This window comes from Aeoliella straminimaris, assembly GCF_024054565.1.
GTDB classification, from domain to species: Bacteria; Planctomycetota; Planctomycetia; order Pirellulales; family Lacipirellulaceae; genus Aeoliella; species Aeoliella straminimaris.
This window is the reverse complement of record NZ_JAMXLR010000012.1, coordinates 1-47,483: the sequence shown is the minus strand read 5'-3', so window position 1 is coordinate 47,483 and position 47,483 is coordinate 1. Positions and strand designations below refer to the sequence as shown.

Annotated in this window: 39 protein-coding genes; 17 read left to right on the top strand and 22 right to left on the bottom strand. The window is 57.1% G+C overall.

Translation table 11 applies throughout. The features are described from left to right. Positions 1-62: 62 nt before the first annotated feature. The 3 genes from NG895_RS03055 to NG895_RS03045 all read right to left on the bottom strand — a co-directional run bounded on the left by NG895_RS03055 (position 63) and on the right by NG895_RS03045 (position 2,964). Complete coding sequence (locus NG895_RS03055) at positions 63-1,937, bottom strand: glycoside hydrolase family 3 protein (RefSeq protein ID WP_252850978.1); 1,875 nt, start codon at positions 1,935-1,937, stop codon at positions 63-65. Between the two features lie 61 nt (positions 1,938-1,998). Then, complete coding sequence (gene hisF, locus NG895_RS03050; RefSeq protein ID WP_252850977.1) at positions 1,999-2,775, bottom strand: imidazole glycerol phosphate synthase subunit HisF; 777 nt, start codon at positions 2,773-2,775, stop codon at positions 1,999-2,001. A gap of 9 nt (positions 2,776-2,784) precedes the next feature. After that, positions 2,785-2,964: a hypothetical protein gene (locus NG895_RS03045; RefSeq protein ID WP_252850976.1), complete on the bottom strand. Its 180-nt coding sequence runs from the start codon at positions 2,962-2,964 to the stop codon at positions 2,785-2,787. A 348-nt stretch (positions 2,965-3,312) separates the two neighbouring features. On the opposite strand from NG895_RS03045, the gene NG895_RS03040 reads away from it, so the two are divergent. Then, entirely contained in the window at positions 3,313-3,594 is a 282-nt protein-coding gene (locus NG895_RS03040) for a hypothetical protein (protein ID WP_252850975.1), read from the top strand. Between the two features lie 338 nt (positions 3,595-3,932). Here NG895_RS03040 and NG895_RS03035 read toward each other — a convergent pair whose 3' ends face one another. After that, on the bottom strand, positions 3,933-4,718 hold the full coding sequence (locus NG895_RS03035) for a hypothetical protein (RefSeq protein WP_252850974.1): 786 nt from the start codon (positions 4,716-4,718) through the stop codon (positions 3,933-3,935). Between the two features lie 105 nt (positions 4,719-4,823). Beyond that, a complete protein-coding gene (locus NG895_RS03030; RefSeq protein WP_252850973.1) occupies positions 4,824-6,371 on the bottom strand; it encodes an RHS repeat-associated core domain-containing protein in 1,548 nt (515 codons plus the stop codon). Positions 6,372-7,137: 766 nt separating this feature from the next. On the opposite strand from NG895_RS03030, the gene NG895_RS03025 reads away from it, so the two are divergent. Further along, positions 7,138-9,081: a DUF4914 family protein gene (locus tag NG895_RS03025; RefSeq protein ID WP_252850972.1), complete on the top strand. Its 1,944-nt coding sequence runs from the start codon at positions 7,138-7,140 to the stop codon at positions 9,079-9,081. A 25-nt stretch (positions 9,082-9,106) separates the two neighbouring features. Here the strand turns inward: NG895_RS03025 and NG895_RS03020 are convergent, their stop codons facing one another. After that, positions 9,107-9,820, bottom strand: a complete 714-nt coding sequence (locus NG895_RS03020; protein WP_252850971.1) for a DNA alkylation repair protein — start codon at positions 9,818-9,820, stop codon at positions 9,107-9,109. 173 nt (positions 9,821-9,993) lie between these two features. On the opposite strand from NG895_RS03020, the gene NG895_RS03015 reads away from it, so the two are divergent. Next, complete coding sequence (locus tag NG895_RS03015) at positions 9,994-10,752, top strand: type II and III secretion system protein family protein (protein WP_252850970.1); 759 nt, start codon at positions 9,994-9,996, stop codon at positions 10,750-10,752. Here NG895_RS03015 and NG895_RS03010 read toward each other — a convergent pair. From NG895_RS03010 to NG895_RS02960, 11 genes are all read right to left on the bottom strand, one after another. Beyond that, a complete protein-coding gene (locus NG895_RS03010; protein WP_252850969.1) occupies positions 10,736-11,866 on the bottom strand; it encodes a hypothetical protein in 1,131 nt (376 codons plus the stop codon). The two genes, NG895_RS03015 and NG895_RS03010, sit on opposite strands and share 17 nt — an antisense overlap. A gap of 316 nt (positions 11,867-12,182) precedes the next feature. After that, positions 12,183-14,198 carry an ATP-dependent DNA helicase gene (locus tag NG895_RS03005; protein WP_252850968.1) on the bottom strand — a complete coding sequence of 672 codons (2,016 nt, stop codon included), beginning with the start codon at positions 14,196-14,198 and terminating at the stop codon, positions 12,183-12,185. A gap of 131 nt (positions 14,199-14,329) precedes the next feature. Beyond that, on the bottom strand, positions 14,330-14,563 hold the full coding sequence (locus tag NG895_RS03000; protein ID WP_252850967.1) for a hypothetical protein: 234 nt from the start codon (positions 14,561-14,563) through the stop codon (positions 14,330-14,332). Between the two features lie 47 nt (positions 14,564-14,610). Next, the gene (locus tag NG895_RS02995) at positions 14,611-15,105 is read right to left on the bottom strand and encodes a YciE/YciF ferroxidase family protein (RefSeq protein ID WP_252850966.1); all 495 of its coding nucleotides are present in this window, start codon (positions 15,103-15,105) and stop codon (positions 14,611-14,613) included. A gap of 239 nt (positions 15,106-15,344) precedes the next feature. Next, positions 15,345-16,187: a thiazole synthase gene (locus NG895_RS02990; protein ID WP_279675871.1), complete on the bottom strand. Its 843-nt coding sequence runs from the start codon at positions 16,185-16,187 to the stop codon at positions 15,345-15,347. A gap of 161 nt (positions 16,188-16,348) precedes the next feature. Then, positions 16,349-16,558 (bottom strand): sulfur carrier protein ThiS, encoded by a 210-nt coding sequence (thiS, locus tag NG895_RS02985; RefSeq protein ID WP_252850965.1) that lies wholly within the window; start codon positions 16,556-16,558, stop codon positions 16,349-16,351. Between the two features lie 12 nt (positions 16,559-16,570). Continuing rightward, the gene (locus NG895_RS02980; RefSeq protein ID WP_252850964.1) at positions 16,571-17,101 is read right to left on the bottom strand and encodes a hypothetical protein; all 531 of its coding nucleotides are present in this window, start codon (positions 17,099-17,101) and stop codon (positions 16,571-16,573) included. A gap of 234 nt (positions 17,102-17,335) precedes the next feature. Beyond that, a complete protein-coding gene (locus NG895_RS02975) occupies positions 17,336-18,049 on the bottom strand; it encodes a zinc metallopeptidase (protein ID WP_252850963.1) in 714 nt (237 codons plus the stop codon). A gap of 76 nt (positions 18,050-18,125) precedes the next feature. Beyond that, complete coding sequence (locus NG895_RS02970) at positions 18,126-18,842, bottom strand: DUF2339 domain-containing protein (RefSeq protein ID WP_252850962.1); 717 nt, start codon at positions 18,840-18,842, stop codon at positions 18,126-18,128. A 100-nt stretch (positions 18,843-18,942) separates the two neighbouring features. Further along, complete coding sequence (locus NG895_RS02965; RefSeq protein ID WP_252850961.1) at positions 18,943-19,482, bottom strand: hypothetical protein; 540 nt, start codon at positions 19,480-19,482, stop codon at positions 18,943-18,945. A gap of 122 nt (positions 19,483-19,604) precedes the next feature. After that, the gene (locus NG895_RS02960) at positions 19,605-22,007 is read right to left on the bottom strand and encodes an ATP-binding protein (RefSeq protein WP_252850960.1); all 2,403 of its coding nucleotides are present in this window, start codon (positions 22,005-22,007) and stop codon (positions 19,605-19,607) included. A 171-nt stretch (positions 22,008-22,178) separates the two neighbouring features. Here NG895_RS02960 and NG895_RS02955 point away from each other — a divergent pair, with 171 nt between their 5' ends. After that, positions 22,179-22,427 carry a hypothetical protein gene (locus NG895_RS02955; RefSeq protein WP_252850959.1) on the top strand — a complete coding sequence of 83 codons (249 nt, stop codon included), beginning with the start codon at positions 22,179-22,181 and terminating at the stop codon, positions 22,425-22,427. Between the two features lie 628 nt (positions 22,428-23,055). Here the strand turns inward: NG895_RS02955 and NG895_RS02950 are convergent. Next, entirely contained in the window at positions 23,056-23,874 is an 819-nt protein-coding gene (locus NG895_RS02950; RefSeq protein ID WP_252850958.1) for an IS5 family transposase, read from the bottom strand. 1,037 nt (positions 23,875-24,911) lie between these two features. Here NG895_RS02950 and NG895_RS02945 point away from each other — a divergent pair. The 5 genes from NG895_RS02945 (at position 24,912) to NG895_RS02925 (ending at position 29,739) form a co-directional block, all read left to right on the top strand. Next, on the top strand, positions 24,912-25,961 hold the full coding sequence (locus tag NG895_RS02945; protein ID WP_252850957.1) for a YybH family protein: 1,050 nt from the start codon (positions 24,912-24,914) through the stop codon (positions 25,959-25,961). Positions 25,962-26,461: 500 nt separating this feature from the next. Then, positions 26,462-27,775 carry a tetratricopeptide repeat protein gene (locus tag NG895_RS02940; RefSeq protein WP_252850956.1) on the top strand — a complete coding sequence of 438 codons (1,314 nt, stop codon included), beginning with the start codon at positions 26,462-26,464 and terminating at the stop codon, positions 27,773-27,775. 117 nt (positions 27,776-27,892) lie between these two features. Continuing rightward, positions 27,893-28,393: a hypothetical protein gene (locus NG895_RS02935; RefSeq protein ID WP_252850955.1), complete on the top strand. Its 501-nt coding sequence runs from the start codon at positions 27,893-27,895 to the stop codon at positions 28,391-28,393. A gap of 166 nt (positions 28,394-28,559) precedes the next feature. Beyond that, positions 28,560-28,814: a GlsB/YeaQ/YmgE family stress response membrane protein gene (locus NG895_RS02930; RefSeq protein WP_252850954.1), complete on the top strand. Its 255-nt coding sequence runs from the start codon at positions 28,560-28,562 to the stop codon at positions 28,812-28,814. A gap of 316 nt (positions 28,815-29,130) precedes the next feature. After that, positions 29,131-29,739 carry a DUF937 domain-containing protein gene (locus tag NG895_RS02925; RefSeq protein WP_252850953.1) on the top strand — a complete coding sequence of 203 codons (609 nt, stop codon included), beginning with the start codon at positions 29,131-29,133 and terminating at the stop codon, positions 29,737-29,739. A gap of 1,086 nt (positions 29,740-30,825) precedes the next feature. On the opposite strand, the gene NG895_RS02920 is transcribed toward NG895_RS02925, so the two are convergent. From NG895_RS02920 to NG895_RS02910, 3 genes are all read right to left on the bottom strand, one after another. Continuing rightward, positions 30,826-32,115 (bottom strand): AI-2E family transporter, encoded by a 1,290-nt coding sequence (locus NG895_RS02920; RefSeq protein WP_252850952.1) that lies wholly within the window; start codon positions 32,113-32,115, stop codon positions 30,826-30,828. A gap of 408 nt (positions 32,116-32,523) precedes the next feature. After that, a complete protein-coding gene (locus NG895_RS02915) occupies positions 32,524-33,972 on the bottom strand; it encodes a mechanosensitive ion channel family protein (RefSeq protein ID WP_252850951.1) in 1,449 nt (482 codons plus the stop codon). Positions 33,973-34,034: 62 nt separating this feature from the next. After that, positions 34,035-36,152, bottom strand: coding sequence for an adenylate/guanylate cyclase domain-containing protein (locus tag NG895_RS02910; protein WP_252850950.1), 2,118 nt, complete (start codon positions 36,150-36,152; stop codon positions 34,035-34,037). Between the two features lie 224 nt (positions 36,153-36,376). Here NG895_RS02910 and NG895_RS02905 point away from each other — a divergent pair, with 224 nt between their 5' ends. Beyond that, on the top strand, positions 36,377-37,471 hold the full coding sequence (locus NG895_RS02905; RefSeq protein WP_252850949.1) for a substrate-binding domain-containing protein: 1,095 nt from the start codon (positions 36,377-36,379) through the stop codon (positions 37,469-37,471). Positions 37,472-37,734: 263 nt separating this feature from the next. Next, positions 37,735-38,775, top strand: coding sequence for a YbaY family lipoprotein (locus NG895_RS02900; RefSeq protein WP_252850948.1), 1,041 nt, complete (start codon positions 37,735-37,737; stop codon positions 38,773-38,775). A 116-nt stretch (positions 38,776-38,891) separates the two neighbouring features. Here NG895_RS02900 and NG895_RS02895 read toward each other — a convergent pair whose 3' ends face one another. Continuing rightward, positions 38,892-39,095, bottom strand: coding sequence for a dodecin family protein (locus tag NG895_RS02895; RefSeq protein WP_252850947.1), 204 nt, complete (start codon positions 39,093-39,095; stop codon positions 38,892-38,894). 383 nt (positions 39,096-39,478) lie between these two features. Between NG895_RS02895 and NG895_RS02890 the strand changes: the two genes are divergently transcribed. The 6 genes from NG895_RS02890 to NG895_RS02865 all read left to right on the top strand — a co-directional run bounded on the left by NG895_RS02890 (position 39,479) and on the right by NG895_RS02865 (position 46,914). Next, complete coding sequence (locus NG895_RS02890) at positions 39,479-40,021, top strand: hypothetical protein (RefSeq protein WP_252850946.1); 543 nt, start codon at positions 39,479-39,481, stop codon at positions 40,019-40,021. 364 nt (positions 40,022-40,385) lie between these two features. Further along, a complete protein-coding gene (locus tag NG895_RS02885) occupies positions 40,386-42,941 on the top strand; it encodes a patatin-like phospholipase family protein (protein WP_252850945.1) in 2,556 nt (851 codons plus the stop codon). A gap of 679 nt (positions 42,942-43,620) precedes the next feature. Continuing rightward, positions 43,621-44,289: a hypothetical protein gene (locus tag NG895_RS02880; protein ID WP_252850944.1), complete on the top strand. Its 669-nt coding sequence runs from the start codon at positions 43,621-43,623 to the stop codon at positions 44,287-44,289. 810 nt (positions 44,290-45,099) lie between these two features. After that, the gene (locus NG895_RS02875) at positions 45,100-46,026 is read left to right on the top strand and encodes a transporter (protein ID WP_252850943.1); all 927 of its coding nucleotides are present in this window, start codon (positions 45,100-45,102) and stop codon (positions 46,024-46,026) included. A 314-nt stretch (positions 46,027-46,340) separates the two neighbouring features. Next, entirely contained in the window at positions 46,341-46,499 is a 159-nt protein-coding gene (locus tag NG895_RS02870) for a hypothetical protein (RefSeq protein ID WP_252850942.1), read from the top strand. A gap of 244 nt (positions 46,500-46,743) precedes the next feature. Next, positions 46,744-46,914, top strand: coding sequence for a hypothetical protein (locus NG895_RS02865; protein WP_252850941.1), 171 nt, complete (start codon positions 46,744-46,746; stop codon positions 46,912-46,914). The last annotated feature ends 569 nt before the right edge of the window (positions 46,915-47,483 follow it).

Here is a 47,483-nt window from a genome sequence, read left to right as displayed (position 1 = left end):
AGAGACCACTCGTACATCCAGCCGGAAATGCCAGATCCGCGCAGTCGGTCGAGCGGTAAAACCTATTCCCCGTACGTCAACCCAAAGCCGTACTTGAACTCCGGATCGTATTCCGCATCGCCCACGTTGATCGGTTCCTGATCTGCTGTGCGGGGCCAGGTGAAGGAGAGTTTGCCGGTGGGGGCGTAGTCGCCGAATAGCACGTCGGCCACGCCGGCGCCTTCGGTGCCGGGCAGCCAGGCGGCTACCACGGATTGCGACGACTCGAGTGCGTCGCCCAGCACCAGCGGGCGGCCGGACAGCACGACCAGCACGGTCGGAACGCCGGTGGCTTGGACGCGCTGGATAAGCTGCTGGTCTTCGGCGGAAAGTCTCAAGCTGCCGGTGTCGCCCAGCCCTTCGGCGTAGGGCTTCTCGCCCACGACGACGATCGCCACGTCGGCCTGAGGAATATCATTCGCATCGGCCGTATAATCGACCTGGGCGGAGCCCGCCACCGCCTGGCGGATACCGGCGAGCAGCGTGGTGCCGCCGGTGGTGACTTTGCCTTCTTTACCCTGCCAGTCGATGGTCCAACCGCCGCACTGGATGCCGAGGTCGTCGGCCGCCTTGCCGGCCACGACAATTCGCGAGTTCTCTTTCGCGAGCGGCAACACGTTTCCTTCGTTCTTCAGCAACACTAGCGACTTGCGGACCGCCTGGCGGGCGACGGCTCTGCGCTCGGGCGAGCCGAATTCACTCTGCCAACTACGATCGGCCAGCGGGTCAACGCCTTCATCCAACAAGCCCATGGCCGCTTTGACGCGCAAGATTCTGCGGACCGCGTCGTCGATTCGCTCCTCGGGCACCGCGCCTTCTTCGACCAGTTCGGTAAGCTTCTCGGTAAACTCGCGGTACCTGGTCGGCACCATGAACATGTCCATGCCTGCCAGGCAGGAGACGCGGATGCACTCCTTGTAGTCGTCCGTGATCTGGTCGATGGCGTTATAGTCGGAGATGAGAAAACCCTGGAAGCCGAGCTCGATCTTCAACACGTCGGTCAGCAGTTGCTTGTGGCCCGAGCACTTCACGCCATTCCAACTGCTGTACGAAGGCATGATCGAGCCAACGCCCGCTTCGATGGCTGGAATGTAGGGCGGCAGGTGGACGCGGCGCAATGTTCCGAGGTCGCACACCACGTCGCCCTGGTCGAGCCGAAGCTGCACGTCGTCGCCAAACGAGCTGGAAGCACGCATTTCGGCCTGGGTACCTCCATCGCCCACGAAGTGCTTGGCGCAGGCCAGTACGCTGCCGGGACTGGCCAGATCCGATCCCTGCAGACCGCGCACCGCAGCGGCGCCGAGTTGCGAAACCAACTCGGGCGACTCGCTGAATCCTTCGTAGGTGCGTCCCCAACGGATGTCGCGCGGCACGGTCACACAGGGGGCAAAGTTCCAGTTGATACCGGTGGCCCTGATTTCCTCGGCCGTGATGCGATTGACGCGCTCCACCAACTCTGCATCGCGGGTGCATCCCAGAGCGATGTTGTGCGGAAAGATCACCGCGCCCAGCACGTTGCTGTGCCCATGTACGGCGTCTACGCCAAACAGCAGCGGGATGGCGAGGCGGGTCTCGAGCGCTTGGCGCTGGCTGCTGTCGTACATCTCGGTCCAGGGCCCCACGGCGTTGCCCTCTTGGGGATCGGAGTTACCGCCGCACAGCACCGAGCCGAGCGCCAGCCGTTTGATCTCGCCAGGCTCGAGCGCGCTGAACTCCGCCTGCGTCATCTGGCCGATCTTCTCGGCCAGGGTCATCCGCGCGATCAGCCGATTGACCTGCACGTCGTATTGCTCGAGCTCGATCGACTGAGCACCAGCCGGAACCTGCACACCACCGAGTGTGGCGATGGACCAGGCGATTGCGAAGAATGAAAACCGAACAGCCGTTGGATGAGACATAATGTTCCGCCGAATTCCAGAATGAGTGAAACATGCTGGACGAGCGGAAACCGGGCGGCAGCTAAACTAGCATCCGCACGGGGATGCCCCGCTCGGCCATGATGCGTTTGGTTTCTTCGATGGTGTATTCGCCAAAGTGAAAAATGCTGGCCGCCAGCGCCGCATCGGCTTTGCCTTCGATGATGGCGTCGGCCAGGTGTTCGGGTTTGCCCGCTCCGCCGCTGGCGACGACCGGTATCGAGACCGCCTCGCTCACCGCGCGGGTGATCTCCAGGTCGTAGCCGTCCTTAGTGCCGTCGCAGTCCATGCTGGTGAGCACAATTTCGCCGGCGCCAAGTTCCTCGACCCGCTGCGCCCACTCCACCGCTTCGAGCCCCGTGGGAATGCGGCCGCCGTTGATGTGCACTTCCCACCGCTCGCGGCCGTCCTCGCCCGTGATGCGTTTGGGATCGATGTTTACCACCGTCGCGCAACTGCCAAACCACCGCGACACCTGGCTCACCAGCTCGGGCGTCTTCACAGCGGCCGAGTTGATGCTCACCTTTTCGGCGCCCGCGGTGATCAGGGCTTTGGCATCTTCGAGCGTGCGAATACCACCCCCCACGGTAAATGGCATGAACACCCGCTCGGCGGTGCGGCGGACCATGTCGAGCGTGATGGCCCGCGCTTCGTGGCTGGCGGTGATGTCGAGAAACACCAGCTCGTCGGCCCCCTCGGCCTCGTACCGCGCGGCCACCTCCACGGGGTCACCCGCGTCGCGAAGGTTCACGAAGTTGGTGCCCTTGACCACACGGCCTTGGTTCACGTCGAGACAGGGAATAACACGGGCTGCTAACATGCTCCTAGATTATGTTGCGGGGTTGCGGACGTCAACGAGCCGCGGCAGGCAGTTTCCAGGCTGGAGGACCACCGTAGTGGCTGCGGAAATAAGTTGTGCCGCTTCGCCAAAGTGATCCTTCCAGACCAAGAAGTCCGCGGCGTCAATGGTGGTGTCGCGCTGGATGTCGACCTGAAGACAAGGTGGCATTAGGAATGGGTGACCATAGAGGAAGAATCTACTTCCCTAGTTAAAGAGTAGAGTGCCTCCTCTATTCACCCGGACGGGTGGCACTGACCAAGCCCCACTCTTCTGTGCCACGGGCTCTGCCCGTGATTTGCACTGCCATGAACGAATGCCTGCGGAGCCCCAACGATAAGGAGTTCGGAACTTCGAAGTTCGTTGGCCAACCTCGCCCCAATGTATGGTTTTAAGTGGAGTGCAAACCGAATACAGTTGGCCTACACTGGCAAAGCCAGTGGCACACTCGATGACAGTGCCACCCGGCCGTAAGCGAGGTTGGGGCGGTCTCTCACGGGGGGCCGCCCCTTTTTTACTATGACCAGAGCCGAACAATGTGAACTGCTCGCCAGCCAAATCGGCTGGGCCGCTGCGGTGGCCGAAGTCTACGGCGAGCATCCCATCGCAGACCACCGCCAGTACGCAAGGTTTCTACGTGGTCACCACTTCACGCTCACCGAGATAACCCACGCCATCAAGCTACGTTTTAATCTCGGCTCGCCACAGACCATCGGACGCTGGCTCAACCCGCTGTACAACGTCACGCAGGCAGCCTACATGCGGCGGTGGCGGGCGAGACGATCCATTGGCCTCTTATGATCCGTGAGGCACGGATTGCCCTTTACGATCCTGGCTACCGCCAGACTCACATGATGCATCGGTGTTATCGTTCAGCGGTTCTTCACTTCTGTGGAGTCGTGTTGCAGCATCACTATGGTGCAATTGCCTGAGAGTCAGCCCTGGTGGTGTTCGCAACTTCTGCAATTCCAATGGTTCTCGGGCGGTTTGGTTTTTGGACCATACGGCCAATCAGATTGCAGAGGCCGTGATGAAACGACACGCTGCGCGTAACAGTAAGCCAATCCCTGACCGGGTTGTCTTCGGTCTTCGTCGGTGTCGTGATCCATTGGCCAAAGGAAGTCTGCCGTCTGACACCATTACAACGTTTCAAAGTTATCATGCTCTAAAGCAGTCTGCCGCAACTCAGAGTTCCTTGAGTTCTTAGCATTTCGCCAAACTCGTGCCTTACTCTCCTCTGTTGTGAAATCACTTTGGAGCCAAGCCACCAGGATACATGCAGCATCGAATTCATCCGTTTCATTCGAAAACATTATCTCCTCAATCCTGTAGTAATCAGACGAGGTCAGCCCAGGGAGTGTTAGCAGAGCCTCACATCCATCTACAAGTACGTCGTATTCATCCTCGTCAGAATCGAAAGTCAGCTCTTTGATTTTCTCTAGTTTGAGCGACACACCTTGTTCCATGTGAGCTAAAAGCCACATTAGCCAGATTTGGGTATTCGGATTGTCCTCAGTCTCACTATTCCTTTCCAAAGTGCGGATTAGTTCTTCACGTTCTGTGTGGGACAGACCATCAAGGAAGCCGCTCCCTATTTGTCTAATAGCGGCTCTCCGGTCCCCCCAGATTTCTGCAAACATCTGCGAATGCCAATATGCATAGTCGAGAGTGGGTTCCGTGTCTCTCAATAGGCCAAGTTCATCCAACTTGACCATCGCCATATAAAAAATGGTCCTTTCTGACGTGTCATCCTGATCGATCCATGACTCGATTGCTTGCCTTACTTGGCGGTCGAGCTTGTCTTCCAACAACTCCAGCGACTCAGATGACAATTCGGAACTGCCGCTGATAAAACTCTCTGAAGTGAGTTCCTCAACTACCGGGACAAACCAAAGAAATGCCACGGGAATTCTATTCTTGTCCACTGTGAACCGACCTTGCTAATAAGATGCAAATACCCACACTAAGTAATTGAGGGCAAGCAAAAACGCCATCACCTAAAGCCTTGCCTTGGTACTACTACACAAAGTTCACTCACCCACTGGTGGTGCACAAGTCCAGCCCCCTCCTTTCACAGAATACCGAGCACTACACCCAGTGGCGGGGCATGATTTGTCATCCCTTACTATCCATTCCATCTCCTGAGGATTACCTTCCTCATCGTAGTATGTGCGGCGTGCAATTATGTAGCAACGCATACCACCATCCTTAGGGTCTACTCGAGGAACGATTTGCACATAAATTACGGAGCCATCCGGCTGAAGTATCTCAGCAGAATCGGACTTATTTCCCTCGCTACGGGCTTTCTCCATGAGTATCTGGTAAGCCTCACAGGAAAATACTCTCACTCCGAACGCCTCGATGTCGTCTGCTGTGGCAGCGTACAAATCGTAGGGGTATGTGACTATCGCAGAAACAACTGCCCCTTTAATGAAGTTCTTTCCGAGTCCGGAACCGCGGGGCATTTTTGTTCCACTTTTGGAACCCTTAAACGCACTCTTCATGATTTTTCGTATGTCAGATGATTTGACTCCTGCGGCCTTTAGTGACCCACGAATAACTCTTCGTTGCTGTGCAGCATTCAGTTTTTTCCAGTTGGCCCGTCCGGCATCGCCAAAGCCGTAACCCCGATCTTTAAAATACTTGTGTGCGGCTTGGTGATTTTTCATGGGCAAGTCGATACCTAGTTGATCGTTGGAACCGCCCAAATACAACGGATAGGGGTGATGTACATATAAGCCAAACGGATCTTCATAGAATGTTGGCATTCCATCCACGTATTCGTACAGATTGAATCCGCCCAAATATTCAATCGGGTCTTGCGTAACCCACCGCCCAAGCTGCGGGTGGTAGTACCGATACCTCGAATATTGTAACCCCGTCTCAGGATCGAGTCTCCTTCCGGTATAGAGAAACTCGTTATCAATGTCGCTCTGGTTGTCGGGGTCTGCGGTCCATTCGGCGTAAGTACTGCCATCGGGGTCGTACGTCGCGTGGCCATTGAGAACCGTTACCTCGCCGTACGGTGTGTAACTGTACCGCTCGACAACCGGCTTGGCACTTTCGTTGATGCTCATCAAGGCTGTGACGTTGAAGTTGGCGTCGTGGCAGTAGTAGTGCCCGTCGCTGGCCCGCATGCGGGTAGCCACAGCATCAATGTATTGTGGATGGTAACTGTACAAGGTGTCGCCTACAGGCCCACTACCCGAGTCAACTGCCTCGACCAGGCATTGCCACTTTTCGTTGTAGTAGAAATGGCGCTTATCACCACCCGAATGTGTCGCGTCACGAACTATCCGTCGATGTAGTCCATCGTACTCGGTCGTCACCCAAGTGTTCTCTGGTATGATGTCTGCCCGCACGAGACGATTCCAGGCGTCATACTTGAGTGCCACAGGGGAATTCGTGTCACGAAGTGGCATGTTGATCATGCTGCCCGCCGCATCGTAGACGGGAATTTCCCATTGACTGCCAGTCGTTGTGACGATCGCAAGATCAACATCGGAATGTATATTGTCTGTGTCAATTTCGTTGACGGACGGGTGGCACTGACCAAGCCCCACTCTTCTGTGTGCCACGGGCTCTGCCCGTGAATTGCACTGCCATGAACGAATGCCTGCGGAGCCCCAACGATAAGGAGTTCGGAACTTAGAAGTTCGTTGGCCAACCTCGCCCCAATGTATGGTTCCAAGTGGAGTGCAAACCGAATACAGTTGGCCTACGCTGGCAAAGCCAGTGGCACACTCGATGACAGTGCCACCCGGCCGGCTTCTCTGTCAATCCGGCGCTGTCAAAAAATCGCCGTTGAAGTCGGGCGGGGGTTTGGTCCAATGGAAGTGCGGCATGGTCTGGTTACCGCAGATCTTTGGCAATCTGGCTTGGCTGTTGGCTCTAGGCCATAAGCTGTAGGCCAAAGGCGTGGGCTACCGGTCCGCCGAATGAGGTTGCTGGCGCCAGTTCAGGAGTGAGCTCATGGACGGTCGCTCGTTCGCGGGAGCGAATCGCCACCCACCGAGTTTTGGGACAACTCCACTGGCCCAAAACACATGCGGGGAACAACGCGCGGGGTTTTGTCGCACCACTCGCACGGAAATGTCGAGAAAGCAAGGCGGTTTGCCACTCGGGTGGGACCAAAACGCTGGAATTTTGGGCCCATGAATGTTGTTCCCCCAGATCTGTCCCAAAACTCGGCGACGAGCGAGCCGGCGCCGTGGTTCGCCAGCGACCAGCACAGGTCTTCATGATTCCACAGATCAGCCTGGAGGTTCTTCAAAAGATCGGACGATATCCTTACACTCAAATCCACAACTCACCAGGCGAGATTGATCACTGCGAAGGTAAACTATGCCGCTCTCCGCACTCCCAGAATTAACGCTGTCTCACACCGCGATGTCGGTACTCGAAGCCGCCGAGAAGGCCGGTCGGTTGCATCTGGCCGGCAGCGTGGAGGATCTCGTAGCCCTGGCGACCCCCGACGCTTCGTTGGGGCTGGGCGAGATTGGTCCCGATGGGCGGTACATCGTGGGATACGACGTTGCCGAGCGAGGTTTCGTGGCCGAAGCGGAGGTATGCCAGACTCGCAACGGCGTAGCGGCAAACTACCTCGAATCCTACATGCGTCGCCGAGACCCCGACTGCATGGTAGTTGGCGACGCGACACACACTGACAAGCCAACGTTTGAAGCCCGGTTCGGCGAGCCGTTCGGAAATCTGCGTCAGCAAACCGTCGAGTGGTTGCAGGAACAGCCGATTGCGGCGTTCTTTTTCCGCACAGGCCTTCCCGATAAACCGCTCAACGCGGTGGCCATTGCGCCGGCGAACGCAGGCTTCTTCGCGTTGGGTCTGGCCATGCTGCAAGGCATTGTGCCGCTGGAGGAGATTCGTGAAGAAGGCGCCAACTATCACCACGGCGCGGTGGTGTATGTAGCACCACCGTTCCGCCATACCTATTTCGATGGCAAGCAGGTCGTGGTGCACAACCGCCGCTTCGAGGACGAGGTGAACCTGCACGAATTGTTCTCCTACAACCTGTACCCCGGTCCGTCGGCGAAGAAGGGCGTTTACGGCATGCTGCTGACGCTCGGCGAACGTGCCGAAGATCCTTGGACGACCGCGCACTGCTCGACCGTTGAGGTCGTGACTCCCTACGAGAACGCCACGACGATCATGCACGAAGGGGCTTCCGGCGGTGGCAAGAGCGAAATGCTCGAGCAAATGCATCGCGAAAGCGACGGTACACTGCTCCTGGGCCACAATCTGGTAACGGGCGACACTCGCAAACTGGTACTTCCCCGCGGTTGCGAACTCCGCCCCGTGACGGACGACATGGCCTTGTGCCATCCCGAACTCGAAGCGGCTTACGCATCGCCTGGCAAGCTGGTGCTCAAGGACGCAGAATCGGCGTGGTTCATTCGTGTAAATCACATCGACAAGTACGGCATCGATCCGCACCTGGAAAAGATCACGGTCAATCCGCCCGGGCCGCTGTTGTTCCTGAACATCGACGCCAAACCCGACGCCACGGCCCTGATTTGGGAACACACCATGGACGCTCCCGATTCGCCCTGCCCGAATCCACGGGTAGTGATGCCACGCAGCTATGTTCCGGGCGTGGTCGACCACCCGGTGACGGTCGACATTCGCAGTTTCGGTGTCCGCTGCCCGCCGTGCACGGCAGAACGCCCTACTTACGGCATCATGGGGCTATTCCACGTGCTTCCTGCGTCGCTCGCCTGGCTCTGGCGATTGGTTGCGCCGCGGGGCCACGGTAACCCATCGATCGTCGATCAGGGAGGCATGCAGAGCGAGGGCGTTGGTTCGTTCTGGCCCTTTGCCACCGGCCGCAAGGTCGATCAGGCCAACATTCTGCTCGAACAGATCATGGAGACCAACGAGACGCTATTCGTGCTGATTCCCAATCAGCACGTCGGCTGTTGGCAAGTCGGCTTCGCACCGCAGTGGATCGCCCGGGAGTACCTGGCCCGCCGCGGGGCCGCTCCGTTCCGCCCAGGCGACTTGATTCCATCGCGGTGTCCGCTGCTGGGTTACAACAAGCACACGCTGATGGTGGAAGGTCAAACCATCGGCACGTGGTTCCTCGACGTGTCGCAACAGCCAGAAGTCGGCCCCGAAGCGTACGACAAGGGTGCGAAGATCCTCACCGACTTCTTCCACGAGCAGCTCAATCAGTTTCTGGTCGATGACTTGCTGCCCGAAGGACGCAAGATCATCCAGGCCTGCCTCGATGGGGCAGCGGTGGAAGACTACGAAGCCCTGACCAATTGTTAGCGCGTGCTCCCGAGAGGTAGATGCCCTAGCATTTGGTGGTGTTGCGCTTCTTGCCGACGCGGCCCATCGACTCGACCTTGGCGATGTACTCCGTGGCGAGCGGAACCTTGCATGCCGTCTCGCCTAAATCGACCTCAACCTTGCCGATTTTTTTGGCCGTCGCCTTGGCTTGCCGCAACAGAGGCTTGATGTACGTACCCACCGAGATGACAAACCCGTTCATCACATAGGGGACGCGATCCTTGGCCGTATCGATCTCCGCCACCACGCGATCGAGCAGGCCGCGGACTTCGTCCAGGTCCAACTCGTCGTCGGGAAGCGTGGCCAGCAGCAACGAGTAGGTGCTCCAACCGGCCGAAGCAATAATCGGCTGCTTCGATTTCATCCACTTGAGCGCCAGGTCGCGGCCATGGGGGCTCTGGGCCGCGACGCCCGCCACGGAGTAATCGGCCAGCATGTACCAGGTTGCCTGCCGGGCCCATTCGTCGAGCTGCCGCTTGGTCATCTGCCGACCATCGGCCACGATGCCGGCCAGGTACATCGCATCGGAGTTGCCCGTGGCGTACAGGTCGAGAGCGAGTTGCTGGTTGCCTTTGATCTTCTTGGCAATCACTTTCAGGTCGCCCACCTTCACGCCGAACATCTGGTCGATGGGCGCACCATGCCGGGCGAAGGTCTTGCGTGTCTGCTCGGTGCCCTTCGCTTCCAGGGCCTTCATCACTTCGGCGACAGAATTCATGTCGATCGGTCCTCCAACGAGCCCGGGGGCATTTCCGCCATTCGGAAACAGGGTTCGGCGATAGCCCATCTTATCCCATTCCCGCCGGTCGGGGGACACACTGCGGGCATCGCTAGCTAAGCCAGAGACAGACATTGTCGCCTGCAGCGGGCTCCCCTAGAATCCCGGCCCTTATGCCTCAGAACCGCGTCCAGACCAAGGAACTGAATATGCCGCGTGCGATGCCGAGTATCGTTGTTTGTATGGCACTTCTGGCGGGTTCGATGGCCACCGGTGAGGAGGTTGCACCCCCGACGTCTCCCAAGTCGACGGGCGCGGACAACGTCACCACGCCGGGCAATCTTCTGGTAACAGCTCGGATGTTCGAGGTGAATCGCACCAAGATGCAGAAGTTAGGCATCGACTTCGCACGTGCCGGTGCCAGCGCAGATCAACTGCAGCCGGGCAAGCCGCTGTTCGACATGAACACACCGCCCGAGTTCCTCTTAGCGTTGGTGAAGCACGACATCGCGAAAGAAATCGATGGTGCGAACCTGCTGCTGAAGATGAATGGCAAACCAGCAGAGTTCTTCCAAGGCGGCACGATTCAGGTGCCACAGGGAAATGGCCCGTCGAAACCGGTGCGGTTCGGTACCGAAGTGAAGGTAGTGGCCGAACCAGCGGAAGCGTCCAATGTCCGAGTGCAAATCAACTTCAAGCACAGCAAGATCGACAATGCCCGAGGGATAACACGGGCAGGCGCCCAAGTGCCCGGCTTTCGTGTGAAGCAGGTTAATACCAGGTTCGAGTCGGAAATTGGCAAAACCGTGGTCTTCTCGGGACTACTTGGACGCAATCGCGCCGACGGCAACCTGCGCGAGATAGTGCTGATGGTCACCACCGAAGCAGCGGACAACCTGGCACGGTCTCCGGAGCCTACTTCAGTCCGCTGAAGTCGCCAAACGACTTGTAAACTTTGGCGAATGGCGGCTTCAGTCCCTTGGCCGCCTTCAGCACGGTCTTGGCATCGCCATCGGCCAGAGCACGGTTCAGCGCCGTGATAGCCGCGCGTTCCGCAGCAATACTGGCGTTGAGCTTCTGGGTGGCCTCTTTGTCGAACCCGAACAGTTTGGCAGGGAACTTGGTTTGCTCCACTTCGGTCCACATCTCCGAGGCACCGCTAGCCGCCTGCTTCAGCTCCTCGAGGTACGCCTTATCCACGTCGGCCGGTTTCATCTCGACGGCCGGTTTGACGATCGACTCCATCACGTCGTGGTACTCGTTCAGCACATCCATCGGGTAGTCGATCCCGAGTTGCTGCCGCCGCTGCATGGTGAGGTCGCGGATAGGCTCGAGTGTTTCGTGGGCCTTCTTCAGCTGGCCATCGGCAATCAGCTGAGCCACCTCGTCGATGGTCTGGCGGGTGGGGTCCTGCGATTGATCCGGTACGATGTGCAGCGCGTCGAGCACTCGCTGATAGATGGCATCGTATTCGTCCGACAGCCGCCCGATTGCCTTGGTGGCGGGCTTGGCCTTACCTTCGTTGGTAAGCGCGAGCACAGGGATATAGTAGCGATCGAACTGGACCGACGCCGCCAGCAACTCCTCTTTCTGCTGCCCCGTGAGCGGGCGATCCTGCTGCGCGGCAACCGTTTCGGTGGCCGGCGGCACTTCGTGGTTGAGGTGCGCCTCGGCGAAGCCGCGCTCAACAAACTTGCTGACCACCACGGCGTGAGCTTGAATCAATTGCGCCACGCGCTGGTCGCTGGAGGTCTCGGTAACGCGGACGCCCTTCTCGGTTTCCTCCACGTTCATATCCACTTTCGTGGCGTGGCGGAAGATCGCGGCGAACAACGGATCCCGCATACGGATGGGCCGCCCCTCTTCGACGCGGCCATACATCGCGTGGACATGCTCCTGAATCTTCGCCGCGACCTCCTCGTTGTCCGACTCGGTGAGCGTCTCTACGCCGTTGTCCAAGTTGGTGACCGAGCGACGAATCTCCTGGTGATGATCGAGCAGGTAGTGAAACGTATCGCGATCGGAGACGAAGCTGTCGTCCGCCATGGGCCCCCGGCCCATCCCAGGACCACCACCGCCAGGTCCTCGCCCACCCCGAAAACCGCGGCCAGGCTGCGCTTCGCAAGTTGCCGCCAGCATTAGAGAAACACAAAGGGCGACGACACAAGAGAGAGACTGGCAAGTACGCATGAGTATCCGCCTCGATGGAGAATGAAAATCACGAACGGCCAACTGCCTGGCGACCGCTTCCATTCGTATCATAGGGCCAAAGCGATCCGGTTTGGCAATACACCAGATCGTTTGCGGCAAACTCGTTGCGCGCGGATTTCGTTGTGCGAAGTCGCACAGATGCATTAGACAGCTAGCGCCGCTCGACGTTGCACTCAGGCAAACTCTCCAGGAACAACCGTCCGTACGCCTTGGTCGCCAGCCTCGGATCGAGGCACACCACTTTGCCACTGTCGGTCTTGGTGCGTATGAGTCGCCCGAAACCCTGCTTGAACTTCAAGATTGCCTCGGGCAGTTGATAATCGCGAAAGGGATTGCCCCCCGCCTCGCGAATGGCGTCGAGACGCGCCTCCAGCAGTGGGCGATCGGGCACGGCGAAGGGCAATTTGGCAATGATCACCAGTTGCAGCGCATCGCCCGGCACGTCGACTCCTTGCCAGAAACTATCGGTCCCCAGCAAGACACTCCGCGGATTCTCCTTGAACATCTCCACCAGTTGCGAGCGTGGTGTCCCATCGGCCTGCGACAGGAGTCGCAAGTTCTGCGACGCCAGCCACTTCGACAATCCGGCTCCCGCCTTGCGCATGGCGTCGTAACTGGTGAACAGCACAAACGCCCGGCCGTCGAACTCCTGCACGTAGTGTTTGATGCCATCGATGGAACGACGGTCGAACTCCTCACGCTGGCTCGACGGATCAGGCATCGACGCCAGGGTGACAAGCGTCGCCTGCTCTTTGTAGTCGAACGGGCTACCCAGCCGCTGCGAATCGCACTGTGTTAGTCCCACGCGAGATTGGAAGAATTCAAATCCTGCGCGGTCGCTGCCGGCGGCCAGCGTTGCGCTGGTCAACACCACGGTGGGGACCTGGTCGAACAAGTGCTCGCGGAGCGCGCTACCCACTTCCAGCGGCGCAGCGACCAGCGACATGCGAGGTCGGCCGCGGCTGCCTTCGTAGCGGTCCATCCAATACACGGTATTACCTGCGGTCTGCATCCGCCACGATTCGATCTCGAACGCCAGCGAAATCAAGCGGTCGTGGGCCGAGGTGAAATCCTGCCGGTCCGAGTCTTCTTCCAGTCGGTTGCCGGCGCTCTTCACCTGCCGGGCGAGGGTTCGTAGCTCCTCGGCCAGCTGCCCGGACCCCAAACCGGGGGTGGTTACCCGGCCGTTCTTCGGCCCCTCGGTAACCGACCAATGCCACAGGTCGCTGAACAGTTCGTCCGAATACAGTCGGCACCGCTCGACTTGCTCGGCGATCTTTTGAAAGCCGTGATGTAGCAGCAGTCCTTTGTGCGTGCGATCGTTGTACAGCTTGGCCAGCGTGTACTCGATCTGCCCATTGGTGACGCGAATGCCTAAGTGATCGCCCGCCACGGCTTCCACCGTGTGGGCTTCGTCCAGCACCAGGATATCGTAGTCGGGCAGGATGCTTACGCCGCTGCGGCGCAGGGCCAGGTCGCTGAACAACAGGGCATGATTCACCACCAGGACCTGCGCGTGTTGCACCCGGCGACGGGCGCGGTAGTAGAAGCACTTCTTATGCATTGCGCACCGGCGACCCATGCAGTTGCCGCTGTCGCTGGCCACTTCCTGCCAAACGCTGGGCAGTGGCTTGCGGGCCAGATCGGCCAGCGAGCCATCATGGGTGTCGCCAGCCCAGCCATCGATCTCGCGAAGCTGGGCAAACTCCTCATCCTGATTGAAGAGACTGTTGGCCCGCTTCATGGCCGCGCCCAACCGGCGCAAGCTCAGGTAGTTGCCGCGGCCCTTTACCAGCACCGACGAGAAATCGCGCGGAATCACGCTGTTTAAAAGCGGCAGGTCTTTCGCAATTAGCTGTTCCTGCAAGCTGATGGTGTGCGTGGAGATCACCACTCGCTTGCCATCCGCGTCGTCTTGCGGAGCACCCGGCGGGGGTGGCTGGGTGGCGGCCAGGATCGCTGGCACCAAATAGGCAAAGCTCTTGCCGACGCCGGTGCCCGCCTCGACCACCAGATGCTGGTTGCCGGCGATGGCCCGCTCGACGGCCTCGGCCATCTCGAGTTGCTGCGGACGGTCTTCGTAATTCTTCAGCCGTGCCGCAATGCGGCCATCTGGTCCAAGAATGTCTGCCGTGGTGAGCTCCATCCAACTAAGGTAGCGTCTCACCTGGATATCGGACTAGTGCGAGCCGCACGGGCGCGGGGCGAGTGGCGTAGCACTACGCCGCGCAACTTCCACACAACGACGCTACCTTGAAACGATCGCCGGAACAAATGGCCGCAGTTTGCCGCAGGATTTTAATGAATATCGGTCGCCATCTGGGGTGGCGCTTCGCTGGCACCCGCGGCGAACGTCGGCTCCCCTGCCTGGAAGCGGTTGCAGCCACCCAGGCCCGAAATCCGCAATTCGTAGTCCTGCAACTGCTTTTCGATACAGACGCCCAGTGTCAGGTCTTGCACCGAGGCATCCGGCTCGATTTGCCACCACTTGCAGTCTTTGCACAGGCCCCAGCCGTCAGGTTTGTCGGCCATGGATTCGTCCTCCGAAATTCTGAGTACGATCGCACCAGCAACGATAGCTATGCCGTGAGTGCAAAGAAGTTCAGGCACCGCGTGGCGAGCCGCGAGAGCTTGCGATCGGTAGCCCCCTCTTCCTCGAGCGTTTCGGTTAGCAAATCGGCGTGGTCCTTGTGCCCCAGCTTTTCGGCGTAGGTAGACGCCACACCATAACCGGCCATTTCGTAGTGCTCCACCCGCTGGGCAGCGGCCACCAGGGCGGCGTCGCGGACTTCACCGGGCATATCTTCTCTAAGAATCTCTTCGCCCTCGGCGATCAGGCCTTCCATGCCGTTGCACTTGTGGCCACCAGGTTGAAAGTCGAGTGTTTTGAAGATCGCCTCGAGCCGGGCCACGTGCTGCTTGGTCTGCTTGAGGTGTTCCTCGAAACCTGCCTTTAGCTCGTCATGCGAAGCCGCGGCGGCCATCTTGGGCAACGCTTCGAGCAACTGCGTCTCGGCGCTGTACAGGTCCTTGAGCTCGTGAACGTAGAGTTTCTCCAGCGAATCAATATTCATCGCTCTCTGCTCCTCCGATTGGATTGTGTGGGTAACGCCGCTCACAGGAAGCGGCTCGCCCAGTCGAAAAAGCAAACGGTGCGCCAATTACGCGTGAGAGCCAATGCAGCTAAAAATGCCGGCAAACGGGCAAAGCACGCACCGCGACGAGCATTGGCAGGGCAGATTCTCGTGGCGTCCAACGGCCAACTTGACCGCTATGCGGCCAGCCGGCGACACCAGAAACTCGATCGTTCGAGCTACCGCGGCCGGATTGAAATCACCCCTTCTTCGGGGCTCGAGGCCGTGGCGTACAGGCGTTTGGGAATGCGACCCGACAGGTAGCTGAGACGGCCGGCCACCAGCGCATGCCGCATGGCTTCGGCCATGGAGAGCGGGTCCGCGGCATGAGCGATAGCGGTGTTGAGCAGTACGCCATCGACGCCAAGCTCCATGGCGCCTGCCACGTCGCTTGCAGCGCCAACCCCCGCGTCGACGATCACCGGGTAATCGGGATCGCCTTCCTTCAGGTACTCCAGGCAGATGCGGATGTTGTTGGGATTCAGGATGCCCTGCCCCGAACCGATTGGACTGCCGGCCGGCATCACGCTGGCCGCACCGGCGTTCTTCAGCCGCCGCGCGACGACGGGATCGTCGCTCGTGTAACACAGCACCTCGAAGCCGTCAGCCACTAACTGTTCGGTGGCCTTAACCGTCTCCACTGGGTCGGGCAGCAGCGTTCGTGTATCGGACAGCACCTCGAGCTTTACCCAATTGGCGCCGGGGTTTTCCAGACCACTGAGAATCTCGCGGCCGAGCCGCGCCACGCGCACCGCATCTTCGGCGGTAAAACAACCGGCCGTATTGGGCAGCAGCGTGTACCGCGAGGTATCGATGGCGTCGAGCAGGTTGCGCCCCTCGGAGTCGATCAACCGCTCGCGGCGGACGGCCACCGTGATGCAATCGGCCCCCGACCGCTCCAGGGCGTCGGCCATCAGTTCGTAGGTGGCGTACTTACCAGTGCCGACAATCAGACGACTGGAAAGTGAGTGGGACCCCACCTTCAGCGGCGTATCAACGAATTGATCGAGGGTAGTACTCAACGGGGTTCTGGGGGCTAAGGACTGAGGGGGGCGTTAAAAAGCGGCCTGCGTGCATCGGCACTTCGTGCACCCCATCTTTCCGCGCTTGGCGTTCCAGAGCAAGTGGACCCTGTCGCCCCGTGTCCCAGCCGACAAGACCATGGCGCTCGGCATGGCCGATTTCAGCCGCCGCCGACCAGGGTGACGATCTCCAGGCAGTCGCCATTGGTCAACGTCTGATCGGCATGCTGAGTACGGGGCACCAGTTCGCCGTTCAACTCCACGGCGACGTGCTTGGCCGTCACGCCAAGATCGCCCAGCAGTTGGGCAATCGTGCGCTCGCCCGACATGCTATGCGTCTCGCCATTGACACTGAGTTGTAGTTCGGCCATCGATGCCTCGCCTCAGTCTCGAACCACCGTGGTGCGGAACTGCTGCACGTCGAGCGTCTGGAACACGCCCTCCTGCGGCTTGCCGGCGGCCTGCATCGACGAATTCCACGGCATAATGTAGGCAGCGATCTGTCCACTTTGGGCGTCGGCCACGTACACAATGCTGTTGGCAGGCTGGAAACCAGCGCGACCGCGGGGCATGTTCGCCAAGCCAGTCACCATCAGGTACTTGGCGTTGCGGCCCCCGGAAGTGAAGTCCTGCGAGATATTGTAAGTAAAGCGAGAATTGAACTTGCCCGTCTTCGGATTGATCACGGCACCCACCAGGTCGCCCGTCAGGTAGTCCAGGAAGTACAAGGCTTCCACGTCGTTGTCGACCAGGCCCGTGGCGATCGAGAAGCTCTCGTAGCCATCGGTGGCCGAAGCATGCAGCGGAACGTTTGGCCAAAGTCCTTGGAAATTGAGGCCCGCAATCAACCCGAGGGCCAATCCCATGACCAAGAATCCAGACCGCCCGGTGGCTAGATAGCATGCATATTTCATCTCGGAACTCCTTCGGCGACAGGCATAGTACTACGCCAAGTGAACCTCCTGAGGGAGCTGAGCCGAGGAACCCGCGAATCTATCAGGTGCTCGGAAGCGGGAATCCCTGGAAGTTCGGCTTGACCAGACAGTGGGTTGCCGCGCGCACCGCGGCCTAACAGCCTAATCGTACCGCGGGCACAGATTATTCGCCACCGCCAGTTAGAAGCACCAAAAATGGTCCCCGATTGGTCGTCAATCGTCCCGAGCGACTCCGCCGAACCGGAAAATCAAGTAGGCCAGCGTTGCTACGGCCTGCAGAGTGCCGGCCACGTACGTCCAGGCGGCCGAGTTCAGCACGCCATTGACGTACTTCATCTCCTCCGGGCTGACGATGCGGTGCTCGACTAACTGTCGTTTGGCACGGCGGCTGGCGTCGAACTCCACCGGCAGATTCACCAATTGGAAGAACACCACGCCAGCAAACAGCGCCATCCCGGCCAGACAGAGCAGCGCCCCGATGCCTCCCGGCCCCGAAGCCTGCGACAAGAAAAAGCCCAAGAGCAAGATGCCCATGCCAAAGTTGCCGCCAAACTGGGCGGCCGGCACGGCGAGATTGCGAATCACCAGTGGAGCGTAGTGCTGGGCGTCCTGAATGGCATGCCCCGCCTCGTGGGCGGCGATGCCCACGGCTGCTAGCGAAGGTTGATCGTACACGCCTTCGCTTAGCCGCAGCACTTTGTGGCTGGGGTCGTAGTGGTCGGTCATGTGGCCGCGAATCGGCTCGATGGGAACGTCGTGCAGCCCGGCGGAGTCCAATAGCAACCGCGCGGCACCCCGCCCCGTGATCCTGGCCCGCACGCGGGAAGCCGTGGCGTACCCCTCGCGCACCTTACCCTGCGCCCACATCGCCAACAACATGGGCGGCAGCAGGAACATGAAATAGACAGGATCGAAAGGAAAAATCATCGCGGGAATTCGTTGTGGTTCAAATTCGACCACCGCACCCATCGCGGGCGCAGTCGCTCGGTTCCATTTTACGCGACTACTCCGACTTTGGTTCGCCGGCCGCCGGCGCATCTACCGCCGGTTTAGCAGACTCTGGTTCAGCAGACTCTGGTTCGGTGACAGCCGCGGGAGACTCCTCCGGCGAAGCTGCCGACTCGGCAGGCGACTCAGGGGCTGGCTCAGCAGATGCTTCGGTGTCAGGCCCAGCAGAGGCCTCAGTGTCAGGCTCAGCGGGCGGCTTGGTGGTGGACTCGGCGGACGCCTTCTGGTTAGCCTGCTCCTGCAGTTGCTTGCGGCGGGCTTCGATGGCCTTTTGCAGCGTGCTACGGCGCTGGATCTGATACTGGGCCGTAATCGCTTTGTAGATGTTCAACAGTGGTTCAGTGTATCGGCCCAGAATTGGCAACTGGTGCTTGCCATCGGTCAGCACGTAGTTCTTGGCCACAATCGCATCGGCCTCCAAGCGACCGATGCGCATCTGGTGCCCGAGAATTGTCTCGCCAGCAATGCTATTTGACTTCAAGCTGTCGGTGCGCAGGGAATCCAACATCAGGAAATCCGAGTTGGTCGGCGACAACTCCGGATACCTCTCCGAACCCAGCACCAACAGCGGTTTCTCGTCCTTGTCCAACACGCACAGCGCTTCGCAGGTAACGAGCTGATTGTGAGTGGACTTGATGATCTTGTCCCGCAGCGATGCACCTAGCGCCAAAAACAACAACGGGTAAACAATCCAACGTTCGCGTTCAGTCATTGGGAGGGATCGGGGGTCAGAGGTCGGGGATCAGGCACCATCAAACAGGGTGCGGTGGCTGTCGGTTCGCATCTCGCCGCGACCGGGCATCCCCACGAAGTTAGTCTTTACGTTTGAAGTAGAGTCGGCCGAACTGAGGATCGGCCCCTTTCTCGGACAGCGTGAAGCCTGCGTCGTTATCGTCTCCTTGGAAGTCGATTACGAAGCGCCGCTTTTCGGTGGACTGCGGCTTACCATCCTTTTCCGAAGCATCGTGTTTCAAGCTGATCTCAATCTCCGCCCCGCGCGGTGGCAACGCCTGCACCAGTCGCCAACGGCCGTTCAGCGGCTGTCCACCTCCGGCGATCTTCATTTCCACATCGGTGCGATTCTTGAAGTCCAACGTAATGGTCACGTCATGTTGTTCCAAGTCGGTCTTTTCGCGCTTCTTGGTGAGATTCTCATCCACCGGCAAGGCCGCCGCCTCGCCCCCCATTTCAGCCGCGTTCGCTTTGGTTTGGGCGCTCCGCTCGGCCGCAGCGGCCGCGGTGTCGGGGGTTCCCACCCACTCCCCCATCAGCCGATCGGTAAGCGACTGCTGACAGCCGGCCATCGACAACACGAACAAACAGCAAACAGCCAAAAGGCGAGGAAATTTCACGACAGCACCAGACTCGGGAAAGAAATAACCAAGGGGTCTCCATTCTAGTTGCGAACCACCGGTCCGGGTAGAGAACGCACGGAGCCGATCACCGGGCTCCCCATTCTGCAGCAACGCACCCGTTAGTAGGCCGGTAGGCGGACTCCGTCGCCGTCCACAGCGTAGGGCAGCCACACCAGCATCAGATCGCGGACGTCGATGTCGCTCTTGCGCGGTTTGACGCTCACTTCCTCCAGCGTCATGCGATTGGGATCGTACTGTGTGCGCAGTTCCTCGATGGTCTGGTCTCGTTCGGCTTCCAACTCGTCGAGTGCTTCGACGGCCGCGTCCCACTTGGCCTTGGCGCGTTGAGCCTGGCCTCGCTCCGTGGCAGCCCTTCGAGCCGACGCCGCGCTGGACGAACGCCGACGTGTGGTCTTGCCACCAGAGATGATAGCCAGAATCATATCGACGACATTCCAGACGAACGTGCCGACTCGCTCCCAAAACTGCATGTTCTGAGTGTCGTAGTAGCTCTGCGCTTTCGCCACCCGTTCTTCAGCCCGGTCGATCTTCTTTTTATAGCGAGCTTCCACTTCGTCGATCTCGGCGTCCCGCGCTTCGCGGGCTTTCATCCGCAACCGCTGCCGAAAATCGCCTTCGCCCTCGTCGACCTCCGAATAGATATCGAGCATGGGAGCATGCCACCGCGTGAGCGTCTGCGTGCGATAGAGGTGATCTTCCAGATCGTTGGTGAGCGACTTGTACTTCCGCTGCTGTGCGAGTTCACTGGGCAAGTCGCCAAACGCCGCGCCGGCTTCCGGTTCGTCGCCCAGGTGAGGCACCTGCGGTAACAGCAAGGCCTGGTCCCACAGATCGGCAGCCAGGCGATCGCCCACTGACACCAGCGGATAATACTCCTGCCACCGGTCGATATCCTGCGACGCCTGCACGAAGTGCACGCGGGCACTGGCCGTGAGTCCAGCCTGGTACACCAGGCGGTGCCCCTCCGGCAACACGCTTTCCACTGCCACAAACTTCTCCCGAACATCCCCCGGCACGACGGGGCGAGCCGACGTGGCTGCCGCCGTGGTACCTGCCGCTGCAGCGGGCTTGTCGGGCAAGTACCTGTCTCGCACCGGATCCATCAACCGCTTGATCGCACTTTTGGTCAGCGGCCCACCCAGGTAACTCATCGCCCAGCGAGTGTGGAACACGGTTGGCCCATCGTCATGGACGTTGTTCATCAAGAACACCCGGCTGCCTAGCGCGGCGAGCGTGGCTTCCATCTCCCGTTTGTCGAATCTTGCACCCGCTTCGGCCGATGCGCCTTGGAGTCCTTCGATGACGCGAGCCTTGTCGCGTTCGGTCTGCAGGCGACCGAGGAACCAAGTACCGCAGTTCGATAGGCCTTTGTAGTCGAGGTCCACCGGATTCTGTGTCGCCAGCACACACCCCAACCCAAACGCCCGGGCTTGCTTCAACAGCGTAAGCATCGGTCGTTTGCTGGGGGGTTCGCCAACGGGTGGGAAGTAGCCGAACACCTCGTCCATGTACAGTAGCGCCCGCAGGCTGCTGGTGCCGGGCTGGGTCCGCATCCAGGCCAGCAGTTCGTTGAGCAGGATGGTGACAAAAAACATCCGCTCGCTATCGTTCAGGTGGGCGATCGACAGGATCGAGAGCCGCGGCTTGCCTTCTGCGCTATACAGCAGGTCCCTGATCGACAGCGGCGCACCGTGCATCCAACCTGCAAACGACGGCGAGGCTAACAGGTTGTTGAGCTTCATCGCCAAGTCGGTGCGATCGGCCGCCGGATAGAACGTTTCGAGGTCCATGATGCCGACCCGGTCGAACGGTGGCTTTTGAATGCTGCGAATCAGCTCGGCGACGCTCAGGTCGCGGCCCTCCTGCCAAGCCGTGTTCAAGATGTTCGACAGGAAGATGTGCTCGCGACTCTGCACCGGATCGGCATCGATGCCCAGCAGTGCGAGCACGCCGGAAGCAGCCGATTGAATCCGCTCGCGCATGGCGTCGACGTCGTCCAGTAGTTCCTTGGGCGGCGCGGCGAACGACTTGAGCACCGTCACCGGAATGCCGGCCGTGGAGCCGGGCGTGAATATCACTCTTTCCACGGCGTCGCAGTACGACTGGATTCGCTCGGGCCCCTCGCCCCACTTGGCCAGGCCGGTGCGCCACAGTTCTGCCGTGCTGGCGGCGTACTCGTCAGGCGTCTGCCCCTTCCGCTCCGCTTCGCTCTCGTCGATCCAGGGCCGAAAATCGGACGGCTCGAGCTGCGGAAACGCCAGCAGCAAATTGCCCAAGTCGCCCTTCGGGTCGATGGCGATGGCCGGCACTCCGTCGAGCGCGGCTTCCTCCAGGAGCGACAAGCACAAGCCGGTCTTGCCGCTGCCGGTCATGCCAACGCACACGGCGTGTGTCGTCAGATCCTTGCTCTTGTACAGAAGCGGCCGATCAGACGTCTCGCTCGCCGCCAGATCGTGCTCGCGGCCCAGGTAGAACGAACCAAGCTTATCGATATCGGACATGCGCAAGCTGGTCCGCTAGGGGGCTGGAAAGCAGGAGACAACATGGCGTGAACCGCCACACTCGGTCGCGATCACGCAATCCCCCAGCTTATCCGAAGCAGATAGCAGCGACCAGAAAGGGTGGCTGAGGGGTCTCGAACCCCCGACCTTCGGAATCACAATCCGGGAGGCGTGGATGATAAACGTCTTGTTTTACCGAGTCAATCGAACTCTGACGACGACGCTTACCGTTCTGCTTACCCGAGTTCATCAGAATCAGGGCACGATGCGGCGACCATTGGGCTAAGCGAAAACGATACCAGGCGGCTCGATTCGCTGGCCGCTGACGACGATCTGTTGGCCGTTGTTGATGGGTGGGCCGAGCTACCCGAGGCAGTGCGGGCGGGCATCCTGGCCACCGTGCGGGCGATCGTCGATTGATCGCCTCCGGTCGCTCTGGTGACGCTTCTCGTGCGTCAGGAAATGGGAGCTCACTCCGGCACCGAGGAAATAATCCAAGACGACTTCGAGCGAGACAGCTACCCCTGGGGCCCCTCCGCAGCTCAGTTTTTGCCCGCCCCCAACGCTCCGGCTGGTGCTCACATTTACATATGGCGGCGCGGAAATGCCGGAAATTTTCTCGTGGCAAAATGGGCAGTCTGGCGAGTCGACTCGCGATCAATCTTCATTAGCCACAAAAGACTTTCCGTCACCCGCTGTTTTCTTATCCGTTGGAACTGTACCCCACAACCTTGAGCTCCACGCACCACACCACGTAGTCGCGCGTTGCCCGGCGACTCTGGCCCCCTCCTGCGAATGCCCCCTGAGGCACTCAGCCACGTCAGCTATCGTCAGAGGTGGACACGACCGACGCGACATAGCGAGACCGGCAACTGAACGCGAACGATGCAACTTCATGCGCGAAAGATCTGTCCCAAGATGCGCAGGTTGTGCCCAACCGCCGTCACTTCGTTCGTCTCCCAACTCCCCGCGGTGTACATCACCTTAGAACCGGACAAAAAACTCCGTTGTTAGACGACCGGTAAAGGCCGGTATGAAGTCACCGTTGTTATCTTGCGAGCTGGATTTCGTTATGCCACAGGCGAAAGTTGATGACGCTCATCGCCACTGTGGCCCAGCCATGAATGACGGTCTCGCTCCGGTCATATCGAAGGCGCAATCGGCGAAGTCCCTGGAGCCATGCCAGCGATCGTTCGACCACCCAGCGTACGCGTCCCAGACCACTGCCGTGTTCCGCGCCACGCTTGCGGATGAAGGGCTCGATGCCCAAGCATCGCAGCACCTCGCGAGTTGTTTCGCTATCGTACCCGGCATCGGCATAGACTTCGTCCGGCCTGGTCCTTGGACGGCCGGGTTTGCCGCCGACTTCCGGAAAGTCTTCTTGGATGATGGGCAGGATCTCGCGGTGGTCGCTGCGATTGGCGCCGGCAATTCGAACCGCCAGAGGAACGCCGTTTCGGTCGACCATCAGCGTATATTTCGTGCCCGGTTTGCGGCGGTCGACCGGGCTCGGACCGGTCTGGTCCCCACCGCCAAAGGCCCGGACTTGAGCACTATCGATGATGGCCGTGTCCTGTTCCAGCTTTCCGTCTCGACGTAACAGCCGAAGCAAATCGACGTGAACGCGATCCCAGACTCCCAGTTCCTCCCAGTCGCGAAGGCGAGTTCGTGCTGTTTCGCCCGAGCAACCCATTGCCGGCGGCACGTCTCGCCAACGGATGCCGGTGGAGAGCACGTACCAGATCACCCGCAGCGCTATCTCGTTTTTGACTCGAGGACGACCGCCGTCAGGTCCAACAGGCTGTTCCGCCGGCAAGTGATGGGTAACGATTTCGTAATACTCCTGTGGCATTCGTGCATCGGACATAGCAACCTCCTGGTCTGTAAAGTTGCTATCTATAAGGCGCAAATGGCGTGCCAAACTCGCTTGGGTTCTCTGTCCGGTTCTAAGCGTTTTCCAACCGGCTCTTAGCCGCCGTGGTGAGCTGCGCCGACGCGGCTACGGAAGTTCCGTATCTGCAGGAGGTTGTGACATCCTCGCTCATTTGAGCGGCGAGCTTGGGCGCGTCGGTCTTGGCCACCTCTGCGCCGTAGCTTGAATTCTCCCAGCGGGCGGATGATGCATCCGACGCGCCTTAGCGCGGCGGCGGACTGCGGGCGGTGGCGCGACCTCTGCAGGAAATAGCTTGGCGTTGTATCTGCCTGAGACTCCGTTCTAGCGTCTGCAATACTCAGCCCTATGGCTTAGCGAGGTGATTGACGAGGCGACTCGGCGGATCGTCATTCGCGAACAGGCCGAGCAAGCCGAGGACTCACCAGCGGCGGCGGGCAGTGGCATAGAGGCGGAATAGATGCCACCTGTTCGTCGGCCTGTTGGGCAGATCGTCGCAGCTATTCGGGTAGGCGAGGGGAACAGTTTCCCGAAGCCGGTTGATGCTAAGGGGGCCACCACAGCCAGTTCCGCTTTCTCGAAATGTACCGCGGCTGACCATCGTTAAACTGATATCTGCGGGCTGGTTGCCCGTATCCATGTTTAGCGCTATATCACGCCGCGCATTGAACGCCAGGATAAAATGTAACCCAGGAATCGCGGTGACTGCGGCGGACCCGGGAGGATTGTGGGCAGCCGTTTGGGGACTCTCTGGCCATCCTCCGTATGGCGATGCCATCGTGAACCGAATAACGGACCGCCAAAAGACGAGCTTAGGGGCAAAAGTCTCCGATCACAGGTCTAATGCCTGGCCGATTGGTCGCCCAGGCGGGACAGCCGCTTCGACTGCTTTTCAATCCGATCTAAATTTACTGGTCATGTGGCATCTATAGAGATACAATTCGGCGGTCCGAATACTGCTATCCGAAAATGCGACTGCCTTATCAATTTCCTTCCACACTTGCACCATTTGTTTGCTGCAACTGTTTCTGAGGCGCAAAATTATGCATCATTTTGACAGTGATTGCTACGTACCCCGCCATAGGCTGATCTTCTTGATCGTGACGCTTGCCTCACATGACGCGTGTTGGGCACAAGAAGCGGCTTCCGTAGAGCCAGAGGAAAATCAGCTATCCGAGTCAAGTGAAGCCGCGGTCCGGAATGCCATCCGCAAGTCTGCCGAAGACTACGCAACTTCATTCAACGACGGCAATGCTCAATCCATAGCTGAGCTGTACTCAGAGAACGCCGAGTTGATCGATGCGGCCGGAAATGTTTTTCTGGGGCGTGATTCTATCCAACAAGAATATGCAGCATTTTTCGATTCTCACCCGAACGCCACGATAAGTATCGAACTCGAAGAAGTTCATGTCCTGTCTCCGGGGGTCGCAGTCGAGCGTGGACGAGCAGAAACTAAGCTGGGTGACGGTCAGCCAGTCGCCCACAGCCGGTACACGGCCATCCATGGTAGGGTGGGCGAGAGCTGGAAGATGTTGCATGTCGTCGATGTCGACGCGGAACCAGCCGAACCTGGCGCCAACCTGGAACAGCTATCCTGGCTGATCGGTCAATGGGTCGACGAGGATCGCGACTCGTTGGTTGAGATTGATTGCTACTGGGACCCAGGCGGCTCATTTCTGATCCGAGATTTCAAAGTAAGAGTCGAGGGCTTGCTGGCGGCAAGCGGAACCGAGCGGATCGGTTGGGATCCGCTACGTAAGGAGATTCGAAGCTGGGCTTTCGATTCTGAAGGCGGGCATACAGAAGCGAGTTGGAAATCAACGAGCGACGGTTGGATGGTCGACGCAAGGGGATTTCGAGCAGATGGAGAACCAACAAAGGCCACCTACTTGCTGACACCGATGAAGAAAGACGCTTACCACGTGGCCTCGACTGCACGATTCGCCGGCCAGCTTCGTTTGGACGATCTTGATATGACCATTGTTCGGAATCCGCCACTACCTAGGGCGAACCAGGACACAGCGCGAAGCTTAACCGAGCAGACCGAGACCGCAGCAGAATAGAAGAATCGGAGCAGCATATGAAGACAAAGACTCTTGTAGTGCTCTTGCTAACTCAGTGCTTGTTCGCGAGCGTAGCCATACCCAAAGGGCCGAAGGACGCCAGTCCATCGAAGTCGCACCAGCGAAAGGGCGGGTATTCTGACGCCGCAATGCCGTCGAAATCCAAGTACAAGAAGACCGCGTCCTATGGGGCTGCAGGGCGCATCCCGTCGCAACCCTCGATCAAAAGCAAGTATCTAGCGGATAGACAGCGATCCGTAGCAGGTACAGGACCTGCTGGCGGCGTTTCCGCGACTAAGTATGACCGGTATTCGAAGAAACGGCCAACGACCGCTCCGCAGGCCGGACGACCTGTCCGGCGCCCGAGCAAGGCACCTCAATCAGGCCAAAGTCGCCCCATTGTTTTTTACCCGCGACCAAGCAAGGAAAAACCAACTTCGGCCCGACCTGCTGCCAAACCGCCAAATCGCAGACCTGCTGGTCCACAGACACCAGCGCAGATGCCGGCCAATTCATTTTCCAAGCACAAGTACTACCAACCCGCTCTACGCCCAAGCCAGTCGATCGCCGTGAATCAGTCATCAGGTCGAAAACCGATCATCGTTAATAGACCAACGACGATTAATCAAACGACGACCAACGTCACCCACACCACGAACAATGTCAACAATTGGTACACCAATAATCAATGGCAGAATCGCACAACAATTAACAGTTCCCATTGGAACGGCCGTCCTTGGTGGTACAGTCCCGACTATGACTCCTGGCATCACGGACACTGGCATGAGCACTATGTACAAGAGGGACTGAGACGTAACGATTGGCAGCACGTGGATACGTCAGATCACGACTGGCTTTCGGGGTTGGCTGCCTGGGGATTAGGAAATGTAATCTACCGATCCGGATACCATTCATATACGAATCCCTACTTCGTACGGCCCGTCGTCATTGGCTCGACGACCATCAATTACGCTCAGCCAATCACCGTGCAACAGTCGGAGTATGAACGGGCTTACGCAACAAACGAAGCTAGGGCCGCACAGCTGCGTAACGCCTCGATCCGGCATTTCGATACCGCACGTCAAGCGTTCTTCGCACAAGATCTCAATGTTGCGTATGATAGCATCGAAAAGGCGATCGCCTTAATGCCCGACGATGCAGCGATGCATGAGTTTCGGGCCCTGGTACTATTTGCCGCCGGTAAGTATCGCGAGGCCGCCGAAGCGATCCATGCTGTTCTGGCAGTAGCGCCAGGCTGGGATTGGACCACCTTAAGCGGACTCTATCGCGACGTTGATACCTACAGCGATCAGTTAGGCCGACTCGAGCATCATGTTCGTCAAAACTCCGGCTCAGGCTACGGTCATTTCCTGCTGGCCTATCATTACATCACGTTAGGGCACACTGAGGAAGCTCGGACCGAACTGCAAGAAGTAGTGCGTCTCGATCGTAGTGATCGATTGGCTAAAGCCCTATTGGAGTTGCTCCAAGAATCATCGCAGGAAGACGAACCTTGGACGGCGGGCAACGCACCAACACCTCGACAACTGCAGGGAGACTGGAAGGCCAGGCGATCGGACGGAAGTATAGAGCTTGAGATCCATGAGGATCGGTTTACCTGGGACTATGATTTGGACAGCAATGACGATAAGTTCAAGGGCAGATTCGTGCTTGCCGACGGCCTCCTGGTGTTCGCCAGCTCGAAGGGGTCGCAGATGGCCGGCCGCGTTCGAATGATCGATGAGGACACGTTCGCCTATCGGTTGATCAGCGGCGATGTCGATGACCCCGGAATTGTCTTTCGGCGCGATTAGGTCTGTTAAGTCCGACGAAATCGGGCGCCCTGCAGCGGGGCGATGGTCAACCCGTTTGACTCCGCCTATAAGAATCCAGCTGAGTTTAACTAAGACTATTCAGTAAGGGGAAAGATCATGACTTGCCACCGTCCCAATCCGCGAGGTCTACTGCTTGCCATCTTCGCCGTATCGCAAGTCGCGATCTGTGGGTGTAGCAGGGAGGAAGCATCAAGTGATTTGAAGAAAGCAGAGGCCGCCGCTGAAGGAGCCGCAAGAGAGGTTACCGAAGACGTTGGGGCTGCTGTGGAAGAGGGGGAGAAGATGGCAAGTGAATTGGGCGAGAAGGCCAAGGCGTATCTCGCTCCGTTAAAGGAGAAGTTTAGCAACCTAGAAGAGTTGAAAAAGTCTCCCGAGCAGTTGAAGACGGCTGTTGCTGGATTGATCGAGTCCATTGAGCAAAAAGCCGAGGGTGTCAAGCTTCCAGAAACCGTCAGCACCACACTAGCGAAGGTCAAGGAGAAGCTCATCGCTTTGCGCGACTACCTGGAAGGTGAATATGAGCAAGCCAAGATCGATGAACACGTCCACGAAATCATGGAGTCGGTCGAATCTGGACTTGGACTCTCCAAAAAATAGTCTTTACATACTCTTCTTTCTAAGAACGTGTTTTGAAATTCACGCTTCTACCTCTTCAAGCAATAAAACACCCTGATTTTGCCCACTGCTAGCATCGAAATGTGGCCATTTCAGTGCTTGGAGCAGATTGTGGGACATTATTAAGACACGTTCTAAGGTGCGAGCTATGAATCTCACTGGTTTACTCATTGCGTTGGTAATTGGCGCGGTTGCAGGGTTTCTAGCAGGCCAGATCGTGAAGGGGCATGGGTTCGGCCTGCTAGGCAACATCATTGTAGGGATCGTTGGGGCTCTGATTTTCGGTGCACTTTTTGGAAACTTCAACCTGCTCAACTCGCCAATCTTGAACGAGATAGCAGGCGGGACGATTGGCGCGGTAATCTTGCTGTTCCTAATCGGCCTGTTTCGAAAGGCAACCTGAATAGAGCTTGGACGAAGCTGTAGATGATGTGGCCCGTATTCGACACAATGGATGGTGGATGGAATAGCTCACCAGCTGATGTATTGTTTCATCGCTGTTTTGTGGCGACGTTCGCTCGAATGCTCTGACACAATACTATACTCGTCGAACTGCGGCCGACAGGAAACAGACTGTCGATAGGAACTAGGTTCGGATGCCTGCTGCGGGACCAGTGTTTGCTAATTTGAGGTTAGGGGCCAAAACGCCGGGGGGGTTCTCCAGTGCAGATGTGTTTGGCCAATCTTGTTTTTACCAAGTTCTCGAAAGGTATACGGAAATGTCAACCATCATCGATGCATTCGCCAAGCAATTAAGTTCTGAGGACGTTAGCAGCATCTCCCAACAATTAGGCGTTAACGATGCAACGACCAAGAAGGCCATAGGAGCAGCGATTCCTGGCCTGATTGCCGCTCTTTCCCGGGCGTCCGAGGATCCACAGAAGAGCCAACGCTTGGCCGAGGCCGTCAATCAGCATGCAGAGCACACCGAGGGTCTCCTCGATCAGGTAGGCAATTTATTCAAGCAGTTTACTCAGTCGGGTGACCAGCAGGCGGGCGGCCCGGACTTGGGCCAGCTCATTTCAGACGTGCTGGGCGGCCACGAGGAGCGTGTACAAAAGGGCGTTTCGCAGACTTCCGGATTGAACAGCGAGATGGCGGGGAAACTCATCAAGTTCCTGGGACCGATGGTGGTCGGCGTGATTGCCAAGCAGCTTTCCGGGCAACACGCCAATGCCGCGACTGTGAATGGTCATCTCAATCAAGAGCGTCAGGAACTCGAACAGAAGCATGGGGACCTGCTCGGCCGCCTGTTTGACCAGGACGGCGATGGCGACTTTGATATGTCCGATATGGCCAGTGTCTTTGTCAAGAAAATGGCCAGTTAGCAATGGTAAGGTCGCTTTGACGGTATCTCCACCGGAAATGCCTGTACTCTCGAATGCCAGTTTAGTAGTCCGATTCGCAGCTCCCACGGCCCGATGGGCCGTGGATTCGCCTCGCAAACAAGTTGGCGGCAATTCCCGTTAGAACCGGTGGTCTACATGCCGGGTGGATACGTCGTCGAGGAGCCTGCTGGTGGAGCAACCGTCGGAGAAGGAGTAGTTGAAGGTCGAGTCACTGGCGAGTTGTTCACAGGCTGGAGCCCCGGAGACGTGACGGTTTGCCAAGTCGACGAAGCTGGTGCGTAACCGGCTGTTGGCGGTGTCACCGGAGGAGAGACGGTCGACGCTGCCGACACCGGATACGGGTTGGCTGCTTGATAGACGGGGACGTAGCCAGGTGGACAGGTGCAGTACTGTGGAGGCGAAGTGTACGGCGCTCCGTATTGCGCGTAATTCGGTGCGCATTGACAGCCCGATACCGTTAAGAGGATCATTCCCAGCAATAGCAAATAGCCGCCAGGTACATGCTTGTCCATCAGATCTTTCGTATCGGGTCTCAGTAACTGCTGTTGAGCGAAAACGCTTTAATAAGCTCCTAGAAGTGGGGTGTATAGCTGCCACAAGGCGAACATGTCAATCCACGTCTCGCTGCTTGCACAGCTTTGAGTGAGTGCATGGTTTCGGTAGCCGAGCCTGCTAGCAATGCGGCACCGCAGCTGCTCACAACCTGTGGCCCAGGGTATCTATTCCCCGTTGTTAGTCAGCCCGATGCTTTCGCGCGCGATAAAGACGACATGCGAAGTAGAGAATCGCCAGATTGAGTGCCGGTGCGGTGGCGGCCAGCCACGGGCGAATTCTAACGGGTGCCCAGTCGATGCACCAGATCCATGGCCAGCCGAGTGGTAGGAGGAACACACCGGATAGAGGGTCTCGCTCATTGCCGAACAGCCCGAACGTGCCGACAAGAAAGACCGCGAGTGCTAGCAGATAAAAACCAGCGAAGGCACGTAATAGCCAGCGGCACATAGCAACACCCCTTGGCCGAGTCAAAAAAAGATCCACAACCTAAAACCGGCGGCCCCCAGTCTCCTAACGCCCCAGGAACACTCCAACTGGTTCAAGCGGCTTGTGGCTGTCGCAGATGATCTTAAGGATAAGCAAGAACGGTACGGACAAGAAGATTCCCCCAATGCCCCAACACCAGCCGCCAAGAAAAACGGCGACCATGATGACCACAGGGTTCAGACTAATCGAATGCCTGAGGACCGAGGGCGTGACCAGGTTTGCTTCGACGCCATTGGCAGCCAGGTAGATTGCTGGTGCAAGCAGGGCATGGGCGAGCGAGTCGAACTCTGCAGCTGCGATGATGAAAACAACACTCGCACCGATTACGAGCCCGGCGAACGGAATATAATTCAAAAGCGCCGCGAGCACTCCCCAGAGCACAGGATGTGGCATGCCTATAAGCCATAATCCACAGCCTATGACGAGACCAAGACCGAGGTTAATCACAGTGATGGTACCTAGATACGTAGACAGCTTGTGTTCTATTTCTCTGGCGAGCAGCACTACGTCCCATTTTTCACGCCAAGACTTCTTGACTTGCACGGCCTTTTCAAGGAACTGATCGCCTGCCGCCAGTAAGAAGAACAGCAAAGACAAAGTGATGGTCACAGAGGTTGCGAAGCTCCCGGTCGTGTTGAGAATCTGACTTGCCAAGGCTGGCTGCTCAACTCTAACAGATAGGGGGCGATTGCTGGGTTCCGGGTTCTCCGTCATTGCAGTCAATCCTTCGAGTTCCTTCTCCGCCAGTTCAATGCTCTCTAACGGTCCCGCAGCACCGCGAAGTTGTTCGCGGACTTTGTGGAGACTAGTCGGAGCTTGTTCTATCCAGTGATTAGCCGGCTCCCAGATAGTGCGAAGACCTAGCATCAGAACGAGCGTAAAGAGTCCGAACACGACAATCGCGGAGACAATCCCCGGCAGGCCCAGCTTCGTGAGTCTTCTTTGAACGGGCTTTAGCACGAGGCCCAAGACGACGGCCATGGCAATGGGGAGCAAGATTGCGCGAGCAAAATACAGCGTGTGAAATACCGCCAGGACAGAAAGCAGGATAAGGCACGCCTTTATCCAGCGCAGATCCTGTCTGAAGATAAGGGACGGCCGAGGCGCATCGAGCTCTTCGTCCACCAGTGCTGGCTGACTATCCGTACTGCTGCGACGATCCTGAACAGAACGGTCGAATCGACGGGACGACGAACTCTCGGATGAGATCGGCTTCATGAGCAAGCTGTTTGCGACGACATTGGAACAGCCTGTGCCTGTAGACTGCTCAACATTAGAATCCCGGTAAAAAATAACAAGCCATTCATCGGACACACTTCAAACTCAAAGTCTAAATCGGACCGACGTCGCGTACGAGTATAGCCGATTGAATTTGTTCGGCAATCATTTGGGAAACTCAAAAACAACGATACTGCATGCGGTATTTCGCAGAAAACCGGATAGAAGAGCCACATCTTCGATTCGAAGACCCATAATAGGGCGGCTGTTTGAAGGAACCGGCAAGTTCGAGTGGGAGCGGACGAAAGACGTCGCCCAGGTGGATGCCTATCGCCTAACGCAGTTCAGCGGCCCATCGTGAGAGCAGTGAATCTCTCGGCGCGGTTGTTACTTGGTATCGAGCGGGCTATATCAGAATAGCGAGTGGAGTGCTCTTCACTATCTTGTGCCCGAATCCAACACAGCGGTGGGCGTACTCAGTTCATTGGAAGGCAGAGTTTGCCCTTAGGCCACATCTCGGCTCGGCTCACCACTTCGTACACGGCGCAAGTCTCGATTTCGCGTTTCGATTACATTGCCGATTTCTCTCGCCACACGTGGAGACGACTGAAGAGCCGATTGCAGCAAATCGCCGTCCAACAGTAAGATTTCAACGTCCTCCTGAGCCTCGATCGTCACCTCGCTTACTTGCCGTGACAAAAGAGCTCGCTCGCCGAAAAACTCACCTTCCGTTAGCGTTCCAATTTCGAGCTTTGTGCCTGCTGCCCCGCGAAGTGACATCGTGGCCACACCTCGTACGATCAGGTGCAAGCCAGCCAGGTGCTCTCCCTCTTCGACGATGACTTCTCCCGTGCCAAACGATCGGAGCGACACGCGCTTGAGCCGTCGTGCCAATTCGTCTTCATCGGAAAGCCCCAGACTTCGCAAAGGTTTCAATAGATCTTCCACATCCAGCCGATTCGCGCTCTCCGTCATTTCCTCCTGGCTTGCTTGGATTTCGGTGGCGATTGGATAGGGAATAGTCAAACCGCTGCGGCGTGACGCGTACCAGATCCGAGTCATAAGTTCGTCAATAATGTCAAATTGTTGCGAATAATCGGACGCATAGAACTTGATAATGTAGTTGATGCAATAGTCGCCATAGCCCGCCGTATGAATTCTCGGTGGAGGGTCGAGGAGGACTCCAGGGACCTGGCGGACCACACGGAGCAGAATCTCCTTAACTTCGTTGGGAGGGTCATCGTAGGAGAAGCCGATTTCCGCTGTTTGACAGATGTGCGACTTAGGTCGACTGAAGTTCTTGAATTGCCCCTGGGCCAACACCGAGTTCGGGACGACGATTAATTCCATCATCCGGTTGACAAGATGGACTGACCGCCAATTGATCTCAATAACTCGACCGGCTTTGCCATCTATCTCCATCCAATCTCCCAGTTCGACAGGGCGTTCAACCAGCAAGAAAACTCCAGAGAACACGTTTCCCAGGGGCTCTTGCAGCGCCAAACCAAGCACAATCGAGCCGACCCCAAGGGCAGTCATCATTTGACCTAAGTTCTGCCCCCAGACGGCGGACAAAACAAATACGGATCCCAGAGTCACCAATGCTAGCCGAACCAGATCGGTCAAGATGCGTGGGACTTTGTGTTGCCAACTGCCTTTTTCGGCGCCTTGAAAGACGACCGCTTTGAACAGAGACAGTACCGAGTAAATAGAGACGATTAGCAAGGCGGTAAGTGCGATCCTCGCAGCGATGGAATTACTTTCTACACCCACCACTTTGGTCAGCAACAAATAGGCTCCCAGCATTGGCAGTACCAACAACCGAAAGTGTTTGAGAGGTGTAGACAGAAAGTGATCGCGTCGATGCAGGCGATGTCCCAGTTCGCCCACAGCCAGCATGGCAAGGGGAAAGCCGACAACCAAGGACACCGACCAAGTGTACTGGTCTTCCAATCCAGAGAGTTCAAATAGGGACACGTTACCTAGATCCTGCAGAGGAAAACAAAGAGGGTGTACTATGCTGCGGCAGATTGAATGGGAGGATCGATCGACATAGGAGTAACAACGACTTCCAAGACGTCCTGCACGGATGCGACGTCTCGCAACTGCTCATAGGTATCGGCGGTGACCCGGATCGTACTTTTAGAGCCGGAGGTAGCAAAACGATGGCATTGGATGGCTGTCGTTCCCCACAACTCGTAGACAAATCGACTGCGTCCAACCAGCGCACCAACGACCGGGCCCGTACTGAGCCCCAAACGTGCTTCCAAATCTGTCTCGTGCTGCAGGTTGAACCGGTGAACCATGCAAATCACTTCGCAGGCATAATCAGCCAGTCGATGCAGATGGTCGACTCTCTCCTCGGACAATCCACAGACTGCAACGTAATTGCCCCAGGAGCTTCCGACTTTCTCGACTCCTGATGCTTCTGCCAATTCATCCAGAGCGTCTATCAGTTCGCTGTAAATTAGGAGATTCTGCTGGTCGCTCCGGTCCTCAGACAGCGTCTCGCATCCCTGCAACTCAATCCACAATAGTGACACGGAGGGAAACAGGTCCGGTTCTTGGCGAAGGCCATGCTTCAGTCGTTGCACAGCCGGCTGTGGTAACATGCTTATCAACAGTTGGTCGTTCTGGAGGATCTTCTGCTGAAGCAGGTCCTTATTGTGGCCCAGCTTTTGCGCCATGTCGTTGAACGCCACGGCCAACTGTGCAAACTCGTCATTGCCAACGACGGGAACTTCCACGTCAACACTGCCATCGGCGACTCTGTGTACACCGTCCATAATTCGGTTCAATGGCTGCAGTAGCCGTGCGGAGGCGAATGTAGTGAGCAGGCAAACGCACATTCCGATGCAGGTGATTGTGATGAGCAGATATCGCCCGAGGCGGTAGATTGGCTGGTAGGCCTCATCCACGTCGATTTTGGCCACGATGTTCCAGTCCAAGTCTCCCACGTTCAACGAGCCATAGGAAATCAATACCGAGTTGCCGCGATAGTCGACCATTTCCCCAAAGCCAGATCGCCCAAGCCTCGCGTTCTCGACGGCTTCCGTGTGAATCGGCGTGTTCATGATCAGCGTCTTAAAGTGTTTGATGCGATCAAGCTCACGTTGGGATAGCCCATTCTTCTGAAGAGCGAGCAGTAGTCTTTCAGGAGATTCGATCTGGAATCGTGATTCGGATCTCAATAGGTAATCATCGCCCACGAGCAGCGCCTCGCCCGTGCTTCCCAGACCTGCTGCTCTCCAATCGGTCTTGTTGGTGAGCAGGTCGTTAATCTGTTCAACGGGCATTTGCAGAACCAATACACCAATCATATCTACACCATCGAAGATTGGACTCGCAACGAAAGCTGCAGGGCGTCCCAGTGATGGGCGATACGATTCAAAGTCAATCAACTCGACGGAGTACTTGTCTCGATTGCGACGTAGGCGTTCGATTGCCTGGCAAAGCTTCGTTCGCGATAGTAAACCGTCGTTCAGCTTAGCGCCAAAATCAATTTCCTTGCGAAATGAATAGACGACGTTGGTTGTGTCGGCATCCACAAGCATGAAATCGTAGTACTCTAGGTGATCGACGAGACTCGCAACTTTAGCGTGATTGTGGGCGTGAATAATGCCGTAATTGCTCGTATCGACAGGAGTTTCTAGGCGATCTTGTTCGGATGGCGCGTGAGCGTTCTGCGACAAGAACGCGTATTGCAGGTATTGGCCGGCTTCGGTAGCTGGAAGCATCTGCTCAGGAAGCGGTTTGCCTTCCATGTGCTTGGCCAGTTGCGGGATGACTTTTTGGCGATAGTACTCGAGTAAAGTCTCCCTTTGCTGTTGACTGATGGCGTGACTCTGGAGTTCTTCGAAGGATTGGCGGAACTCACGCATGTACTCGACAATGTTGTCGCTTTCCGTCAGTGTTTGGACCTGATTGCAGTAGAGCTTTAAATAATTCTCAACTTCAGCACCTCGAGTCACGCGGGTCGCGTTAAGTTGATCTGCAACCTTGGCAGTCAGGGACCGTTTGCCGAGATCGAAAGCAATCCACCCCACGACCACTGCCGCGGTAGTTGTTGCAAAGAGAACGAGAACTGTCAGTTTGCTTTGAATGCTGATCTTGTTGGAAAAGAATCTGAACATCGCAGGTCATCCCGTTTATTAGGTGGCAAGTCGAGAGATGGTTGAGTGAAACGTGGTGGCTGTCAATACTAATGGCCGGTCGTCTAGAACATTGGCGTTCGCGAGTAGTACGCACCTCCTGAGATGGCGGTGAACCGTACGAAGAAGTCCATGAAACTGGTGTTGGTGAGTGGGGAGCCTTGGGTTAGATTTCCAGTTCAAATAAGTTCCTCAGGGAGGCCATCATGCCATCGATTCGCAATTATCTGTACGCTGCTTTACTTGCTGCTGGCGCAGCATTCGTCGGCCAGTTGGCCCGAGCCGAAGAGGCTCCGGCCACTCCACCCACTGAGCAGCCCCAAGACTCGCCGGACGACCTGTCCGTGGAAGAGATTCGCTCTCTGCTCGACTCGATCGACCCTTACCTGCCGCAGGGGGAAGTCTCGTCGGAGGTCGACATCTTCGGGTCCACCACTATGGATTCGCTCGCTCACGGCTGGGCCCTCGGATTCAAAAAGTTCCATCCGGAGGCGCAAGTCATTATTTCGGCGGAAGGATCAGAAACGGTCTTTGATCGACTGCTCAAGAATCCGGGTAGCATTGGCATGCTGTCGCGCCCCGTCACCAAGGAGGATCTGGCGAAACTCAAGGCGGAGGGGCTGAAAAGGCCGGTCGCTATTCACGTCGCCAGAGATGCACTCGGCGTGTTTGTGCATAAAGACAATCCAGTTGAGGAGGTGAGTTATCAACAGCTGGTGGAACTGTTCTGTGCCGAAGACCCAGCGAACTCTGTGAACTGGAGCACCCTTGGCATTGAGGGAGACTTAGCCAGCCAACCGGTGCAGATTATTGGTCGAACAAAGGCAAGTGGCACCAGGACCTTTATTGAAAAGTTTCTGTTCCACTCCCATCGTCTGCGGAATGAGGAAAAGTACTTGGAGTCCAACTGTGATGTCATCCAAGCAGTGGCCGAAAACCCAAATGCCATTGCCATTGTTGACTTTAACTGCGTCAGAGAGGCAGTAAAGCGCCTGCACCTGCGGGAGCAGTCGGAAGTGATAGAAGACACCGATCGCGATGTGCTGATGGGTCGCTATCCCATTACGCGTCCCATGGTACTCGTTCTGGACGCAGATCAGACAGGGGAGAAGGCGGCCGCGAACCGCGAGTTCGTGCGATACGCGCTCGCCCAGGCTGGTCAAACGCAGGCGATCCTCTCCGGCTTCTATCCCTTTGCCCCACCCACGTTGCGAGCAGAGTTGGAGAAGTTAAATAAGCTCGAGAAAACTCCGCCTCAGGACTCCTCCAACACCGCCTCCGCGGGCCATGATCTGAGATAGATCGATGTTCCGAATGAGCGTGCCAGAGAGTCTACTCGATCATAGCCGCCGGCAATATCTCTATCTTAAGTCACAATAACTTTCACCGCGTGCAGGCGACGCCAGTTGCACTCAACATTGGCGCAGACCCAGATCGCAAAAGGATTTCCACAATGTTTGCTTTTCGAACCCAATGCCTTAGTTGCCTTGCTTGCTTGTGCCTATCACTTCCCCTCTTGCCCACTCAGTGTCATGCAAGCAGTTGGGCAAGTTGGGGCGATCAGATGTCTCCAACGTCTTCCTCTGCCGATTGGGATCGTAATTGGAACGGTGGTATTGGGATCGGCAACTCCGGCGCGAACACTGGCTGGCGACTGGGAGTGACGGGTGACAATACCGACACCGGTGTCGTCGTGCGGCAAGTCACCGCGAATTCTCCCGCTGCTCGCCTGGGCCTCTCGCCTGGCGACGTTATTGTCTCCGTAGACGGAGACCAGGTTGGCCGTGTGGGAAATAAGATCTACGATCTTGCTGAAGAGCTCAATCATCACGCCGATTCGTCGGGACGTGTACTGATGCTCGTGCAATACCGTCGCAACAGCCAGCTCCGGGCCCTCAACGTCCAACTCGACGACCAGCGAGGCGGGTTGTCAGGCACACTTTTGGTCCGGGGTGGAAGTCTTCCTCAAAACTCCGTTGTGACTGTTCGACTGGAGAATGTCAGCCGACCCTATCAGGCCGTTCGCAACGGACAGTATTCTTTCCGCCTGTCGAGCTTCAACCTTGGTGAGATTCCATTCAGCTTGAACTACGACCCCAACTACATTTCGCCGAACGATAGCTATCGGCTTCGGGCCTACGTCACTTCCGGCGGGCGTACCGTCTACGACACAGCGCAGCCTCCTTTTGTGTTAACCCAGGGCTATCCGAATTCGGTCCGCCTGGAACTCCGTCCGACTTCCTATTCGTCGGGTGGCGTTGTTGCCGCTGGATACAATCCTGTGGATAGCTACTCCGGACAGATAGAGAACGCCTACAGACGTTACTTGGGCCGGATGCCAACCTCTGTGGAACTGGCCGCCTGGTACCAAACCCCTGATCTCCAGTATCGGATGCAGCGACTGCCACTCGAGTTGATGGGTACCCAGGAGTTCTTTGATCGAATGGGAGCAAACGACTTTGCTTGGGTTCAACGTGCCTTCACCGAGGTCATCGGCAAGACGCCTTCCTCGGTGGAAATGGATCTTTGGATGCGCCGCTTCGCCGAGTTGCGATACTCCAGAACGGAGTTGCTCAACCAGCTTCAAATGCAGGCACGACGATAGCGCAGGGAGACCTGCGATCAGGGTTCCCATCTGCGGAGTTTGCATCAGCGATCTCCCCACGGCATCATTGGGTATCGTGCCGGTTAGGGAAAGGCTCTGCTTGATTTGGACGTCGGCTAATCTTTCAGGACGAAAGTAACCTTCATATTGACGCGATACTCTGAAATCTTGCCATCCTCAACTTCGATTGTTTGCTCCTGAATCCATGCCCCTTTCACTTTGTCGAGCGTCTTCTCCGTACGTGCGATGCCTTGCTGGATCGCATCCTCAAAGCTCTTGGTAGACGACGCGGTGATTTCTGTGACCTTTGCGACCGACATGGGGGTACTCCTTTTTAGATCTTCGAATAAACCTTGGGCAGCGTTTTAGCCATACGCCTTGTAGCACCAAGAAACCATGAAGTTTACAGTGCCCGAGTACGGAAAGCTACAGCGTAGTAGAAAAGCGTTCGTTCAATACCTGTGAATAGCTCTAATCTTCGCGTCTGTCTGCAATGCTCCGGGGCGCAGAATGCGCACCGTTACGCCACGCGAGATCACCATTTCTGCCAAATCGTCAAATACCTCATCAACGTCCGTCAACTGAAGTTGATGACCCGGGTGGAGAAGAAAAAATTCAAATACAGAGAGAGTCGAGTCATTCATGGGAGCGCACGACGTTACGCCACCAGTCAACCTAAACGCTAAAAAAAGATGAAATGGCAATGAACAAAAAACTGATCTACTGCGCTGTAATTCTACCTCTGCTTGTAGCCGACTCGTCTCGAGCTGAAGAGAAGATTGATAGGAGGGAGGTTCGAAGACTTGCGAAGCTCCCAACCGAGGACATCTTGCGTGATTCGCCGGTCGAACGCATTGAGGTTGCAGACTACTGGAAGAAAGTGAATGGACGTGACCGGCCCATGGTCGTCTTTTTCTACAGCAACTCGCACGCTCCATCCCAGCGAGTTGCTACACTCATCCGCTACGTAGCTCCGCATTATAAGGATCGCATCGCATTGGCTGTGGTGAAGGTTGCGGACAAAGGCGACCCGGATCGCAAGACTGCTGAAGCCCTTCGTAAGCAGTTCAGTCTGGACAGCACGCCTGGCATCCTGTTCTACGACAATGTTGGCACGAAGACGGTGCTTGAAGATGAGGAGTACATCGATCCCGACTTCAAAGAATTCAGAAGTCCAAGCATGCTTTTCTGGTCCGTCTACTACTCTACTGTTCGCAAAGAACTGGACGCTCTGCTGTCTGACTGATCGCATGACACTTGAATTTAGGGACGCTTGACAGTGTGTCTGATGCTGACGTTAACACAGCAGTGTGATCGCCCGCTTTCGATTCACGAGGTCTCAAACTACAGTCGGCTGGAAAAACACCATTACCTTAGGTCCGGGCAGAACGCGACCTCGCAACTGAGGTCGGACTACGGGCTTTCACTCGCGAAGAGCATTGCAGAGCTGTGGGCGGCGATTTAGACCGTCGAGCTTTTGGATCGCTAGACTGGCCTTTATGGCCGGGGGGACATTCGCTACTCTCCTGCCGCAATACGTCGCGCAGCTGCAACCTGCCTTTTGCCGCGGTGTTCGATCCTTCACAAGCGGTTTTAAGCGAGAACTGATTATGCGTTTAGGATTGGCACTTTCGGGAGGCGGTCTGCGGGCAACGCTCTACCACCTCGGAGTTGTCCGCTATCTAAGGGATGCTGGGATACTCCCTTCAGTGACGCATATCACGTCCGTCTCAGGCGGAAGCATCCTCGGTGCCCACTTGGTACTCAACTGGGATCGCTACAACGGCAGCGACAACGAACTGGACGCCGTCTGCCGGGAGATTCTCGACTTCGTCGACCTGGACGTACGCAATCGAATTTTGCGTCGGTATCCATTTGCTTTGGCTAACGACTACCTTCATCGTGCGGCCCGGCAGGGGCACTCTCGACGATTTACACGCACTGGACTGCTCGAGGCGCAATACCGCAAGTTCCTCTTTGGGGATACGTGTTTGCATCAATTACCTACGCGGCCGGAACTGCACATCCTATGCACTAACTTGAGCGAGGGTGGGCTGAGTTCCTTCAGCCAAGCCGGGTTGATGTTCGAAGAACGTTCTAAGTTGGGACAAGCAGAAGTTAAAACCCAACGGGCTGGACTAGCGACCTTGCCGATGGCCGTGGCGGCGTCTTCCGCGTTCCCTGGTTTCTTTCCACCTTTAGAACTCACCGCAGAAGACATCGGGGCCACTGAAGGCGAATTTCAAACGCACTTTTTCACCGATGGCGGCGTCTACGACAATCTCGGCGTCCGCATGTTCCGCTTCCTGGAGCGGCAACTAGACTCTCAGCTTACCATTGATGATTTCCGGTGCGCGGAGACGGCCGTAAAGTTGTGGAATGACGCAGCACAGAGCGAGACAACTACGCCGCTAAGTCGACTTGCCCAGCTCAACTGTAAATCTCGACGAGCTGACAGTCGTTCCTCCGGCATGGCGACGAGTTCGCAACAGTTGGTGGAAGACCTTCGTGAGCTGATTGTGGACGCCAACCTTGTGAAGGACGTCCAATTGCGCGATTTGCTGCAACTTGAGCGACTCAACGGCAACGGCGGAGTCAACTTATATACCAATTCCAATTCCAATTCCAATGGCAACGGCAACGGTAACGGAAATGGCAACGGCTATGGCAAAGGTCATGCCGAGCGAGCTGCAGTCATGGCAACGAGCGATCGCGTCGTCCGCAATCGGCGCATCGTCAATCTGGCGTTTCGCGAACTGATGGGCACCGAGCTCTTATCCGAAACCACCAAGCGATTCGACGCGGTGATTGCCAGCGACGCCGGCAAGAAATTCCAGGTGACGCGCCCCGATCGCGCCGGTTCGTTCCTTCGCACGGCAATGCGCTCGTCAGACATTCTAATGGACCGCGTATGGCAACTTGAGAAAACTCACTTCGAAAAGTCTACCGACTATATCTTTGTGCCGATCACCCGTATCGTCACGCCTGACCAGGATGACACAGCACTGCATCCGGAAGTTCAAATCCAGGTCAGCAAGATCCGCACGGACATGGATCGCTTTTCTGAGGACGAGGTCAGCGGCTTGGTTCGTCATGGGTACTGCGTGGCCAGACAGTCCATGGCAGAGCGACCCTGCTTACGCGCTCATCAGCACGATGGGGCCCCTTGGGAGCCGCACACATCGTTGACTCACAGCGACGACAACCTCTCCCCTACGAAGAGCTTGCGTGGAGCATACGCGACGCCATCGACTCAGCAAGCGCGGCGTATGCAACAATCTTCTCGTCGCAGGTATTTGGGCAAGTTATTTTCCTGGAGCGATTGGGTCTCCTACCTATACTTGCCGTTACTCGTCGCGATTTTCGCCATCCTGCCTTACGGCGTGTACCGCAATTGGCGACACGGACAGGTTGCCGCTTCACTAACCGCCGCAATTGCAGAAACTCGCGACGACTACAAAAAACTGCTCACGCTCATGGAATTCGGGCCTGAGCAGCCGTGGGAGGGCATGCCGCATGAAGACACCAAGCGTCTGGATCCCCTCTTCGCGGAACGCGGCCTCGACATTATCGCCGATGCGCGAATAGTCGATCTGCGAGGTGCTGACGGCGCGCTTGAAACTGAGGGAACTCACGTCTACGTCTATCGGGCGGTATCTGTACGCAAGGTGAGTCATTCGGAAGGTGCAACTGGGCTCCAACTGCAGTCCCTGTGGGATATGCCTGAAATTCAGCTGCGCTGTCAAAACTCGGAACTGCGTCCAAAGCTACAGCGTTGCGCGGTTGAAGGCCAAGAGGGCAATACGCGATACTCGTGGCAACTAGAACTCGATTTCAGCCGAGTCCCCGTCGGTCAAACGATCGACGTTGTCGTGGAAGCTCGGCTGCCGGTGGATGCCCGCCAGGTTAACGCCCTCGGCCATCCGTGGTGGCAGTTCGAAGTCGATGCCGATCCGGAGGTTGCGACATCATGGCTGCTTCTCCCCAAGGATTGGCGGGATGGCAGCGCTCAGGTCGTTCGATTCCGCAATGATTCACCGGAAACGCTCGAGGTTGTCGATCCGACCCACCACGCATCCATGGCGGATGATTCCATTCTGCACTGGATCGTAGTCCATCCAAAGGCGGCTTACACGTACTCATACCGGTGGGGATCTCTCAGGTAAACTGGGCGACTCGCTTGGTTTCATCCTAGTTTGTTCGAGGAGAGTTGGGATTCAAGCGCTAGCGTCTTCATCGGTTTTCTGCTGACGATAATGACTTCAGGTATCCATAACATTGGTACCGCGTGGTGGATCGGTCGACTTAAGCAAACGACGCGTTACGCAATACTAGATTAGCCGCGGAGGTATCCCGCCCCCTGCGAGTTGGCAAATTCCAAACTGAAATGAGCTGGACCAGCTGACGTGGATTACGCTCGAACCTAACGCTTAGGCTTCTTTCCGGACGCAGAGCCCGTGAGCGTCCGGGGATCGACTTTTGCAGCGTCTGACGGTGCTGCGAATCGAAGGGGCCGTCCGGAAAGAAGCCTAAGCGTTCGGCGGCATCTCAACTCACCGAGGTTGAGGCAACCGCGGCGACTTTGAGTGGCGGAAAAATGCGACGAGTTACTCTACCCCGGTCTTGCGGCAAGTCGCAGGAAAAAACATCATTAAATGCACGACTCGCGGGATACCAGAGGGCGGGGTGGTGGCTATAGTCGGATACCGATAAAGCTATTCTCCATCTAAGACCGTCGCTCTGCAGAGACTCGCAACAATGCCCCCTTTTCGTACAACATGGCTCCTTTTCTTGCTGTTATTCGCGGTATGCTCATTTGCCGGGTCCCGTGCTGAGGCAAGCATCGTGACCTTCGACTTCAGATCGGAACCCTACGAGGGCAGCTCGAATGGTCTCTTTACATTGCATGGAGACGCGTTAAATCCGGCTACCTTCACCAGCGAATCCGGGCGTACGATTGAGATCTTGACGTTCCTGTCGGGCGGCAGCGTGCAGGGCTACGCCCTCGACACCTTCGGCAGCGGCCCGTGGCCGCATGGGAACACGCAGCTCTTCGGGCAGAGGTCGTACTTCTATTTCGGCAACAACAGTGGTCCGAGCGTCGACTACCGGTTCGGGTCCGCCGTCAAACTCGTTTCGGCGACCTTCGTGCTGTACAACCCCAGCCAGAATTTGCAGATCTTCTATAAGCGGGACGGTACTTCCGTGATGGGTAACGAGCAGTTCTTCTTCACGACCGATGCCTACGACGATCTGGCGAACAACGCGCCCGCCGCTCCCCCGGAGAAAACGGTCCATTTCGACAACACGTACCCGTTGGTCGACCAGATCGCTATGCGGTCCTTGGGCCAATCGGGCGTTGCCCTGAAAACGCTTGTCATCGACGACCCGGCGTTTACTCCGGTTCCGGAGCCGACGTCGCTGGCCGTGTGGGGCATACTCTCGCTGGCTGGGCTTGGCGTTGTCGCGCGTCGTGGGCGGCAGCGGCAAGGTCTCGCCTCGGCCGATGTCTGACGCCGAATCCCATCAATCATCTTTTTGGCCCATCTTTTTGGCCAAGTCACTTAAGAGCGTAGCTGCGATTGGGGCGTCGCGAACTCATTCAATGGCTGAGATGGCCTCCGCTGCTTCTCTCCGTAGCTCCGTGAGCATCCGCTTGCCTTGCCTTCTATTGGCCTGTCATTCCGAGGCTTGCTTGGAGCAACCGACGCGTCGCAGCGATGGAAAGACTCGCAGCGGAGAGATGCCCGAGAGCAGTTGACCAATCAGGATGACCGCCTCCCGCTCCACGATCTTTCAGGCCACTCATCTGTTCGCTGACTAGCACCCGATGGATCAACGGCTGGACCTCGAACTCGAAGTCTTCGAGCGTCTTGCAGGCGGGGACCTGGCCGGATTGTACCGATTGTGCAGCAACCGTCTACTTTGCCGGTTCCAATCAAAATCCTCATCACGCGAGCGATATCAACACGATGAGCAAAGAGTCTAATGAAGTCAGACGATCACACGTTTTGCTGAGGGGCCGAAAGCATGTTCAAGGAAGTCGTTCTGGCGAGTTTGTTGCTGGGGCTCTGTACCCCATCATATGGGACAGAAGATGCAATACTCAACCTTGGGCCGATCGCTGCGTCTCACTCGAAAGCGGCCAACTCCAACGGCGATAAGTGCTCGAATTACTACCAGGAATATATTGATTGTTCGTGCGAATTGAAGGCCCATTGCTCGTGTGATTGCACTTGTGCCATCGTCCCCTCGATGCTGGGCGACACCGGACTAGTGATACCGCGTCTTATAGAGTCTCCAGCGGCCGGTGGAACGCAGCCTGTGTTCCAGAACCATATCTATAAAGTGGCCGAAAACAACAGCGCTGTGCCGCAGGATCGGATTGGATTCAATTTCAACTACCTGCCCGATGTAGTGAATGGAAGTTTCGATGGACTTCGGGTGAACGATGATCTTTACGAATATCGTCTGTTTGCAGAGAAAACCCTATTCGACAGCAGGCTCTCGGTCGACTTCATGTTGCCGTTCTACACGACGTCGGACTATCGTCCCGGCGACCTGTCCCTCGTGGCTGATGGACCAGGAACCGACACAGCTTTTGGCGACATCGCTTTCGGCTTCAAGTACCTACTGCATCGCAGTGAACAGTCTGCACTATCTGCGGGACTGCGAGTCGAAGCTCCTTCCAACGCTGAGATCACCCAACCCGACCCAACAAGTGTCTTCTACAACACGTTTGAAGACGATGTCTGGAATTTCACACCATACGTTGCCTTCCTGGCAGCACCTACAGAGCGGTTCTTCGTACAGTCGTTCGTTTCCTACCGCCTCAACACGGGGTACCTTGAGATCCCGGCTACTGACTTCGCCATTAGGGAGCAGCAGCTGTTCATGGCTGATCTCTCCGCGGGCTACTGGCTCTATCGCAATCGGTGCAAGCGAGGATTGACGGGAATTGTGCCAACGGTCGAACTACACTACACGGGGGCCTTCAACGACGAAACAACTTACAGTTCCGGAACTCCAACGACTTCCTACGTTACCAATGTGATTGGCAAGTCGGACGTACTGAACCTGACGGCGGGCGTCACCACCTATTTCAACGACCGCATGTCCATCTCTACGGGAGTGGCCATACCCTTGCGTGACAACCCAACCCCGTATCCCGCAACCACTTCCTCTATCGGCACGGATCGCCGGTATGACTGGGCTCTCATGGCAAACCTGAACTATTACTTCGGTCGTTAATCCTATGTTGAACTTCCTACGATTTATGTCCCAGGCCTTGTAAGAGATCTAGGTTAAGCGGACCGCGCCTTGCCGCAACACTTCAGCAATAATGCAAATGCGGAAACTGGTCACGTAGAGGGTTTCTGAGAAGCCGTGACTAGCCTCCCAGGGCAGCCCCTGGAGTTAACCGTGGAACTATAGAGCCAATGTCCCCCCCTAGGTTCGGCCCTCTGCATCTGTTGGAAAAGCAACTTAGCTCCAACCCCGACGCGCCCCTATCGCTGGCAATTGTATTGCCGTCTCTTTGGCTGATAAGCACGCGAGCCAACGCGTTGCGAATCCTCACGACCAAGGGCAATCAGGTAGTCGACCGGATTCCGCTCGGCAAAGAAGCACGCGAGGCACTCGACGAGTACATCAAGAACCAACGTGGCGACAAAGCGGGGCCACTGTTTAAGAGCAAGACCGGCAACGGTAGATGTAATCGATAAGGCTGGTTGCTTCCGGAATGTCCTTGCTCTTCGTAAGGCCCGAAGGTTCAAAGCTTGTGTTCTTGAGTTCCTCTGCCATTGCGGACAGTGGCACACCATATTGCAAACCCATCGACGTGAGAAGGCTCCAGTCGCATCCCTCTTTGGCGAGAAAAAATGACAAGGACTGCTCCAGACACTTCAAGGTGATGGTTTCAAGGTCACGCGGCACCTTGGCGCAGCCACGCGCAGCGCACCCCGCACAATGACTACAGTGACAGTACCGACGGCCAGTGACGATCGTCTGCTGCTGCCTCTGATAAACGACAGCGAGCCGGACGATTCAGAAGCCGCGGCGTTCGACCCGGACGACGAAACCACCAATTCGTCTACTCGTGAGCTATTGCTCGAACTGGCGCTTGATAATGGAGAATGACGATTCCGTCTTGCAGCCGCGTCGGTGTGCACAACCTCGTTCAGTTTGGGATTCCTCGAACTGCCAGCGGGTGGACCATCCTCTGCCTCGAAGGTTCAGCCCAAACTGCGGGTGGTGAAAACAACCTCTGCAGCTGCGACTTCACATTTCTACGAGAATATTCATCCATCGTTGCTGTGCCCGAAACACGCTGTTGGGTACTCGGCCCGCAAAGAAGGGCATGGAGCGGCAACCCAGTCGATCAATGCTTGAGGGCTGGGGCTGGTAGGTTTCGGGAGGGGCGTCGACGTTGACAGAACTGGCTCTGCTCAGCGGTTAGTGAGGGTTGTGTCAACGTCAACGGAGCTTTTGTTCCCAGCTAGCTGCCGCGGCGAGTACTGGATAGCCAGACCTGGAGGCAAACTGGAGGAAGCGGAGAACCGCAGCGAATACCCGCAAAGAGAGGTGACTCGACCTGCTTGACAGATTAGCACTGCCCCTCCCAGCCGCCTTCTCAGACGATCAGATCGGGGTCTTCATCGATGCAGAGGCGTCCGACCAGATGGGCGACTCGAGGTCGAGGGGAGCGT

Coding starts and splice junctions, on each gene's coding strand:
- NG895_RS03055 (WP_252850978.1), bottom strand. CDS start 1,937: ATGTCTCATCCAACGGCTGTTCGGTTTTCATTCTTCGCAATCGCCTGG.
- hisF (WP_252850977.1), bottom strand. CDS start 2,775: ATGTTAGCAGCCCGTGTTATTCCCTGTCTCGACGTGAACCAAGGCCGT.
- NG895_RS03045 (WP_252850976.1), bottom strand. CDS start 2,964: ATGCCACCTTGTCTTCAGGTCGACATCCAGCGCGACACCACCATTGAC.
- NG895_RS03040 (WP_252850975.1), top strand. CDS start 3,313: ATGACCAGAGCCGAACAATGTGAACTGCTCGCCAGCCAAATCGGCTGG.
- NG895_RS03025 (WP_252850972.1), top strand. CDS start 7,138: ATGCCGCTCTCCGCACTCCCAGAATTAACGCTGTCTCACACCGCGATG.
- NG895_RS03020 (WP_252850971.1), bottom strand. CDS start 9,820: ATGAATTCTGTCGCCGAAGTGATGAAGGCCCTGGAAGCGAAGGGCACC.
- NG895_RS03015 (WP_252850970.1), top strand. CDS start 9,994: ATGCCTCAGAACCGCGTCCAGACCAAGGAACTGAATATGCCGCGTGCG.
- NG895_RS03010 (WP_252850969.1), bottom strand. CDS start 11,866: ATGGCGGACGACAGCTTCGTCTCCGATCGCGATACGTTTCACTACCTG.
- NG895_RS03000 (WP_252850967.1), bottom strand. CDS start 14,563: ATGGCCGACAAACCTGACGGCTGGGGCCTGTGCAAAGACTGCAAGTGG.
- NG895_RS02995 (WP_252850966.1), bottom strand. CDS start 15,105: ATGAATATTGATTCGCTGGAGAAACTCTACGTTCACGAGCTCAAGGAC.
- thiS (WP_252850965.1), bottom strand. CDS start 16,558: ATGGCCGAACTACAACTCAGTGTCAATGGCGAGACGCATAGCATGTCG.
- NG895_RS02980 (WP_252850964.1), bottom strand. CDS start 17,101: ATGAAATATGCATGCTATCTAGCCACCGGGCGGTCTGGATTCTTGGTC.
- NG895_RS02975 (WP_252850963.1), bottom strand. CDS start 18,049: ATGATTTTTCCTTTCGATCCTGTCTATTTCATGTTCCTGCTGCCGCCC.
- NG895_RS02970 (WP_252850962.1), bottom strand. CDS start 18,842: ATGACTGAACGCGAACGTTGGATTGTTTACCCGTTGTTGTTTTTGGCG.
- NG895_RS02960 (WP_252850960.1), bottom strand. CDS start 22,007: ATGTCCGATATCGATAAGCTTGGTTCGTTCTACCTGGGCCGCGAGCAC.
- NG895_RS02950 (WP_252850958.1), bottom strand. CDS start 23,874: ATGTCCGATGCACGAATGCCACAGGAGTATTACGAAATCGTTACCCAT.
- NG895_RS02940 (WP_252850956.1), top strand. CDS start 26,462: ATGCCGGCCAATTCATTTTCCAAGCACAAGTACTACCAACCCGCTCTA.
- NG895_RS02935 (WP_252850955.1), top strand. CDS start 27,893: ATGACTTGCCACCGTCCCAATCCGCGAGGTCTACTGCTTGCCATCTTC.
- NG895_RS02930 (WP_252850954.1), top strand. CDS start 28,560: ATGAATCTCACTGGTTTACTCATTGCGTTGGTAATTGGCGCGGTTGCA.
- NG895_RS02925 (WP_252850953.1), top strand. CDS start 29,131: ATGTCAACCATCATCGATGCATTCGCCAAGCAATTAAGTTCTGAGGAC.
- NG895_RS02910 (WP_252850950.1), bottom strand. CDS start 36,152: ATGTTCAGATTCTTTTCCAACAAGATCAGCATTCAAAGCAAACTGACA.
- NG895_RS02905 (WP_252850949.1), top strand. CDS start 36,377: ATGCCATCGATTCGCAATTATCTGTACGCTGCTTTACTTGCTGCTGGC.
- NG895_RS02900 (WP_252850948.1), top strand. CDS start 37,735: ATGTCTCCAACGTCTTCCTCTGCCGATTGGGATCGTAATTGGAACGGT.
- NG895_RS02895 (WP_252850947.1), bottom strand. CDS start 39,095: ATGTCGGTCGCAAAGGTCACAGAAATCACCGCGTCGTCTACCAAGAGC.
- NG895_RS02890 (WP_252850946.1), top strand. CDS start 39,479: ATGAACAAAAAACTGATCTACTGCGCTGTAATTCTACCTCTGCTTGTA.
- NG895_RS02885 (WP_252850945.1), top strand. CDS start 40,386: ATGCGTTTAGGATTGGCACTTTCGGGAGGCGGTCTGCGGGCAACGCTC.
- NG895_RS02865 (WP_252850941.1), top strand. CDS start 46,744: ATGACTACAGTGACAGTACCGACGGCCAGTGACGATCGTCTGCTGCTG.